44 protein-coding genes (2 of these 44 cut by a window edge) are annotated in these 57,671 nt (G+C 57.2%); 37 read left to right on the top strand and 7 right to left on the bottom strand.

Annotated features, from left to right (window positions below; genetic code table 11):
• The 5 genes from astD to CD932_RS08860 all read left to right on the top strand — a co-directional run.
• On the top strand, positions 1–724 hold the final stretch of the coding sequence (gene astD / locus CD932_RS08880; protein ID WP_094442323.1) for a succinylglutamate-semialdehyde dehydrogenase. It extends 767 nt beyond the left edge of the window; the window shows 724 of its 1,491 coding nt (coding positions 768–1,491); its start codon lies off the left edge, out of view; it ends in the stop codon at positions 722–724.
• Positions 725–733: 9 nt separating this feature from the next.
• Positions 734–2,080: an N-succinylarginine dihydrolase gene (gene astB / locus CD932_RS08875; protein WP_094442322.1), complete on the top strand. Its 1,347-nt coding sequence runs from the start codon at positions 734–736 to the stop codon at positions 2,078–2,080.
• A 116-nt stretch (positions 2,081–2,196) separates the two neighbouring features.
• Positions 2,197–6,894 carry an NAD-glutamate dehydrogenase domain-containing protein gene (locus CD932_RS08870; RefSeq protein ID WP_094442321.1) on the top strand — a complete coding sequence of 1,566 codons (4,698 nt, stop codon included), beginning with the start codon at positions 2,197–2,199 and terminating at the stop codon, positions 6,892–6,894.
• Between the two features lie 14 nt (positions 6,895–6,908).
• Positions 6,909–7,931 (top strand): succinylglutamate desuccinylase, encoded by a 1,023-nt coding sequence (locus CD932_RS08865; protein WP_254926529.1) that lies wholly within the window; start codon positions 6,909–6,911, stop codon positions 7,929–7,931.
• 139 nt (positions 7,932–8,070) lie between these two features.
• Positions 8,071–8,580: a DUF1993 family protein gene (locus tag CD932_RS08860; RefSeq protein WP_094442319.1), complete on the top strand. Its 510-nt coding sequence runs from the start codon at positions 8,071–8,073 to the stop codon at positions 8,578–8,580.
• Here CD932_RS08860 and CD932_RS08855 read toward each other — a convergent pair whose 3' ends face one another.
• The gene (locus tag CD932_RS08855; protein ID WP_094442318.1) at positions 8,581–9,150 is read right to left on the bottom strand and encodes a glycine zipper 2TM domain-containing protein; all 570 of its coding nucleotides are present in this window, start codon (positions 9,148–9,150) and stop codon (positions 8,581–8,583) included. It abuts the gene before it with no gap.
• Between the two features lie 159 nt (positions 9,151–9,309).
• Here CD932_RS08855 and CD932_RS08850 point away from each other — a divergent pair, with 159 nt between their 5' ends.
• The 6 genes from CD932_RS08850 (at position 9,310) to CD932_RS08825 (ending at position 17,061) form a co-directional block, all read left to right on the top strand.
• Complete coding sequence (locus tag CD932_RS08850; RefSeq protein ID WP_094442317.1) at positions 9,310–10,422, top strand: NADH:flavin oxidoreductase/NADH oxidase; 1,113 nt, start codon at positions 9,310–9,312, stop codon at positions 10,420–10,422.
• A gap of 154 nt (positions 10,423–10,576) precedes the next feature.
• Complete coding sequence (locus tag CD932_RS08845) at positions 10,577–11,239, top strand: ATP-binding cassette domain-containing protein (protein ID WP_176460915.1); 663 nt, start codon at positions 10,577–10,579, stop codon at positions 11,237–11,239.
• A gap of 142 nt (positions 11,240–11,381) precedes the next feature.
• Positions 11,382–11,843: a RidA family protein gene (locus CD932_RS08840; protein WP_094442315.1), complete on the top strand. Its 462-nt coding sequence runs from the start codon at positions 11,382–11,384 to the stop codon at positions 11,841–11,843.
• 61 nt (positions 11,844–11,904) lie between these two features.
• The gene (locus CD932_RS08835) at positions 11,905–13,338 is read left to right on the top strand and encodes an amino acid permease (RefSeq protein ID WP_094442314.1); all 1,434 of its coding nucleotides are present in this window, start codon (positions 11,905–11,907) and stop codon (positions 13,336–13,338) included.
• 227 nt (positions 13,339–13,565) lie between these two features.
• Complete coding sequence (locus CD932_RS08830) at positions 13,566–15,038, top strand: amino acid permease (RefSeq protein WP_094442313.1); 1,473 nt, start codon at positions 13,566–13,568, stop codon at positions 15,036–15,038.
• Between the two features lie 70 nt (positions 15,039–15,108).
• Complete coding sequence (locus tag CD932_RS08825) at positions 15,109–17,061, top strand: S9 family peptidase (protein WP_094442312.1); 1,953 nt, start codon at positions 15,109–15,111, stop codon at positions 17,059–17,061.
• A gap of 448 nt (positions 17,062–17,509) precedes the next feature.
• On the opposite strand, the gene CD932_RS08820 is transcribed toward CD932_RS08825, so the two are convergent.
• The 4 genes from CD932_RS08820 to CD932_RS08805 form a co-directional block, all read right to left on the bottom strand.
• Positions 17,510–18,196 (bottom strand): hypothetical protein, encoded by a 687-nt coding sequence (locus tag CD932_RS08820; RefSeq protein ID WP_094442311.1) that lies wholly within the window; start codon positions 18,194–18,196, stop codon positions 17,510–17,512.
• A 631-nt stretch (positions 18,197–18,827) separates the two neighbouring features.
• Complete coding sequence (locus CD932_RS08815) at positions 18,828–20,783, bottom strand: phosphatase PAP2 family protein (protein WP_094442310.1); 1,956 nt, start codon at positions 20,781–20,783, stop codon at positions 18,828–18,830.
• 92 nt (positions 20,784–20,875) lie between these two features.
• On the bottom strand, positions 20,876–23,026 hold the full coding sequence (locus CD932_RS08810) for an FUSC family membrane protein (RefSeq protein ID WP_094442309.1): 2,151 nt from the start codon (positions 23,024–23,026) through the stop codon (positions 20,876–20,878).
• A 91-nt stretch (positions 23,027–23,117) separates the two neighbouring features.
• Positions 23,118–24,806 carry a M14 family zinc carboxypeptidase gene (locus CD932_RS08805; RefSeq protein ID WP_094442308.1) on the bottom strand — a complete coding sequence of 563 codons (1,689 nt, stop codon included), beginning with the start codon at positions 24,804–24,806 and terminating at the stop codon, positions 23,118–23,120.
• 166 nt (positions 24,807–24,972) lie between these two features.
• On the opposite strand from CD932_RS08805, the gene CD932_RS08800 reads away from it, so the two are divergent.
• Positions 24,973–25,425 carry a hypothetical protein gene (locus CD932_RS08800; RefSeq protein ID WP_141213212.1) on the top strand — a complete coding sequence of 151 codons (453 nt, stop codon included), beginning with the start codon at positions 24,973–24,975 and terminating at the stop codon, positions 25,423–25,425.
• Positions 25,426–25,494: 69 nt separating this feature from the next.
• Here CD932_RS08800 and CD932_RS08795 read toward each other — a convergent pair whose 3' ends face one another.
• Both CD932_RS08795 and CD932_RS08790 read right to left on the bottom strand, forming a co-directional pair.
• A complete protein-coding gene (locus CD932_RS08795) occupies positions 25,495–27,648 on the bottom strand; it encodes a S46 family peptidase (protein WP_094442306.1) in 2,154 nt (717 codons plus the stop codon).
• A 248-nt stretch (positions 27,649–27,896) separates the two neighbouring features.
• Positions 27,897–28,166, bottom strand: coding sequence for a GlsB/YeaQ/YmgE family stress response membrane protein (locus tag CD932_RS08790; protein ID WP_094442305.1), 270 nt, complete (start codon positions 28,164–28,166; stop codon positions 27,897–27,899).
• Positions 28,167–28,721: 555 nt separating this feature from the next.
• On the opposite strand from CD932_RS08790, the gene CD932_RS08785 reads away from it, so the two are divergent.
• From CD932_RS08785 to CD932_RS08675, 25 genes are all read left to right on the top strand, one after another.
• Positions 28,722–30,701, top strand: a complete 1,980-nt coding sequence (locus CD932_RS08785; RefSeq protein ID WP_094442304.1) for a nucleoside-diphosphate sugar epimerase/dehydratase — start codon at positions 28,722–28,724, stop codon at positions 30,699–30,701.
• A 389-nt stretch (positions 30,702–31,090) separates the two neighbouring features.
• Complete coding sequence (locus tag CD932_RS08780; protein WP_254926528.1) at positions 31,091–33,436, top strand: SLBB domain-containing protein; 2,346 nt, start codon at positions 31,091–31,093, stop codon at positions 33,434–33,436.
• A 310-nt stretch (positions 33,437–33,746) separates the two neighbouring features.
• Positions 33,747–34,937: a Wzz/FepE/Etk N-terminal domain-containing protein gene (locus tag CD932_RS08775; RefSeq protein ID WP_254926527.1), complete on the top strand. Its 1,191-nt coding sequence runs from the start codon at positions 33,747–33,749 to the stop codon at positions 34,935–34,937.
• A 118-nt stretch (positions 34,938–35,055) separates the two neighbouring features.
• Positions 35,056–36,039 carry an NAD-dependent 4,6-dehydratase LegB gene (locus CD932_RS08770; protein WP_094442302.1) on the top strand — a complete coding sequence of 328 codons (984 nt, stop codon included), beginning with the start codon at positions 35,056–35,058 and terminating at the stop codon, positions 36,037–36,039.
• Between the two features lie 7 nt (positions 36,040–36,046).
• Positions 36,047–37,198: a LegC family aminotransferase gene (locus CD932_RS08765; RefSeq protein WP_094442301.1), complete on the top strand. Its 1,152-nt coding sequence runs from the start codon at positions 36,047–36,049 to the stop codon at positions 37,196–37,198.
• Positions 37,195–38,355, top strand: a complete 1,161-nt coding sequence (gene neuC, locus CD932_RS08760) for a UDP-N-acetylglucosamine 2-epimerase (protein ID WP_094442300.1) — start codon at positions 37,195–37,197, stop codon at positions 38,353–38,355. Before CD932_RS08765 ends, neuC begins: the two co-directional genes overlap by 4 nt.
• The gene (gene neuB, locus CD932_RS08755) at positions 38,352–39,440 is read left to right on the top strand and encodes an N-acetylneuraminate synthase (protein ID WP_094442299.1); all 1,089 of its coding nucleotides are present in this window, start codon (positions 38,352–38,354) and stop codon (positions 39,438–39,440) included. The genes neuC and neuB overlap by 4 nt, the downstream gene beginning before the upstream one ends.
• Positions 39,437–40,087 (top strand): acetyltransferase, encoded by a 651-nt coding sequence (locus CD932_RS08750; protein WP_094442298.1) that lies wholly within the window; start codon positions 39,437–39,439, stop codon positions 40,085–40,087. Before neuB ends, CD932_RS08750 begins: the two co-directional genes overlap by 4 nt.
• Positions 40,088–40,299: 212 nt before the next feature.
• Positions 40,300–41,349, top strand: coding sequence for a nucleotidyltransferase family protein (locus CD932_RS08745; protein WP_094442297.1), 1,050 nt, complete (start codon positions 40,300–40,302; stop codon positions 41,347–41,349).
• Entirely contained in the window at positions 41,346–42,302 is a 957-nt protein-coding gene (locus tag CD932_RS08740) for a Gfo/Idh/MocA family protein (RefSeq protein WP_254926526.1), read from the top strand. Before CD932_RS08745 ends, CD932_RS08740 begins: the two co-directional genes overlap by 4 nt.
• Complete coding sequence (locus CD932_RS08735; RefSeq protein WP_254926525.1) at positions 42,287–43,006, top strand: acylneuraminate cytidylyltransferase family protein; 720 nt, start codon at positions 42,287–42,289, stop codon at positions 43,004–43,006. Before CD932_RS08740 ends, CD932_RS08735 begins: the two co-directional genes overlap by 16 nt.
• Positions 43,003–43,779, top strand: coding sequence for an oxidoreductase (locus CD932_RS08730; RefSeq protein ID WP_094442295.1), 777 nt, complete (start codon positions 43,003–43,005; stop codon positions 43,777–43,779). The genes CD932_RS08735 and CD932_RS08730 overlap by 4 nt, the downstream gene beginning before the upstream one ends.
• Before the next feature lie 32 nt (positions 43,780–43,811).
• The gene (locus CD932_RS08725) at positions 43,812–44,777 is read left to right on the top strand and encodes a Gfo/Idh/MocA family oxidoreductase (RefSeq protein ID WP_094442294.1); all 966 of its coding nucleotides are present in this window, start codon (positions 43,812–43,814) and stop codon (positions 44,775–44,777) included.
• A 49-nt stretch (positions 44,778–44,826) separates the two neighbouring features.
• Positions 44,827–45,786 (top strand): Gfo/Idh/MocA family protein, encoded by a 960-nt coding sequence (locus CD932_RS08720; RefSeq protein ID WP_094442293.1) that lies wholly within the window; start codon positions 44,827–44,829, stop codon positions 45,784–45,786.
• A gap of 42 nt (positions 45,787–45,828) precedes the next feature.
• Positions 45,829–46,566 carry an SGNH/GDSL hydrolase family protein gene (locus tag CD932_RS28135; protein WP_141213211.1) on the top strand — a complete coding sequence of 246 codons (738 nt, stop codon included), beginning with the start codon at positions 45,829–45,831 and terminating at the stop codon, positions 46,564–46,566.
• Complete coding sequence (locus tag CD932_RS08715) at positions 46,493–48,040, top strand: oligosaccharide flippase family protein (protein WP_094442292.1); 1,548 nt, start codon at positions 46,493–46,495, stop codon at positions 48,038–48,040. The genes CD932_RS28135 and CD932_RS08715 overlap by 74 nt, the downstream gene beginning before the upstream one ends.
• A 24-nt stretch (positions 48,041–48,064) precedes the next feature.
• A complete protein-coding gene (locus CD932_RS08710; RefSeq protein WP_141213210.1) occupies positions 48,065–49,414 on the top strand; it encodes a hypothetical protein in 1,350 nt (449 codons plus the stop codon).
• Positions 49,392–50,579, top strand: a complete 1,188-nt coding sequence (locus CD932_RS28130) for a hypothetical protein (protein WP_141213209.1) — start codon at positions 49,392–49,394, stop codon at positions 50,577–50,579. The genes CD932_RS08710 and CD932_RS28130 overlap by 23 nt, the downstream gene beginning before the upstream one ends.
• A gap of 296 nt (positions 50,580–50,875) precedes the next feature.
• On the top strand, positions 50,876–52,033 hold the full coding sequence (locus CD932_RS08705) for an N-acetyl sugar amidotransferase (protein ID WP_094442290.1): 1,158 nt from the start codon (positions 50,876–50,878) through the stop codon (positions 52,031–52,033).
• On the top strand, positions 52,030–52,644 hold the full coding sequence (gene hisH, locus CD932_RS08700; protein WP_094442289.1) for an imidazole glycerol phosphate synthase subunit HisH: 615 nt from the start codon (positions 52,030–52,032) through the stop codon (positions 52,642–52,644). The genes CD932_RS08705 and hisH overlap by 4 nt, the downstream gene beginning before the upstream one ends.
• A gap of 1 nt (position 52,645) precedes the next feature.
• Positions 52,646–53,449: an AglZ/HisF2 family acetamidino modification protein gene (locus tag CD932_RS08695; protein WP_094442288.1), complete on the top strand. Its 804-nt coding sequence runs from the start codon at positions 52,646–52,648 to the stop codon at positions 53,447–53,449.
• An 8-nt stretch (positions 53,450–53,457) separates the two neighbouring features.
• Positions 53,458–54,492 carry a polysaccharide biosynthesis protein gene (locus tag CD932_RS08690; RefSeq protein ID WP_094442287.1) on the top strand — a complete coding sequence of 345 codons (1,035 nt, stop codon included), beginning with the start codon at positions 53,458–53,460 and terminating at the stop codon, positions 54,490–54,492.
• Between the two features lie 3 nt (positions 54,493–54,495).
• A complete protein-coding gene (locus CD932_RS08685; protein ID WP_094442286.1) occupies positions 54,496–55,605 on the top strand; it encodes a capsular polysaccharide biosynthesis protein CapF in 1,110 nt (369 codons plus the stop codon).
• The gene (gene wecB, locus CD932_RS08680; protein ID WP_094442285.1) at positions 55,602–56,732 is read left to right on the top strand and encodes a non-hydrolyzing UDP-N-acetylglucosamine 2-epimerase; all 1,131 of its coding nucleotides are present in this window, start codon (positions 55,602–55,604) and stop codon (positions 56,730–56,732) included. Before CD932_RS08685 ends, wecB begins: the two co-directional genes overlap by 4 nt.
• Positions 56,733–56,742: 10 nt before the next feature.
• Positions 56,743–57,671: the 5' portion of a glycosyltransferase family 4 protein gene (locus tag CD932_RS08675; protein WP_094442284.1), read on the top strand. The gene runs 322 nt beyond the window's last position; only the first 929 of its 1,251 coding nucleotides appear in the window; the start codon lies at positions 56,743–56,745; its stop codon lies off the right edge, out of view.

Raw genomic sequence — 57,671 nt, 5'->3', positions numbered from 1 at the left:
CAACAACGCGCTGGTGGTGTGGGATATCCAGAACGTGGACGCGGCCGTGCACCACGCAATCTTTTCCGCCTTTGTGTCGGCCGGCCAGCGCTGCACCTGCGCGCGCCGGCTGGTGGTGCAGGATAACGCTGCCGGTGCGGCTTTCGTCGCGCGGCTGGTGGAAGTGGCGGGCAAGCTGGGCCTGGGCGCTTCGCACGCCCAGCCCGAACCATTCATGGGCCCCGTGGTGTCAAGCGCAGTGGCAAAACGCCTGGTGCAGGCGCAGATGGACATGGTCGCCAAGGGCGGCACCACCTTGCTGCAGATGCGCCAGCTGAACCCGCAGGCGGGCTTTGTCACGGCCGGCATCGTCGACGTCACCGATGCCGTCGGCATCGCTGACGAAGAGTGGTTCGGCCCCTTGCTGCAGGTGATCCGCGTGGCCGACTTTGACGCGGCCCTGAAGGTGGCCAACGCCACCGAGTTCGGCCTGGCGGCGGCGCTGCTGTCGGACGACGCGGCGCTGTGGCAGCGCTTCCAGCGGCGCGCGCGCGCCGGCATCATCAACTGGAACCGTCCGACCACGGGCGCGGCCAGCACGGCGCCGTTCGGCGGTATCGGCAAGTCGGGCAACCATCGGCCGAGCGCCTATTACGCGGCCGATTACTGCGCCTATCCGGTCGCCTCGATCGAGAACGCGAGCTTGTCCCTGCCGGCCAGGCTGTCGCCCGGTTTGCACTTTTAAGGAGTCGCCATGCACGGCACGCGCGAATACAATTTTGACGGCCTGGTGGGCCCCTCGCACAACTACGCGGGACTCTCGTTCGGCAACGTGGCCTCGTTCAACAATGTGAAAAGCGCCTCCAATCCGAAGCAGGCCGCCTTGCAGGGCCTGGCCAAGATGCGCGCGCTGGCCGCGCGCGGCTTTGCGCAGGCCTTGCTGCCGCCGCAGGACCGGCCGAATTTTCGCCTGCTGCGCGCCATCGGTTTTACGGGCAGCGACGCCGACGTGCTGGCGCGCGCGTACCAGGAGTCGCCGGTGATCCTCGCCTGCGCCTATTCCGCTTCGCCGATGTGGACCGCCAACGCCGCCACCGTCAGCCCGTCGGCCGACACCCGGGACGGGCGCGTGCATTTTACGGCCGCCAACCTGAACAACAAGCTGCATCGCGCTTTTGAACACGCGCAGTCGGCGCGCAGCCTGCGCGCCATCTTTGGCGATGAAAAGCACTTTGCCGTACACGACGCGCTGCCGTCGACGCCCGCGTTTGGCGACGAGGGCGCCGCCAACCATACGCGCCTGGGCGCCTCGCACGGCGCGCCGTCGGTCGAGCTGTTCGTGTATGGCCGGGTGGAGTTCGACCCTTCGGCGCCGTCGCCAAAACGCTATCCGGCGCGCCAGACGCTGGAGGCGTCGCAGGCGGTGGCGCGCCTGCATGGGCTGGACGCGAAACGCACGGTCTACCTGCAGCAGAACCCCGACGTGATCGACCAGGGCGTGTTCCACAATGACGTCATCGCGGTCGGCAACGGCAATGTGCTGTTCTATCACGAGCAGGCGTTTGCAGACGAAGAGGCGAGTTTGTCGCAGCTGCGCCGCGCCGTGGCGCACGCCGGTGCCGACCTGACCGCGCTGCGGGTCGACACGGGCCAGGTGCCGGTCCAGGACGCGGTGACGAGCTATCTGTTCAACAGCCAGCTGTTGAGCAAGGAAGGCGGCAAGATGGCGCTGGTGATCCCGCAGGAATGCCAGGAAAACAAGGCCGTCTCGCGCTACCTGGAAAGCCTGGTGGCCGGCGACGCCCCGATCGACGAGCTGATTCATTTTGACCTGCGCCAGAGCATGCGCAATGGCGGCGGGCCGGCCTGCCTGCGTTTGCGCGTCGCCTTGAGCGTGGCGCAGGCGCGCGCCATGCACCAGGGTGTGCTGATGACCGAAGCGCTGTACCATAGGCTGGTGGCGTGGGTGGAAAAACACTACCGCGACCGCCTGGAGCCGTCCGATCTGGCCGACCCTCAGCTGGCGCTGGAAGTGCACGCGGCGCTTGAAGAACTGGCGGCCATCCTCAACTTGCCAGGGTTGTACGATAGCCTGGCGTAATACCCGATAACAGAATTGGGCGGGCCAACGCCGCCCCTGGACAGCACCAGCACGGCCGGCCAGCCACAAGCCCGCATGGCCGCGCTGCACACACACTACCGACATGGAGATGCAAGATGAACCACACGCCACAAGATTTGCGCACGCAAACGCTGCAACTGGTGCAGGCCAGCGCGGCCGGCAAGAGCGTTACCGACCTGGTGCAAGCCTGGCTCGATTCGCTCGACACGGAAGACCTGGCCGATATCGCGCCCGATAGCCTGGCGCCGGTGCTGGTCGACGGCTTCACGCAAGCGGCCACCCGCAGCGGCGACGGTTGCCAGATCGCCACCCTGCGCTACGCCGATGGCCGTGGCGGCATGGCGAGCGCCTTGCTGATCCTGAACCAGGACATGCCCTATCTGGTCGACTCCATCGTGATGGCCATGCGCCGCCAGCACCTGGCCGTGCGCGGCGTGATGAATACCGTGCTGCCGGTGCGCCGCGCCAATGACGGCAGCGTGCAAGCGGTGCGCCAGTCGGGCGATCCGCTCGAGTCCTATGTGCTGGTGCTGCTCGATGAAGAACTCACGCCCGAGGCGCAAGCGGCGCTGGTGGCGGCGATCGAACTGGTGGCGCGCGACGCTGCCGTGGTGCGCCGCGACAGCGCCGCCATGGGCGAGCGCCTGTCGGCGGTGGCGGCCGCCACCCAGGGCGAAGAAGGCCCGGAAGTGGCCGCCTTTCTGGAGTGGGCGCGCAGCGGCGGCTTCGAGGTCTTCGGTTATGGCTACTATCGCGTCAAATCTGGCGTGCGCGAACTGGAACGCGACCTGCCAAGCCGCATCGGCGTGCTGCAAGATACCAGCCACCCCGTCTACGGCAGCTGCCTGGCCAATATTCCCGGCGACTTCGACACCCTGGCCAAGCGCGAATCAGCCCTGTCCATCGTCAAGGCCGACGTGGCCGGCACCTTGCACCGCGACCAGCAGTTGGATTTCATCGGCGTGCGCGACACCGACGCGCAAGGCACGATCCTGGGCGAGCATTGTTTTGTGGGCCTGTTTACCCGCGCCGGCAATTCCACCCCGCTGGCGGCGCTGCCGTTTGCGCGCGGCCGCGTGGCCAAGGTGCTGAGCCTTGCCGGCGTGCGCCAGCAAGGCTTCCGCGCCGAGAAATTCCGTGAAATCCTCGAGTCCCTGCCGCGCACCGAAGCGCTGGAAGCGGACCTCGACTGGCTGGTGCAGGTGTGCGGCGCCGTCGTCTCGCTGTACAAGCAGCCGCGCACCAAGGTCTTCGCGCGCCGCGACGTGTATGCGCGCCACCTGAACGTGCTGGTTTACCTGCCGCGCGAGCGCTACAGCGCCAGCGTCGCTTCCAGCCTGGCGAAAGCCCTGAAAACCAGTTCCGGCGCCACCCATGTCAGCATGCAGACCCTGGTGGCCGACGGCCCGCTGGCGCGTGTCTACCTGATCGCCCATGCGGCGCGCTATCCGCTGGACCTGGAAACCGATATCGAGCAGCCGCTCCTGGGCGTGCTCGATGGCTGGCACAATGGCTTTGCCGCCGTCGCCGACGCCGTGCCCGACGTCGCCTTGCGGGCCAGCCTGCGCAAGTTGTGCGCCACCTTGCCGCTCGATTACGTGGCCGCCACCGCGCCGGCCGTCGCCTACCGCGATCTGGACACCATCTTGCGCAATACCGATGCGGCCAATGTGGCCGTGCGCATCGAGTCCGGACCTGTCACCACCATCCGCCTGTACTCGGCCAACCGCGTGCCGTCGCTGTCGACCATTTTGCCGGCGCTGCATAACGCCGGCGTGGCGATCGACCGCGAGCAGGCCTATTCGATCTTCTCGGCCGAAGGCACGCGCTATTTCGTCACCAGCCTGACGGTTGATGCGACCAGCGCCGCCAAGCTTACGCAGCCGGCGGTGGCAAAGGTGGCCGAAGAACTGTTTGCCGCCCTGTTCAACGACACGGCCGAAGACGGTCGCCTGAACGGCCTGGTGATCGAAGGCGGCCTGTCGACGCGCGAAGTGCAGCTGGTGCGCGCTTACACCAGCTACTGGCGCCAGACCGGCAGCCGCTTCTCGGTGCGCTATATCGCCGAGAGCCTGCGCCGCCAGCCGGCCCTGGTGAAAGCCCTGGTCGACGCCTTTTTGCAGCGCTTCGATCCGTCGCTGCCAGACGAACAGCACGCCGCCGCCCTGGCCAGCATCGTCGCCATCAAGGCCGGCCTGGCCTCGGTCAACCATGCCGATACCGAGGAAATCCTGGCCGCCCTGGCCGACCTGATGGCCGCCACCCTGCGCACCAGCTACTTCCAGAACAATCAGGTCGGCGACAAGATCATCTTCAAGTTCGACACCAGCAGCCTGGCGCTGGTGCCGGAACCGCGCCCGTACCGCGAAATTTTCGTGTTCTCGCGCCGCTTCGAGGGCGTGCACCTGCGCGGCGGCCCCGTCGCCCGTGGCGGCCTGCGCTGGTCGGACCGCATGGAAGACTACCGCACCGAAGTGCTGGGCCTGGTGAAAGCGCAGATGGTGAAGAACGCCGTCATCGTGCCGGCCGGCGCCAAGGGCGGTTTTGTCTGCAAGCAGATGCCGCAGGACGCCGTGCGTGAAACCATCGCGGCCGAAGGCGAAGCCGTCTACCGCCTGTTCATTTCCAGCCTGCTGGAAGTGACGGACAACCGTTCGCTGGGCAATATCGTGCCGCCGCAGGACACCGTGTGCTTCGACGAAGCCGATCCCTACCTGGTGGTGGCGGCCGACAAGGGCACGGCCACCTTCTCGGACATCGCCAACGGCATCGCCGTGCAGCGCGGCTTCTGGCTCGGCGACGCCTTCGCCTCGGGCGGCTCGAACGGCTACGACCATAAAAAACTGGGCATCACCGCCAAGGGTGCGTTCGAGGCCGTGAAGCGCCATTTCCATGAAATGGACCACGACATCAACACCACGCCGATCACCATGGTCGGCGTGGGCGACATGTCGGGCGACGTGTTCGGCAACGGCGTGCTGCTGTCGCGCCAGCTGAAACTGGTGGCGGCGTTCGACCATCGCCATATCTTCCTCGATCCGACGCCGGACGTCGCCGTCTCGTTCGACGAGCGCGCCCGCATGTTCGCGCTGCCGCGCTCCTCGTGGGAAGACTACAACAAGCAGCTGATCTCCGAGGGCGGCGGCGTGTATCCGCGCAGCGCGCGCTCAATCGAGCTGTCGCCGCAGATCCGCGCCGCGCTCGATATCGCGGAAACGTCGTTGCCGCCGGAAGAACTGATGCACCGCATATTGAAAGCCCCGGTGGACCTGTTCTACAACGGCGGCATCGGCACCTATATCAAGGCCGCGAGCGAAACCCACGCGCAGGTCAAGGACCGCGCCAATGACCATATCCGCGTCAACGGCAACGAACTGCGCGTGAAAGTGGTCGCCGAGGGCGGTAACCTCGGCGCGACCCAGGCCGGCCGCATCGAATTCGCGCTGGCCGGTGGCCGCATCTTTACCGATGCGATCGACAACTCGGCCGGCGTCGATTGCTCGGACCATGAAGTGAACGTCAAGATCTGGCTGGACGTGGAAGTGAACGCCGGCAAGCTGTCCGAAGCGGACCGCAACCGCGAGCTGTACGCGATGACGGACGACGTCGAGCGCCTGGTCCTGCGCGACAACACGCAGCAGACGCATTTGCTGGTGCGCGAACTGCAGGCGCAAAGCGAGGGCGCGGTGCAGGATGGTTACGCCGCCCTGATCGCCAGCCTGGAAGAAGAGGGCGCCTTGTCGCGCGACCTGGAGCAGCTGCCGACGGTGGCCGAACTGGCGCGCCGCAAGCAAGATGGCCGCGGCTTGACCACGCCGGAACTGGCGGTGGTGATCGCCAACGTGAAAAACCGCTACAAGCGCATCCTGGCGACCTTGCCGTTGATCCAGGAGAGCTGGGCCGAGCCGGTATTGAAACCCTACTTCCCGTCCCTGCTGGTGGAAACGCGCTCGGCGCTCGATCATCCGCTGGCCAACGCCATCCTGGCCACCGTGCTGGCCAATGAAGTGGTCAACCGTTGCGGCCCGCTGATGTTGCGCGAGCTGGCGGCCGAGTACAACGTGGACGAGTCAAGCGTGATCCTGGCCTGGGGCCAGGCCTGGGTGGCGTTGAACCTGGCGCCGGTGTTCGACGCGCTCGATGCCGACGCCTTGAGCATTGCGCGCGAGGTGTCGATCAAGGTCGATGCGCAAACGCGGGCGCTGCAAAAAACCATGATCTCCGGCGTGCTGTCGGTGCCGGGCGAACAACTGCGCGGCGCCGGCCTGCTTGAATTGACTGGCCTGTTCGGCGCGCAGTCCAGGCGCGAACTGTTCAAAGCCGTCGGCATCAAGTCGGAAGCATCGCTGGTGCCTGGTTTGAACCCGGCCTTTGTGCAGGCCTGGGATGCGGTCGATACGCTGGACGTGGTGGCGGGCTTTTTGTTCCCGGCCCTGTCGGTGCCGCGCCCTGCGGCGATGGACCTGTCGGCCTTCCTGCAAATGGGCCTGGCCCTGCGCAGCCAGGCCGGCATCGACACGCTCGAACGCGGCCTGAAGCTGGCCGCGCAAGGCAAGTCGCAGGAACAGTTGCGCAGCTATGCGCAGCAAGCCCTGCGCCGCACGCAACAGCGCTTGCTCACGCAAGTGCTGGCGCGTGCCGAGCAAGGCGAGGGTGACGCCGTTGATGCGGTAACGAGCGCGTTGGGCCTGTCGGCCTATGTGGCGGCAACCGAACTGGAACAGGCCATGCTGGACGTATGGACCCTGTCCGAGACGGTGAACCGGGGCGTGCCGGCGGAAGTGGCCGCGTAATGAGCGCGGACGCAATGACGGCAACCGCAGGCGGCCTGCCGCCGGCCGTGCAGGCGCTGGCGCAGGCGGACTTCGGCTTTGTTGCGCAGCTGTTCGCCAGCGCCGGCTTTGCCGTGGCGCTGCCGGCGCCCGGCATGCTGCAGGTGAAGGCAACGGTGGCGGAGAATGCGCCGGACCCCCGGCGCGCCAGCGTGGTGCTGTCGGTCGGCGTGCATGGCGACGAAACGGGGCCGATCGAAGTGCTGGCGCATCTGCTCGACGCGCTGGCGCGCGACGTGTCGGTGCAACCCCATGCGCTGGCGGTCGACCTGCTCGTTTGCGTCGGCAATGTCGATGCGATCCGCGCCGGCAAGCGCTTTGTCGACGCCGATTTGAACCGCATGTTTCGTCCCGTGCGCGGCAGCCTGGCGCAAGCGGCGGAAAGCGCGCGCGCCGATGAAATGATCGCTGCGACCAGGGCATTTTTCAGCGATGCGGGGCCGCTGCGCTGGCACCTGGACCTGCATACGGCGATCCGCCCGTCCGTCTACCCGACCTTTGCCATCGTGCCGGACCTGGTGGAGGAGGGCGCCAGGGCGGCGCTGATCGACTGGCTCGGGCAGGCGGCGATAGGCGCCATCATCATGAATCCGCAATCGGCCGGCACCTACAGCTATTACTCGGCCGAGCATTGCGGCGCGGCCGCCAGCACGGTGGAACTGGGCCGCGTGGGCGTGCTGGGGGACAATGACCTGTCGCTGTTCGAGGACGTATCGCAGGCTTTGGATGGCTTGTTGCGCGGCTTGCCGGCGCGGCCAGTGAAGGCGCCACCGCATGTATTCAAGGTGGCGCAGGAAATCATCAAGCACAGCGATGATTTTCGCATGGCGTTTGACCGCAGCACGCACAATTTCACGTCCTTGCCCCGGCATGCCGTGATCGCCAGCGATGGCGAAACGGTCTATACGGTACAGAATGCGCAGGAGCTGGTGGTATTCCCGAATCCCGATGTGCGCGTGGGCTTGCGTGCCGGGCTGATGGTGGTGCGCGTGGCCTGATTTTCCAGCAACCATAGCGTCAACGGCGCCAGCGCGCCGGTTTCCTGCCTGGCGCTATCCCGGCATCGTGGCGCAGCGTACGCACGGCTTTTGCCGCCCTCGGCTACACTCGCTTATCGCAACTACTCAGGAGTGAACCATGTCCGTATCCATGTACCGGGCCACCATCCCCGTCTTCGTGCGCGGCTTGCGCGTCGTATCAAGCCTGCTGGAAAAAGCGCAGGCCCATGTCGAGCAGGGCGGCATCGTGCCGGAAATTTTACTGGGCGCGCAGCTGGCGCCCGATATGCTGAACCTGACGGCGCAGGTGCAGCGCGTCAGCGATACGGCGAAAATGTCGGTCGAGCGCCTGAGCACGATACCGGCGCCGCGTTTCGACGACAATGAAAGCTCATTCGATCAACTGCGGCAGCGTATCGCCGACACGATCGCCTATGTGGGCGGCGTGAACGCCGGCCAGATGGCCGGCAGCGCCCAGCGCGAAGTGGTGCTGAACTGGACCGACGAGGGCAAGCGCTTCCAGGGCGATGATTACCTGCTCGGCTTTGCCCTGCCGAATTTCTATTTTCACGTTTCGATGGTCCACGCCATCTTGCGCAACAATGGCGTGGCTATCGGCAAGCTCGACTATCTCGGGCCGTATGACTAGTTAGCGTTGTGGCTGCTCTACCTGGTTCTGCACGGCATTGCCCAGGAAGCCGCCACCGATCACGCCAGCCACCGTCGCCAGCGCCTTGCCGCGGCCGCCACCGACCTGGTTGCCGATCAGGCCGCCCAGGACCGCGCCGGTGCCGATACCCACATAGTTGGGCTGGGCAGGTGCCGGCGCAGGCTGCTGCTGGCGTACCGGTTCACGATAGGCAGTGTCGCGGTAGGCGTAGTCGTCGTCGCGGCTGGCGGGGCGCGCTTGCGCCACGTGGTGCACCACGCGTTTATGTACGACGGGCGCTGGCGCGGCTTGCGCCACCACGGGTGCGGCCACTGGCGCTGCGACCGCAAGCGCTGCAGGTGCCAGCGCTTGCGGCGCCAGCGGGGCTGCCAGGTTAGTGGCCGCCAGGTCCGCCGGCACGGCCGGCGCATTGGTGGCGCGCGAGTTGGGCAAGATACCGGCAATCGATGCTGCACCGACCAGGCACAGTACCGTGGCGGAAATGGCGGCACCGGCCATCAAGGGATGGATACGGGCGGTGGTGTTGGTGGTGTTGGTCGCGTTGTTCATGCTGGTCTCCTGAAAAACATGTCTGGGTTGACGATGTAGCCAGAGTACCGGGGAGCGCGATACCAAGCTAGACGTTGCGCTGTATCAAACGTAAGCAGGTGTAATCCGGAAATTTTTTAGCCGCAGTAAAATCAGTGCTCCTTCAAGTCGGAGTCATCCATGAGCCAGTTATTCACGCCCTATCAGCTGGGGCCCTTGTCCCTGGTCAACCGCATCGCCATCGCCCCCATGTGCCAGTACTCTGCCGAGAACGGCAATGCCACCGACTGGCACATGATCCACCTCGGCCATCTGGCACTGTCGGGCGCCGGTGTCCTGATGACGGAAGCGACGGCCGTCTCGCCGGAAGGGCGTATTTCGGCCGACGACCTGGGCCTGTGGTCGGATGCCAACCAGCAAGCGCTGGCCAGGGTGGTGCAGGCGATCCGCCAGCATTCGGCCATGCCGCTGATCGTGCAGCTGGGCCACGCGGGGCGCAAGGCGTCGAGCCGCGCACCGTGGCAGGGCGGCAACTGCGTGCACTTGTCGGAAGGCGGCTGGCAGACGGTGGCGCCGTCGGCGCTTGCCCATGCACCGGGCGAAACGGTGCCCATCGCGCTCGATGAGGCAGGTTTGCTGCAAGTGAAGGGCGCATTTGTCGCCGCCGCCAAACGGGTCCATGCGCTGGGCATCGAAGGTATCGAAGTCCATGGCGCGCATGGCTACTTGCTGCATCAGTTCTTGTCGCCGCTGGCCAACCAGCGCACGGATGCCTATGGCGGCAGCCTGGAAAACCGCATGCGCTTTCCACTCGAAGTCGTTGAGGCGGTGCGCGCGGCCGTGCCTGCCAGCATGGCGGTGGGCATGCGTATTTCCGCCACCGACTGGGTCGAAGGCGGCTGGGAGATCGAGCAAAGCGTGCAGTTCGCCCATGAACTCAAGCGCCTGGGCGCCGACTTCATTCACGTGTCGAGCGGTGGCGTGTCGCCGCAGCAGCAGATTGCGCTCAGTCCCGGCTACCAGGTGGGTTTTGCCGAACGCATCAAGGCGGAAGTCGGCATGCCGACCATCAGCGTTGGCCTGATCACCGAGGCGCAGCAGGCCGAAACCATTATCGCCAGCGGCCAGTCCGACATGGTGGCGCTGGCGCGCGCCATGCTGTTCGATCCGCGCTGGCCATGGCATGCGGCGGCCCAGCTCGGCGCCCAGGTCCAAGCCCCACCGCAGTACTGGCGCTCGCAGCCGCGTGAGTATAAAAACCTGTTTGGCGACACCACCCAGGGCCAGCGCTAACAAACCGCATCGGCGTCCTCTGCTACACTGGACGCTGTTTTCCTCATTCTTCCAGGACATTCGACATGCGCCATTGATACTGCCGTGCTTGTGCACGGCCCAGCCCATCCCGCTACCCAAGCGGGTTCGCCAGCCTGGTACAAGGAGTATCCGCATGCCTGCATTACTGCAACTCGATCGTCTGTCTTATGTGCTGCCCGATGGCACTAGTCTGTTTCACCAACTGCTGTTTTCCTTCACGCCGCAGCGCATCGGCCTGGTCGGCGCCAATGGCGTGGGCAAGAGCGTGCTGGCGCGGCTGCTGGCCGGAGAAACCCTGCCCACCAGCGGCGCCGTGCGCGGCACTGGCAGCGTGGTGTACGTGGCGCAGGAACTGTCGCCTGCACACTTTCCTACCGTGGCGTCGCTCGCTGGTGCCGATAGCGTGCTGGCCGCGCTCGATCGCATCGCCTTCGGTTCCATCGATGAAGCGGACTATGCGCTGGTGGGCGAGCACTGGGATGCTGGCGTCCGCCTGCAGCAAGCGCTGGACGAGATCGGCCTTGGTCATCTGTTGCCCGACACACCGGCAACCAGCCTGAGCGGTGGCGAGCGCATGAAGGTGGCGCTGGCTGCCGAGCTGTATGCGCAAACGCCGCCGCAGTTGCTGCTGCTCGATGAACCCGACAATCACCTGGACCTGGCCAGCCTGCAAGCGATGGAGCGGATGCTGGCGCAATACCGGGGCGCCTTGCTGGTGGTGTCGCACGACGAAGCCTTCCTGCAGCAACTGCGGCTGGACGAGCCGCGTCTGCGTTTGCACGTCCACTCGGTATAATCCACTGAATAACCCCACCTATTTGTGAACTTAAACTGGGCATTCCCCCCTATGATGGGGTTTAATCTGGAATTGTTGTCACAGTTATATTTCATATGTGCCTCTCTGGTCCTCGTTCACTTTGTTTTATTGGAGAAATAGCATGTCGTTTTACGAAAAACTCACCGCCCTCAAGATCGAATTGCCGACCGTTGCCGTGCCTGCTGCCGCCTATGTGATGCATGCGCGCACCGGTAATACCGTGTTCCTGTCCGGACACCTGGCCAAGAAGGACGGCAAGGTCTGGGTCGGCCAGCTGGGCAAGGATGTCAGCACCGAAGAGGGCAAGCTGGCCGCGCGCGGCATCGCCATCGAGCTGATCGCCACCTTGCAGGACGCCTGCGGCGGCGACCTGAACAAGGTCAAGCGTATCGTCAAGGTGATGAGCCTGGTCAATTCCACGCCCGACTTTACCGAGCAGCATCTGGTCACCAATGGTGCCTCGGAACTGTTCGTCGAGGTGTTTGGCGACAGCGGCAAGCATGCCCGTTCCGCCTTTGGCGTGGCGCAGATCCCTCTCGGCGCTTGCGTGGAGATTGAGCTGATCGCCGAACTGGCCGAATAAGCGTGATCCGCGCCGGCAGGCAAGCCGGCCGGCGCATGATAAAAATAGACGGAGACAAGCAATGAAAACGAGTGAGCAAGGCTTGCACCGTGGCCTCGGTGAGCGGCAGATACGCCTGATGGCCCTGGGCGCCGCGATTGGCGTGGGGCTGTTCCTGGGTTCGGGCAATGCGATCAGGATGGCAGGTCCCGGCATCATGTTGTCGTATATTATCGGCGGCGCCGTGATCTTCCTGATCATGCGCGCGCTCGGTGAAATGGCGGTGCACAATCCCGTCGCAGGTTCCTTCAGCCGCTACGCCCAGGATTATCTTGGACCCTTGCAAGGCTATCTGACGGGCTGGAATTACTGGTTTCTGTGGCTGGTTACGTGCGTCGCGGAAATTACCGCCGTCGCCATCTACATGGGCATCTGGTTTCCCGACGTGCCGCGCTGGATCTGGGCGCTGGCGGCCTTGGCTTCCATGGGCGCCGTCAACCTGCTGGCCGTGAAAGCCTATGGCGAATTCGAATTCTGGTTTGCCCTGATCAAGGTTGTCACCATCATTTTGATGATCGTCGGCGGCGCCGGCATGATCGTCTTTGGCCTTGGTAACGATGGCGTGGCGATCGGCATTGCCAATCTGTGGACCCATGGCGGCTTTTTCCCGAATGGCGCGCAGGGCGTGCTGATGTCGCTGCAGATGGTGATGTTTGCCTACCTGGGCGTGGAAATGATTGGTCTGACGGCAGGCGAAGCGGCGAACCCGAAAAAATCGATACCCGACGCCATCAATTCCGTGTTCTGGCGCATCCTGATCTTTTATGTCGGCGCGCTGTTCGTGATCCTGTCGATCTACCCGTGGAACGAAATCGGCACCACCGGCAGCCCGTTCGTGATGACCTTCGAGCGCCTGGGCATCAAGACGGCCGCCGGCATCATCAACTTCGTGGTGCTGACGGCCGCGCTGTCGTCCTGCAATGGCGGCATCTTCAGCACCGGCCGCATGTTGTACAACCTGGCGCTGCAAGGCCAGGCGCCGAAGGCCTTTGCCGAGACCACGGCCAGCGGCGTGCCGCGCCGCGCCATCATGGTGTCGGTGCTGGCGCTGTTGATCGGTGTGCTGCTCAATTACCTGGTGCCGGAAAAAGTATTTATCTGGGTCACGTCCATTTCGACGTTCGGCGCCATCTGGACCTGGGGCATCATTTTGGTGACGCAACTGAAGTTTCGCCAGACCCTGAGCCCGCTGGAAATCAAAAACCTGGCGTTCCGCATGCCGTTCGCGCCGTACGGCTCGTGGATTTCGCTCGCCTTCCTGGCGCTGGTGATCGGCCTGATGGCGTATTTTCCCGATACCCGCATCGCGCTGGTGATTGGCCCGGCCTGGCTGCTGCTGCTGACAGTGCTGTACTACGTGCTGGGCCTGGCGCCGAAAGAGGGCGCTGAAGAAGTGCCGCAAGGCTATGAGGCGGGCTGGCCGCCGGCCGATGGGCATCTTCCGCGCAAGAAGTAAATCCAGCCCCTGTCGCCGTATCCTGGCGCGCCCCTGCAGTTGCAGCGGCGCGCTTTTTACTGCCGCCGACGTTGTTTCCTTGCATCAAAGATCTGCTGGTCTGGGCCGGTGAAAGCCCTATAATCGCTTAGTTTTGAAAATGGACCGTATTGTTTCCGGGTTTTTGCCAGGTCAAACCATCGCGCCATGTTTCCGTCGTCATGACCCGCCTCCTAAAAGGATTGCTAGTGAGCCTAACCCTGGTCCAGAAACTTTGCCGCACCAAACCGATCGATACCACGAGCGGGTCTGGTGCAGGCCTCAGCAGCAGCGGCTTGAGCCGTTCCATCGGCCTGTTTTCCCTGACCATGATCGGCGTCGGCGCCACCATCGGCACGGGCATCTTCTTTACCATGGTCGAAGCCGTGCCCAAGGCCGGCCCGTCCGTCATCCTATCGTTCCTGATCGCCGCCGTCACGGCCGGGCTCACCGCTCTGTGCTATGCGGAATTGTCGTTCCGCATTCCCGCCTCCGGCTCGTCCTACTCGTTTGCCTACGCCACCGTCGGCGAATTCCTGGCCTTTATCATGGCCGCCTGCCTGCTGCTCGAATATGGCCTGGCGGGCAGCGCGGTGGCCATCGGCTGGTCGTCCTACCTGAATAACTTCCTGGAAAATGCGTTTGGCTGGCATATCCCGGAAATGCTGCGCTCTCCCATGATCGTTTCAGGGCCCAACGGCATGGAGTTTCACGCCGGCCATATCAATCTGCCGCCCATCTTTCTGATCTGCATGTGCTGCTTCATGTTGCTGCGCGGCGCCAAGGAATCGGCCCTGATGAACGCCATCATGGTGATGATCAAGCTGGCCATCCTGGTGTTTTTTATCGTCGTGGCGTTTTCAGGTTTTAACGCCGACAATTTCTTCCCCTTCTTCAATACCGACAACAGCAAGGGCTTTGCCGGCATGACGGGCGTGACTGCCGCCGCCGGCACGGTGTTTTTCTCATTCATTGGCCTCGATACGGTGGCGACCGCCGGCGACGAAGTGAAAGACCCCACGCGCAACGTGCCGCGCGGCATTTTGGGTGCCTTGCTGATCGTTACCGTGTTCTACCTGCTGGTGGCCGTCGCCGCCCTCGGCGCCCAGCAAGCCAGGCTGTTCGAAGGCCAGGAAGCGGGCCTGGCGGTGATCCTGCAAAACGTTACCGGCCACGCCTGGCCGGCGCTGGTGCTGTCGGCCGGCGCCGTCATCTCCGTCTTCAGCGTGACGCTGGTGACGATTTACGGCCAGACGCGCATTTTGTTCGCCATCAGCCGCGACGGCCTGATTCCGAAATCGTTCCAGAAGATCCATCCGCGTACCCTGGTGCCGGTCAGCAATACGCTGATCGTCTGCCTGGTGGTGGCGCTCGTCGCCGGCTCCATCGACGCCACCTATCTGTGGGACATGGTCAGCATCGGCACCCTGACCGCTTTCATGGTGGTGTCGATCGCCGTGCCGGTATTGCGCCACAAGCAGGGCGCCAACCGCATCGAAGGCTTCAGCGTGCCGTTCGGCCCCTACGTGATTCCGGGCCTGAGCGTGTGCGCCTGCCTGTACATCATGCGCGACTTGCCGCACACCACTTTTGTCGTCTTCAGTGTATGGATGGCGGTGACCATCGCCATCTATTTCCTGTACAGCATGCGTCATTCACACCTGGGCAAGCAGGCTCCTTGAGCCGGACATGACCATCCGAAACCGCCGCGCTTGCTGGCGGTTTTTTTCATTTCAAACTGGAAGTTAACTGATGAAAATAACTGCAATCGCCAGTGCCGGCCTGTTCGCCACTGCCCTGTTTGTCGCCTGCGCCCACGCCGCCGCACCGCAAGCCTTGCGCGATTACCGCGCCGTGGCCCTGTCCGGCAACGGCCAGCGTATCGTCGCCATCGAGTCCAGCGACACGGGTGGCCAGGCAAAGCGTGCGCATGGCGCGCTGGTGGTGCGCGACGCCGCCAGCGGCGCCATGGTGCAGCAGTTCGACCCTTGCGCCGTGTGTTCCTACGACAAGCCCAGCTGGTCGCCCGATGGCCGGCAGCTGGCCTTTGTCGGCTACGACGCCAAGGCCGGCAAGGCCAGCCTGTTCCTGGCCACCATGGGCCAGGCCGCATCCAAAGCACTGCTCAATTTCAAGGGCGTGGCCAGCACGGCGCGCTGGTCGCCCGATGGCCAGCAGGTCGCCTTGCTGGCGACCGTCGGCGCGCGCAAGCTGGCCGGCGCCGTCGAAGCGGGCGCGCGCCAGGTGGGCGAGGTGGGCAGCGAGGATGACGCCCAGCGCATCGCCGTGGTGGCTGCCGGCGGCGGCGAGCTGCGCCTGGTGTCCCCGGCCGACACCTATGTCTATGAATACAACTGGACGCCCGATGGCAACGGTTTTGTGGCCACCAGCGCGCGGGGCAATGGCGACAGCAACTGGTGGGTGGCGAAATTGACCCATGTGGATGCAGCCAGCGGCGCGCTGCGCGTGATTGCCGCGCCGGCGATGCAGCTGAACCTGCCGTCGGTCTCGCCGGACGGCAAGACGGTGGTGTTCGTTGGCGGCCTGATGAGCGACTTCGGCTCGATTGGCGGCGATATTTATACCGTGCCGCTGGCCGGCGGCACGCCGCGCAACCTCACGCCCGACTATCGCGGCACCTTCAATGGCGTCGTCTGGCGCGGCCAGGGCCTGCTGGCCACGGCCCTGATCGACTCGCAACTGGCGCTGGTCAGACTCGATGCGCAAACGGGGCCAGCCGCGCCGCAATTGCTTGGCGAGCTCAGCAGCGGTGGCTCGGATGGCCGTTTGTCGTTCAGCGCCGATGGCACGCAAGCGGCCGGCGCGCAGGAAGACTTTACACATGCGCCGCATCTGGTGGCCGGGCCCTTGAACGGCTTGCAGACAATCACGCACGACAACGACGCCCTGGCGCCGCAGCTGAGCGTGCAGAACGTCGGCTGGAGCAATGAAGGCTACCGGGTACAGGGCTGGCTGCTGGGGCCGTTGAAGGTCGAGGCGGACAAGAAATATCCGATGATCGTGGTGGTCCATGGCGGCCCCGGCGCCGCCGTTTCGCCGCGCTATGTCGGCCCGGGCGAACTTGCCAGCGCACAGCTGCGCGAACTGACGGGAAAAGGTTATTTTGTCTTCTTCCCCAACCCGCGCGGCAGCTTTGGCCAGGGCCAGGCTTTTACACGCGCCAATATGCGCGACTTTGGCGGCGGCGACTGGCGCGATATCCTGGCCGGCATCGATGCGGTGGAAAAAGTCGCCCCCGTCGACGGCCAGCGACTCGGCCTGACAGGACACTCTTACGGCGGCTTCATGACGATGTGGGGCGTGACCCACAGCACGCGCTTCAAGGCGGCCGTGGCCGGCGCCGGCATATCGAACTGGATCAGCTATTACGGCCAGAACGGCATCAACCAGTGGATGATCCCCTTCTTTGGCGCCTCGGCCTATGACGATCCCGAGGTCTACCGCAAGGCCTCGCCGCTCTCCACCATCAAGGCGGCGGCCACGCCGACCCTGGTTTATGTGGGCGAGCGCGACGTGGAAACCCCGGCCGCCCAGTCACTGGAATTCTGGAACGGCCTGCGCGCCATGGGCGTGCCGTCCAGCCTGTTCATCTATGACGGCGAGGGCCACTCCTTCCGCAAGCCCGAACACCAGCGGGACTTGCGCCAGCGCACCCTGGCGTGGTTTGAGCGCTATTTGAAATAATCGGGAATAATGACTTACTGGCGTCCTGCCCGCGAACGCTCGCAGCATTGCGACAAAAAGGATGACTAGTTCGTGTTCGTTTCAAATCAGCGTCCGGATGGTCTTGTCGCCACAGCCGACTCAGCCACTGAGTGGCCAGGACACTGCCATACAACACATAGGCGTCCCGTGGGCACCTATGTGTTTATGTGGTGTCTTGATTCTACGCCTTCCTGGCACCAACAAGATCGGTCCGGCTATGCTTGCTCTGGTTTCATCTCTGCAAACCGTCCTTGTGCGATAGCTTTCCGGACATCATCAACCGTCCGAGGGGGGGTTGATGTCAAGCTGGACAGCGAAACTTTGCGCCGCTGAGAAGCCGAAGGGCTAGGCGCAGTATCAGGCTCGGCTTTCGGGCCGGTCGAAACACGAACGTAGCCTTTGCTGGCATTGATTTTGAGAATACGTTTCATTTGAGTAAACCTCGCCCTTTACAGAACATGTATAGTGTATCCCATGATGCGCTCCCCTGCTTCAAATCGAACGTCATCGTCCACCCATCACCGTGTTCTTTCCACCAATCCAAGTTTGCTTGGACGATTTCAGATACATGCGTGAAGTCCTTCAGTTCGGGTTCCTGAGCTGTCAGAGCAAGCATCTGGGGCTGTAGTTCCGTGTCAAAGCCGAGTCGCGGCCAAGTTTCATAGCCCCAAAACTCTTCTGTCCACGCTGCACCCTTGATTCCGGTACCTCCAGCAGCGAGCAACTCTATGTGCGAAAAACCAAGTTCGGCAGCTGTATATGCCATGTTAAGCAGGACTACTGCGCCAAACCCCTTGGGACAATTGTCAGAAAACCATATGTAATCAAGATAAAGATAGTAGTCTTCACCCTGACGACGTATCTCAACATAATTAGCATTTCTCCATGTATTAATGATGAGGTCGCGATGCCGGGACTCAAGATAGACCGCACCTGCGTCATCAGTTACAGTGACTACGCCGCCACCAGGACAGCCGGCCAAGCGCTGTAGCTGTGCATCTGTCACCGCCGTGCCGGTGATGTCTAAGTCGAGGTTGGAAAGAATCGTGGCAGGACTGCTGAATAGCTCATCGAGCGTGGTAGCAGGTTGTGGCGAGGTCGGTATCGGAGTCATATTGTTACTCTTGATTGGGAATCACACGAGTATCGCACGAACATTGTCGAATAACAAATAAATGGATTAATTGCAACGCCAACCACCTTCACCGACTATGGTTGGCACTTGGGCGGCGCTTGCGCCGCCGGCAGCTCCGGGAGGCGGAAGCAGCCTTTGTACGGCATCGAAAGCAGGGCGGTGCCGTACTCGACGTACTTCCTCCTGGACAGGGGCAGCCGCTCGTAAAGCCGGACTTGGTGGTAGCTCGACGATACGCTCCACTTCCTTGCCATATCAGGAGATCTGAGGCACGCTGATAGCCTATAAGCTGATATGGCTAGAGATCGTTAAAGCCGTTTTGATGGTCAAATGCGAACCGACCGAAGTGAGCTTCATCCGCGCTTTGCACCTGATCCAGTTCGGGCTTCACTGGGCTGCCGTCACCATGTCGTATGGAACGCTTCCATATTCAATAAAGCATCGGCGTGAAAGGCTCGTTAGTCATTCTGAAAGACGAACGGCCCGATCAAAAATTCGACCGGACCGTCAAGGCAAAACCAAAACGCTCTGCCAAGCGCGTTTTTCAAAAAAACTGCTTAAGTGAACGGCATCACTTCGATGAGCGGCTTTTTGTCAAGCAATCACATGCTTACACGTCCAGTCGCAGCTGCAAGCCCGTCGCGGTATACGTTGGCGTGACCTTGAAGCCATCGACGGTGATCGTGTCGAACTTGCCCTTCAAACTGGCCGCGACGATCACGTTGAGGGTGTCGCCCGCAGCCGGCTTGTAGCCGTTCTGGAACGTCACCTTCAGGCTGCCGCCGGCCACCGTCATCGGGCCGGCCACCGCCAGGCGTCCTGCCTGGCCGCTGCCCAGTGCCAGTTCCAGGTTGCCGGTCGCCAGCTGCGTGTACTTGGCGGCCAGCGCCAGGCTGGTGGTCGCATTGCTGACCAGCGTGCCGCCGCTGACATACACGTCGCCCTTGCCGAAGGCCGTGGCCGACAGCGCTTCCAGGCGGCCGCCTTCGACTTGCGTGCCGCCGCTCCAGCTGTTGTTGCCGCCCAGCTTCAGGGTGCCAGAGCCTTGCTTGTTCAGCTTGCCTGCGCCGCTGATGTCGTTGCGCCAGCGGTCGACCGCGTTGAAGCCGCCCTTGGCCGCATCCATCGCCACCACCACGTTGCCGGTAAAGACGCCATAGCCGTCGGCGGCGGCAAACAGGTTCAGACGGCCCCAGCCTTCGGCATCGTCCATGACCGGATAGCCCGATGGCATGGCCGTGGTTTTCAGCACTACGCGGCGCTGCGCGTCGGAAAGATACGGCAAACGGGTTTCCAGCAGTACTTCCGCGCCTTTCGGCACCACGGCCGGCACGGTGGCAGGGCCGGTCTGCGCAAAGCCGAACGTCATGCGGCGGATATACGCGGCCTTGTTGGCGGCGTAGTCGGCAAAGCGGTCGTTGGCGGAGGTGCCCGAGTGGGCGTAGTCATAAAAGCTGTCGGCGGTGGCGCCGGTTTTTGCCATCAGGGTGGCGTGCGCTTGCGTCACGGCGGCGGCCTTGGTGGCGGCGGTGGCCGCGTCAAGCAGGTTGGCGGCGACGATGGCTTGCGCCTGCACCCGGCCGCTGATCACGTCGAGCGGCGAGTGCATGCCGGCGATAATGCGGTTTTCACCGAGTTCCAGGCCGCGCGACACCATCTCCTGGTAGCGCTCGGGCAAGGCATAGGCCATGCCCAGCGCGCCGCGTACGGCTTCGGCCGAGTGGCCGCTGGTAAAGCCGCCATCGGTGGACGGCGTGGTGCTCCTGGCCGGCATCAGCGCCGGTACCAGCACCACATTGCTGCTCCAGCGGTAAGGGCGCGCGTATTTGTAGAAACGCTTGGCCGGTTCCGTCGAGCCATTGTTACCCATGGCATTGACCAGTGCCACCACGTTGCCGAACTCGGCATTGGTGCTGCCAGCCACGCCGGTATTGGTGCCGCTGTCGTTGTACAGCACGGTGGTCGCGTCCGGCGCGATGGACGTGATGCTGGTGCTCTGGCGCGCGGCGCTGCGCCAGGCGTCGGTTAGCGGACCCATGCCGTCGGTAATGCTGTAGCCCTTGCCGCGGCGGTCGTCCAGATAGGCGGCCAGTTCCTGCGCCGGGGTGCGGCTGGTGGTGGCTTTCACCACGTAGTCGATATTGGCGTTGTGCACGGCGGCGTTGACGATGGTGCCGCCTGGCGTGCCGTCATTCGGTATGCCGGTCCAGCTTGACGCTACGACGGCGGGGAAGCCAGCTACGGCCGGTGCCGTGACACCGGCATCGACGATTTCCGTCAGCGGTTTCCAGATATCGAGCATGCCGATCAGCACGCGCACGCCGGCGTTGGTGGCGGCCGTGGCGTAGCGGGCGTCGCCACGCTGGTTGCTGGCGACATTGTCGACAAACGGCAGCGCCGTGGCCGATGGCGGCGCCGTATCCACCGCGCCCTGGTCGGCCGGTGCGGCCGGGATCACCAGCGCGGCGTCGTCATTGTGATCGGAACCGCCGCAGGCGGCGAGGGCGAGAGCGGCGCTGATGGCCAGCGCCAGGGGCAGGCGGCGGATCATGGGAAATGCATGCATGGGTGGATCACCTTGAAAAATGGCTGGGGGCTGAAAAAACCCCCGCAGCATAGCCGCGCCATATGACACCCTGATGACAGGGCCGCGCCGGTTTACTCTTGCTTGGGCGCCACAATATGCACGATCGCAGCGCTATGCACCACGATCTTGTCGGCATCGGCCTGCAACAGCCGGATGCGCCGCTGCACCAGCGGCCAGCCCGACCAGCTTGGCCCGGCGACGGATGGCACTGGCAATGCGGGCTGCGGCGCACCGATGGCCGTGTCGAGCTGGTCCAGCGCCCGCGACAGCGTCCTGCAAACTTGCGTGTGACTATGGACGAGCAGGGCGTTGACGGGGGCCACCGGCAATTCGCTGGCGTGACGACCCAGGATGGAGCGCAGCGCCGCCACATGGGCCACCAGCAGGTAGTTCTGCACGATAAACAGATTGATGTCCTCCACCGCGCGCTGCTTGCTGGCCGGCTCGTCAAGCATGCGCACCAATGCCGAGCTCAACGCTGCCAGGCTGTCCATCAGGCGTTTGCGTTCGATGCGGTAGGCAAAGTCATTGTTGCACTTGCCCTGCAGCAGTTCGAAGCTGGCCTGCATATAGGTCAGGTTGACGTTGAGCACCTGGCGTATCAGTCGTGGCAGGCTCTGGTATTCCCAGTTGGCCAGCACAAAGCTGAACACGGTGGCGACCGCCGCGCCGATCAGGGTGTCGATCAGGCGTTCGCTGACCAGGTTGGGGTTGCTCGGAGCCACCAGGTGCATTTGCAGCAAGATCATCAGGCTCACGGCAATCGCCGTGTAGCGGTAGCGCAGATAAATAAACGTGGGCGTGGCCACGATCGACAGGAACAGGATGCCCATCAGCGCGATATTGCTGTGGACATAACGGATCACGATGGCGGTCACCACGCAGCCGATCATGGTGCCGATAATGCGGTCGGCGCGGCGCTGGCGCGTCATGCTGAAGGTGGGCCGCAGGATGATAACGATGGTCAGCACGATCCAGTAGCTGTGCGCCGCATACGGCAGCCAGTGGCCGATCAAGAGCCCCACCGAAATGGCCATCGACACGCGCAGCGCAAAGCGGAAGATGGGCGAGTCCGGGCGCAGGTTCGACAGCAAGGTGGTCAGCTCATATTTTTGCTGCGACAAGAACGGCGCCATGTCGGCGCCATTCCAGAATGGCACGTCGGCATAGACTTTCTGGCTGGCCAGGTGCAGCTCGGCGATCATTTTCAGAATGGCGCGGATCTTGTTGCGCTGCGCGCGCAAGGTGGCCAACGCTTCCTGCGCGCTGTCGCCCCTGGTCTGCAGGCGGGCGATTTCCGCTTCGATGTCAAGCCATTCCTTGTCGTAATGGATCTGCGCATACGAGGCGCGCTTGCGCGTGACGGCGTAGGCGACCGACTCGATATCGCGCGCCGCCTTCCAGGCCAGGTCGTGCAGCGACGTCAACACTTCCGAGTCGGCCAGGTGCTGGCGCAGCAGCGCGTAATCGGTGTGGGTCGACAGGATCAGCTCGTACAGGTCCAGCATGCACACGTGGACCTGCACCACGATGGCGTCCTTGCTGTTCTTGTGGCTGCGCAGTATCAGATCGCGCGAGGCCTGCTGGCGGTCGGCCAGGATGCTTTGATGGCGCACCAGCTTGTTGAACTGCTCCGTCAAATTGAAACGCGCATCGTAAAAATCGGCCTTGATGTCGATATAGGCGGCCAGTTCGAACAGCGCCTCGGCCAGCACCTGCTGCTTGATGCGGTGGCGCAGCACCCAGGCCACGGCCATCGCGTAAGCCAGATAGGCCAGGCCCCCCAGCATGAACAGGCCTGCATGGTGGAACGATTGCCGCCATGTCATCTGGTGTTCCATCGACATGGTCATGATGAACAGGGCGGCCAGCTGCAAGGGCATGGATTTTTTACCGTACACCACCATCATGCTGGCCAGGAAACTCACCAGCACCAGCACCGTCATCAACAGCCAGTGCACCGGGCCGCACAGGCTGATCAATAGCGTCACGGCGCTGCACAGCAGCACCGAGGCCAGCATTTCATTGAATTTGTGGCGCAGCGGGCTGGGCATGTCCATCAGGGTGGTACACAGCGCGCCGATGCACACCGTCATGGCAGTGGTGCTGTCGCTGATTTGCAGGGTCAGCAAGGTCAGGCCGACCAGGCCGATGGCCACGCGCAAGCCCAGGTAAAAATAATGGCTGTAAATAAAGGTGCGCAGGTTCAGTGCGTAGTGCATGGTTATACCTTGTGGGTAGAGCACAGAAAGAGGCGCTGTGCCGGGGTCTTCCGGTACAGCGCCAGGATAGGACAGGGTGTTGCAGCCGGGCTTAGATCAGGGCCAGCACCGGGTAGCGCCGCCATTGCGGCTCGGCAAAACGTTCACAGTGTTCGAAAATAAAGTCGAGCACGGCTTCCTGATTGCTCAGCAACTCCGGGTTGGCCGTTTTCCATTCGGCAAACTTGGCTGCCAGGACTGGTTCATCGCGCAGCAATTCCGACGCCATGTCTTCGAACACATAATCGGAAAACGCTTCCTTTTTTTCCAGCACGCTGTTGAAAAAGCCCCAGCGGAAAAAGCTGTCGTGCGCCTGCGGCTCCAGCGTTTCCACCGCGTAGCGGGCATTGTCCTGGTCCAGCGTGATCACATAGTCGCCCGCTAGCAGGGTGAACTGGCCGGTGCGCGTTTCCAGTTCCACCGTCTCGTGAAACATGTGGCCTTCGTAGGCGGCAGCGCGCGTGCCCACTTCCTCGATATGGTAGTAGCGTGCCGTTACTGTCTGTTCGACGGTGATGCGGTGCATTTCGACGCCATTCCAGCGCAGGCGCTCGATCACTTCGCGCCAGGCTTGCGGCACCACATAGGCTTTGGGCGCCGACACCACGACATCGGCCTCGAAGCGGTTGTAGTAGGCGATATCCTTTTCCCATGGCTGCGTGCGGTCATACGACAGGCGCTGGTAATCACCGATCGCGCTGGGCGTGTATTGCGCCTGGTAGCCCTTGAAGCGGAAGGTCGAAGGCTGTGCCGCGTTCATGCGCCAGGAAACAGGCCACTCGGCCTGGGTGCGTCCGGCCGCTTTCGCTGCGGCGCGCAGCTGTTTGATCTGCTCGCCATGCTCGACCGTAAAGGCCATGGTGATATCGAGCAGGGCGCGCATCGACGCGTAACGGTCGGCGAATGGTTTCAACATATGCGTTTCGGGCATGAAGCCGATCACATGGTGCAGGGCCGCAAAGCCGGTCGAAAAGCGCGGCACTTCCAGAAATTCCGCAATGCCATGGTCAGGGCTGTCCTTGACGGGATTGACATACGGGCAGGTCGGCCAGCCGGCCGCTTCCATGCGCGCAAAGAGATGCGGCAACATGATATCTTGCAGGAAGGGCCCGAGGCCATAGCCCAGCTTGTCCGTCTGCGTGTGGATCAAGGTCATCGTGTACGGGTAGTCGGCGCCATTGGAGGTATGCGTGTCGACCATCACGTCCGGGTCCCAGCTGGCCAGGAGGCGATTGAACACTTGCGCGTTCAGGCTGTCACACTTGATGAAGTCGCGGTTCAGGTCCAGGTGGCGGCTGTTGCCGCGAAAGCCGAACTGCTCCGGGCCATCCTGGTTCACGCGCGAGGTATTGGCGCGGTTCAGGCTGCCGTCGACGTTGTAGATCGGAATGAACAGCAGCACGGTGGAACCCAGCGCCGCCAGGCGGGCGGGCTGCGTGCACAGGTCGCGCACCATGGCCATGCAGGCGTCGATACCTTCCGGTTCGCCCGGGTGGATGCCGTTATTGTTGAAAAAGACGGTACGGCCCGCCTGCTTGATGCGTTCGCGGTCGAATACGCCGTCGGCGCTGAGCACGCCAGCGTGGATGGGCACGCCCGAATCGGACAGGCCGATTTGCTCGAAGTGCAGCACTTGCGTATAGCGGGCGGCAAGATCTTTGTAGAAATTAATGCATTCCAGCCAGGTCGTGGTCTGGTTGTGGTTACCGAGTTCGTAGGTCGTGCGCAAGTCTTGTGGCATGGCGGTCTGAGTCTGGGAGAGCGGAAACGGGGAGAAAAAGCATGCTGGATAAGCGCGCTCGCAAGGGGTTAATTGTAGCACCGGCGTCCCGGGCTTGATGTGGTGCAGAAGGCGGTATCGAATGCCGTGTTATCAATCAGCCTCACCCCCGGGAGGCGCCATGCGCATGATCTTGATTATCCTGCTGTGCTGGTGTGCCAGCGGCGCCGCCGCCCATGACGGTTCCGTCACCCTGGCCGGCGATGGCGCGCTGATACGCTATCGCGGCATGCTGCTGGCGCTCGATGGGGCAGTCGCCGAACAAACAGTCGACCTGCGCTTGAGCTCGGGCAGCTTGCCGCTGTGGCAGTCCATCAGCTGGCGCAAGGGACGCCAGCGTGTGCGCATTACGGCGTTGCCGGGTCCGGGCGACACACCGGCTCTGTTGCTGGATTTTGGCGACAATGGCTACCGCATCGTGATACCGGGCGCCGGCATGGCGCGCGAGGATTATCCCCTGCTGGCGCAGCGCTATCCAGGCGCCGACCTGGCCCTGCCACTTGAAAATGGTCAGCGTGTGATCCTGCATGGCGAGCAGTTGCAAACTTCGCCCTACCGGTTTTCCAATATCCGGCGCTAGACGAAAAAAAGCCACTTCCGAAGAAGTGGCTCAGGCTACCACTGCCCGTTGCCGGGTTATTGGTTGTTGTTATTCCGCGCCCATTTCTTTGAGCAGGTTGTCGGCGTGATCGATATGCTTCATGTTCCACAGCATATAGCGCAGGTCGACCTGGATCGAACGGGTATTGGCCTTGTTGTAGTCCCAATCGGAGATGATCGAGTCCAGCGTGCCATCGAAGGCCAGGCCGATGAATTCACCTTTCGCGTTCAGCGCAGCCGAACCCGAGTTGCCGCCGGTGATGTCCAGCGTGGCCAGGTAATCGACCGGCACGGTTTTCAGTTTCGCATCGACATATTTGCCGAAGTCCCTGGCCTTGATCGCTGCCAGCTGCTTCGCAGGCGCATTGAATTCGCCTTCGCCGGTGGCCTTGGCGAGCACGCCATTGACGGTGGTAAATGCGGTCCAGGTGGTGCCATCGGCGCCATGGTCACGGCCGGCAACACGGCCGAAGGTCACGCGCAGGGTGCTGTTGGCGTCAGGATAGACGGCCAGTCCCTTGTTCTTCATGTAGGCAATTTTCGCTTTCATGTAGTTGGCGTACGATTGCTGGATCTTGCCGGCCAGTTCTTCGTCTTCCGCTTCGGTTTTCAGCGCATCGGGGTACATGGCAACGGCTGCCTGGATAAAGGTATCCTTGCTGGCCTGGAACTCGGCTGGCGTGCGTTTCAGCCATGCCGTGCGTTCTTCCTTGTCGGCCAGCTTGCTGCCGGCATACAGTTTGTCCAGGGCGCTGGCCAGATCGGCTTGCGACATGCCGTCCTTGATGCCGATGGCGGCGTCAAAGCTGGCGCGGCGCTGGGCGGCTGGCTGGGCGGCGTACTTGACCAGGCTGTTCAGTACCAGCGCCTTGTCGACTTTTTCGTCGTAGGTGCGCTCGACCGAGGTGATGCCTGACTCCAGGCGCGGCAGATCGCGCGTCTGGTAGCCCGCTTTGCGCTCGGTATCGGCCTTGGTGCTTTCATTGGCCAGGCGATACAGGCTGCGCGCCGTGTTCAGCAGGCGTGGCTGCGCATAGCCGAGGAGGAAATCGCGCTTGGTATCGGCGTCGCGCTCGGCGATCAGCTTTTCCACCTGCTCGATGTCACCAGCGAACTCGGCCTTGCGGGCGGCGTTGGCGTTGACCCAGGTTTTCAGTGCTGCATGTTCGGCCGTCTTGCGCGCCAGGAAGTCGCTGCCCGCGTAGGAGTCCAGCATGCCCTGGCGGTTCTTGTAGTAGTTGTTCACGCCAGCGACCTGGCCCGCGTATTTCAGCGCCACGTCCTTGTTGTCACGGGTTTCGCGCGCGATGATGGCCAGCGTTTCGCCCGAGGCTTTGACAAACGCAGGGTAGTTCCAGTCAAACGTGAACGCCACTTCCGACGGCAGGCGGTGGCGGTTGGTACGGCCAGGGTAGCCCAGCGCCATCACGAAGTCGCCTTCCTTCAAGCCGTCCTTGGCCAGTTTCAGCACGTGTTTCGGCTGGTAGGGCACGTTGTCCTTGCTGAAGTCGGCAGCCTTGCCATCGCGGCTGACATAGGCGCGGTAGAAACCGTAATCGCCCGTGTGGCGCGGCCACATCCAGTTGTCGGTGTCGCCGCCGAACTTGCCCACGCCGGCCGGCGGTGCATGGACCAAACGCACGTCGCGGATTTCCAGTTGCTTGATCAGGTAGAACTCCAGACCGCCGTAGTAGGCCGACACGGTGCAGCGAAAGCCCGCTTCTTTTTCGCATTCGGCGACCAGTTTCTTCTGGTTTTTCTCGATCGCGTCGATGCGGGCCTTGCCCTGCAGCTTGGCGACCTCGGCGGTAATGATCTTGTCGCTGACATTGGTCACGGCCGAGGTGACGAAGATGCGGCTGCCCGGGGCGGCCGGCAGTTCTTCGGCAAACGTCTTGGCCAGGAAACCGTTGGCCAGCAGATCGCTCTCCTTGGTGGAGTTGACGGCCACGCTGTTGTAGACGCAGTGATGGTTGGTGGCAACCAGGCCTTGCGGTGAGACGAACGAGGCCGAGCAACCGCCCAGGCTGACGATGGCACCCATCGGGAATTCGGTCAGCTTGGTCAGGGTGGTCGGGTCCAGTTTCAGGCCGGCCGCTTTCAATTCCTTGGCTACTTGTGGTAGCTGTTGTGGCATCCACATGCCTTCGTCGGCGTGTGCAAAATTGCTCAGGATAGCGAGCGCAATCAGGGATTTTTTCATTCGAGTTCTGGTCTTTTACATGAAGGGAAGTCGGAATCAGCATGCGTACCCGGTGATTTTTCAGCGGGCGATCAAGAGTATCCGTTTCACAGTGTGACTAGTCAATGACATTTTCCGTATCACAAGGTCAAGCTGGTTCGTGTGTCAGCCTGTGCATGAAAATGGCCGGGCGCTCGCGCGGCCCGGCCATGGTGTAAATTATTGCAGTTCGACTATCATCCTGAGAGCTGCGGCATAGTCATTGCCGCTTAACGCATCTTGCCGCGACGCAGCAAGTTGACGATGCCCAGCAAGATGACCGCGCCCAGGAACGAGACCAGCAGCGAGGCGAGGCTGAAGTTGTCACTATTGATGGTGCTGGTGCCGAACAGCGGCGACAACAGCCAACCGCCGAGGAACGCGCCGACGATGCCGACCACGATGTTCAGGAAAATGCCTTGTTGTGCATTGGTCTTCATGACCATGCTGGCCAACCAGCCGATGATGCCGCCAATTGCAATCCAGATAATGAAATTCATGTGACTCTCCGCGCGGTGGATGAATGAGTTGCCGGTGCGTACGGCCTGCACCGGTATGGCAATTTGATGTTGATGCCGCACGATTGAAAAGTCCAGCGGATTAAGTAGTGCCACATGTTTTTTAATAAACCTTCCAGCGATTTAAAAATTACCCATGAGCACTTTTTAACGTTGGCGCGAATATGCCATTATTTGAAATTATCCTGCACCATACGCAGATTGCATATTATGAAATAATTACGTATTGTCAATTTCAACTCTGCGCACGCGCCACTTGCCTGGCAGCCGATCAGAGGGCTGAAGCACAGGGTGGGACGAGGAGGGGTAGGGTTGCCGGTGACAAAGTGCGTGGTGCGCTCGATGCCGTTCGTTGATCCATTTTTGACAAAATACGGACCAGCATCATTCTGCATGGCAATTTTTGATTGTTGCATATACGCTAAAAACTCACAAGCTCAAAATAATTTCAGGTACCATTCCACAATTGTTAAAAATTCCTCCGGGAATCCTGCACTACGGGCGGGCAATTGTGCCCCCCTTTTGAGTCATCAAACCATGAAAAACATTTTTCTGAGCCTTCCTCGCAACCAGAAGCGCCTGGTCGCTGCGACTGCGGATGCGCTTTGTCTACCAGTTATTTTTTATTTTTCGGCACTCCTCCAGACCCAGGGGCACAGCCTGCAGTTGCCTGCGCAGTACTTGTGGGTCGCCCTTTCGGCGGCGCTGATCTCGTTGCCGGTGTTCGTCAACTTCGGGCTGTACCGTGCAGTGATCCGTTATATTGACCAGAAGATCATCTTCACTGCCTTGCGCGCTGTTACTATTGCTACACTGATCCTGGCCGTAATGGGACTGGCCCTGCCAGGCTCTCTGTTTTCAGTTAAGACATTCATTATCTATTGGCTTTTCGCTATTCTTTACGTATTGTCAAGCCGTTTTCTGGCACGTGGTTTCCTGAGCCAGAATAGTCACCTCAACAAAACACGCGTCGCGATTTATGGTGCAGGGCAAGCCGGCAGCCTGCTGGCAAACGCGATCATGCCGGGCAACGAGTATTTGCCGATTGCTTTCATCGATGATGATCCGCAGCGTGTCAATACCATCATCCGTGGCATCAAGGTGTATCCATCGAGCGAGCTTGAACGGCTGGTCAAAAAGTACAACATCACCACCGTCTTGCTGGCGATGCCGCAACTGAGCCGCAGGGAGCAGCGCGTGATCCTGGACCGACTTGCCATGCTGACAGTGCGCATCAAGGTGACCCCGCCGATCAGCAACCTGGTCAAGGGCAATGCGCGGGTAGAAGACGTGCGCCAAATCGAAATCGAAGATCTGCTGAGCCGCGACGTGGTTGCGCCGAATACCGAATTGCTGTCAATTTGCATTACCGGCAAGTCGGTGATGGTGAGCGGTGCGGGCGGTTCCATCGGTTCCGAATTGTGCCGCCAGATCATTGCGCTCGAACCTAGCAAACTGATTTTGCTGGATATTTCCGAATTCGCGCTCTACACCATCGAGCAGGAGCTGCGCGAGATCCGTGCCGCCGGCGAGCTGAGCGTGGAGCTGGTGGCTTTCGTCGGTTCGGCGCTGGAAACGGAAAAATGCACGCGCATCATGAGTTCCTTTGCTGTCGATACCGTGTATCACGCCGCCGCCTACAAGCATGTGCCGCTGGTGGAGCACAATCCAATCGAAGGTATCCGCAACAATGCCTATGGCACCCTCAGCATGGCCAAGGCGGCGGTCGCGGCAAAAGTGACATGCTTTGTGCTGATCTCCACCGACAAGGCGGTGCGCCCGACCAACGTGATGGGTGCGACCAAGCGACTGGCCGAGCTGGTGCTGCAGGCGTTTGCACGCAAGGAGTCCGCTACCTGCTTTTCCATGGTCCGCTTCGGCAATGTGCTCGGTTCGTCGGGTTCGGTAGTGCCGCTTTTCCGCAAGCAGATTGCCGGTGGTGGCCCCGTTACATTGACGCATCCCGACATTACCCGCTACTTCATGACCATTCCGGAAGCGGCGCAGCTGGTGATCCAGGCGGGCGCCATGGGCACGGGTGGCGACGTCTTCGTGCTCGACATGGGCGAGCCGGTGCGGATCGCCGACCTGGCCGTGCGCATGGTGCACTTGAGCGGCCAGGAAGTCAAAACACCGGACACGCCAGCGGGGACCATCGAGATCAATTATGTCGGCTTGCGCCCTGGCGAGAAGTTGTATGAGGAACTGCTTATCGGCAGCAATGTCAGCGGCACCGATCACCCGCTGATCATGCGCGCCCAGGAAGCCGAATTCGAGTGGCCGGTGCTCCAGCAAATGCTGCAGCAGCTGGAGGACGCCTGTGGACGATTCGATCACAACGCGATTCGCCTGCATCTGCAAAAAATTGTCCAGGAATATGCGCCGTCATCTGATATTTCCGACAATATATGGTTGCAGGCTGGACAAAACGCTGCCGCCAACCGAGCCATGATGGAGGCAGCGAGCGTGGCACCAGTGGCAGCGATCAATGAAGCGATCATCCCCGCGATGCGCTGATTATGGCTGACTTCCCGGAGAGATCGATTCTATATCGTATATGGAAAGTCAATCCGGTCAGTCACCGCGAAGGTCGCCCAGCATGCGCACATCCAGCAGGCAATGAGCGTTTAAGTCAGTGTAACGTGGGGCATTAGTGCAACATGATATATTCTGCCTCGCGACCAAGATTTGTATGTCCCAGTTGCGCAAGCAGGATGCGTTGAAAGTTGCCGAATCAATCAGATGTTACATTGCGTAGGGTGTGATGATGTGACTAATGAATTTACAACGAATGTCGCATTAAAGTATTGACTATTTTAAAATTAATTTTCTTGTCTTCATGATTTAAGCTAAAATGGCGTGCTAAGTTATCGCCATCAGGCCCCTCTCCTAAACTGAATTCATCAATGACCAAAATCACCCGTTGCTTCGTAGCAGTAGTTCTAACAGTTGCTTCTATCGCTGCTTTCGCCCAGGATGGTGCTAACAAAGAAGAGATGTTTGGTCAAGCAAATACTTCTCTTGGTGCGAGTTCTGTTGCGTCAGAGACGCCACGGCGGGTTAATATTACCAATGTGGGTGCCAATTCCAACACCTCTGACACTAACGCAGAGGCAGACCTTGTGCCGTCATCGCGTGCTGCTGCGCTTGCCAAGCAAAAGTCATCGTCAACCAGTCGGAACCCGGAAGTCGGCACAAGTGAATTTCAAAAATTTATCGCCGACAGTACGGGTAAAATTCTCCCAGTGTTTGGTGCACAGTTTTTCGCGAATACCCCTGACACGTTTACTCCGATCTCAGGTGCGCCGGTACCTGCAGACTACCCATTGGGTGTCGGCGACGAACTGATGATACGCGGCACGGGTAGCGTCGATATCGACTATCGTGCAACGATTGATCGCAACGGTCAAATCTCGATTCCGACCATTGGTACGGTTTCGCTGGCAGGTGTCAAGGCAGGCGATGCGGAGTCAGTTATTCGAAATGCGGTTGGGACGATGTACAAGGGTGTAAAGATCAACGTCAATTTTGGTAAGCTACGTGCCATTACGATTTACGTTGTAGGTCAGGCAAATCGTCCAGGTACATACACAGTATCAAGCCTGTCGACTCTGGTCACTACACTGTTTGCCAGCGGTGGGCCTAATGCCAACGGCAGCATGCGCCACCTGCAAGTCAAGCGCGGCGGCAAGGTTGTGGCTGATCTCGATCTGTATGCCTTCATCGCCAAGGGTGATAAGTCCGCCGACATCAAACTGCAGGATGGTGATTCGATTTACATCCCTGCAGCCACAGGCCACATTGCATTGGTCGGTAAAGTGAATACGCCAGCAATTTATGAATTGCGCACTGCCAACGATACAATTGAATCCATGTTGGACGTTGCAGGAGGCATGCCTATCGTCGCCGATCCGCGCCGCGCTTATCTTGAGCGTATTGATGCAAGCAAAAATCAACCGCGTAGCGTAGAGCAGTTCGCGTTGACCGGCGAAGGATTGAAGCGGCCCTTGAAAAATGGCGACGTGCTCAATATCACCTCGATTACCCCCGACTTTTCGAATGCGGTCATCCTGCGCGGCAATGTGGATCAAGCCATTCGCGCACCATTCTTGCCGGGCATGCGCGTGAGCGATCTGATTCCTAATCGTGAGTATTTGATTACGCGCAATTCTATTAAACGTCAGAATAATGTAGTAAGCACAGGTGATAATGACAAGTCTACCAACGAAGTCGCTGGCAATATTGCATCACGTATCGGCGGATTGATTGACGAAATCAACTGGGACTATGCGGTAGTGGAGCGTATCAATCGTTCCGACCTGACCGTCAGCTTGATTCCTTTTAACTTGGGTAAGGTGTTTTCCAATCCAGCCAGCCCGGACAACGTACAATTGCAGCCAGGCGATACGGTAACCATTTTTTCCCAGCAGGACGTCGCAGTCCCGATGGACAAGCGCCGTGTATTCGTGCGCATTGAAGGCGAAGTGAATGTGCCTGGCGTGTACCAGATGAATGCAGGCGAAACACTGCAATCGTTATTGTCGCGTGCTGGTGGAACGACGCAGGATGCTTATCTTTTTGGGACTGCCTTTTATCGTGAGCAGGTTCGCGCCGAGCAGCAGTTAAACCTGGAAAAGGTGGCCTCCAAGCTGGAGACACAGTTGCGCATCGAGCAGTCGAAAAGTGCGGCCAATGTTAGAGCAATGACCGCTAATGATGCGCAGGCAGCAGAAGCACAACGTCAGTCTGAATTGCAAATTGCTAAAGAGAATATTGCGCGCTTTAAGCTACTGAAGCCTACAGGCCGCATAACGTTCGGTCTTGACCCAGCAGAGCGTTCATTTGCGCGTTTGCCACAACTGAAGTTGGAAAACGGTGATCGTATTGTTATTTCGGCAAGGCCAGATTTCGTTCACATATTTGGATCAGTCAATGCAGAGGCATCACCACTGTGGCGTGCGAACATGCGGGTGGAGGATTATCTGAAGATGGCCGGCTTGACAGCCGATGCAGATGCCGAAAATGTTTTTATCATGCGTACCGATGGCAGCGTTGTCGCACGTAACGCAAGTGCTTGGGCTTTTGGCGGTATTGGCGGCGTAATCGTCATGCCTGGCGACTCTATCGTTGTACCAGAAAAATTTGATAAAGAAACTTCCTGGACCAAATTTACCAAAGGTACACGCGAGTGGGCCCAAATTTTTGCTAACTTCGGCCTTGGTGCTGCGGCTGTGAAAACTTTGCGCAATTGATACGGATGCTGATTTTTGCAGATTTCCATATTTTTGGGTACGGGCATCATGAGATTGGCTGGCGCAAGAGGATAAACCAAAGGCACTGTGCGTCTGTATCGCGGTGCCGGAAATACAACAAGAAGTAGTTGCTTTAAGTTAGGCAAAGACACGCTGACAATACTTCGATCCTTGCCCGCTTTGGATTGGGAGTTATGGCAGAGTGATAGTCAAATAAAGTTTCAATTAGCAATGTTGCTTGAGCGACATTCCCTAGTGATTTTCCTGATAGCATCAGGACCAAATTGAGCGCCACCCGAAGATGAGTGAAATGCAAACCAATGCAACAGAATTAAAATCAGAGACGACTTCAACTGATGCCGATCTTATGGATTTGCTTATCATTCTAGCTAAGCACAAGAAACTTATTTTTCTATTTCCTTTGATTGCAGCAATCGTTATGGCTGGCGTAACGATGACGTTGCCAAATATTTACAAGGCAAGTACCAAACTTTTGCCGCCACAGCAGGCGCAGTCTTCGGCGTCGGCGCTGCTGTCGCAACTCGGTGGTGTCGCCGCTGCGGTCGGTGGCAGTGGAATGAAGAATCCCAATGATCTTTACATTGGAATGCTCAGAAGTCGCACTATTTCGGATCAACTCGCCAAAAAATTCAATCTGATGAGCGTTTATCAGACGAATTCAGCGGAGAAGGTGCGCAATATTTTGGCAGAAAATACCATGATCACCTCGGGGAAAGAAGGGTTGATCACGATCGAAGTCGAGGACAAAGATCGAAAGCTGGTTTCAAGTCTGGCGAATGGTTATGTCGAGGAGCTGCTCAAGTTGACCAAAGTGTTGGCCGTGACGGAAGCCGGCCAGCGCAGGATGTTCTTTGAACGACAACTGGAAATTTCGAAAAATAATCTTGAGGCCGCTGAAAAGACTCTGAAGGGTGCTCTGGATACGCATGGAGTGATCAGTGTGGACAGCGACAGCCGGGTGATTGTCGAAACGATCGGCAGGCTGCGTGCTCAAGTGTCGGCGAAGCAAATTCAGTTGGCTTCGATGCAGGCGTTCGTGACCGAAAATAATCAGGACTACAAACGGGCCCAAGAAGAACTGACCAGTTTGCGTTCGGAATTGTACAAACTCGAAAACGGCAGGCCGGAAACCGCTGCCCAGCAGAAGGGTAACGATAACCCGGTCGGGTTGCAAAATATCAAAATTTTACGTGATCTGAAATATAACCAAATGCTGCATGAATTGCTCTCTAAGCAATACGAAATGGCGCGTCTCGATGAGGCAAAGGACGTCTCGGTCATTCAGGTTCTGGATACAGCGATTGAGCCTGAGAATAAAGTGAAGCCTGCACGTCTGTCTCTAGTGGTAGTGGCGACTGTGCTTGCCTTGTTCGCAGCCATTTCATGGGCGTTTTTGTCAGAGTTGAAGGAGCGGGGGCTTCGAGTCCCGGCGCGTGCTGCTAAATGGCAGCGGCTCAAATCCTACCTGCGACTGCGGTAGTACTTTACGGGCCATGTCTTTCGTGTGAGAAGTGTGATACGAGACTTGCTCGGTTAAGGAAAAGTAGCCTTGTCGGTTTCATTGAAAAATTAGTTTTAACTACATTATTGCCCAAAAAATGAATAAAAAAGTATTGATAACTGGTGCCGATGGATTCATCGGTTCACATTTGACTGAACTTCTGGTACGCGAAGGGTATCAGGTAAAAGCTCTCTCTCAATATAACTCCTTCAATAATTGGGGTTGGCTTGAAGATGTGAATTGCATTAAGGAAATTGAAGTGCTGAGCGGCGACGTGCGCGATCCGCATTACTGCAAACATATCACCAAAGACGTTGATATTGTTTTTCACTTGGCTGCACTGATTGCCATTCCATATTCTTACGTGGCACCTGATAGCTACGTGGATACCAACGTCAAAGGGACGTTGAATATTTGTCAGGCTGCGTTGGAAAATGGCGTTGAACGGGTTATTCATACATCGACCAGTGAGGTATATGGAACTGCCCTGTACGTGCCGATCGATGAAAAGCATCCGCTGCAGGCACAGTCTCCCTATAGTGCCTCCAAGATCGGTGCCGATGCGATGGCCATGAGCTTTTATAACGCTTTTCATCTGCCGCTAACAATTGCGCGTCCTTTCAATACTTACGGTCCACGTCAGTCCGCACGCGCTGTCATTCCAACTATTATCGGTCAGATCGCCAGCGGCAAAAAAGAGATCAAACTCGGCGATGTTACGCCTACTCGCGATTTCAACTACGTGGCCGATACCTGCCGCGGCTTCTTGGAGCTTGCTCGCTCCGAAAAAGTCATCGGAGAAACAGTTAATATCGGATCGAATTTCGAAATTTCGGTCGGCGATACTTTGAACCTGATTCGTGAACTGATGGGTAGCGACGTCGAATTCATTACTGATGAGCAACGATTGCGTCCAGAAAAATCCGAAGTATTCCGTCTGTGGTGTGATAACGCGAAGATTCGTAGCTTGACCGGCTTTGAGCCCGAGTACAACATTCGTGATGGCCTGAAAGCGACCATCGAGTGGTTCCTGCGTCCAGAAAATCTGGCCAAATACAAAACCGATTTATACAACGTTTAAGTCCATTATGTTCGACACTCTCATCGAATTCATCCGCGATCAGTATCAGACCAAGGACTTCATTCCGCTGCACGCACCGGTCTTCAGTGGGCGTGAGCGGGAATATGTCCTGGAGACCATTGAATCCACTTTTGTGTCCAGTGTGGGCGCATTTGTGGACCGGTTTGAGCAGGATATGGCAAAATATACCGGTAGTCAGCGTGGGGTCGCTACCGTCAATGGTACTGCGGCGCTGCATATTGCCCTGCAACTGGCAGGGGTCAAAAGCGGCGAGCTCGTAATTACGCAGGCGCTGACCTTTGTGGCCACTTGTAATGCGATCGCCTATTGTGGCGCCGAGCCGGTATTTATTGATGTCGATCGTCATACCCTTGGCTTGTCTCCATCAGCGTTGCAGTCATGGCTCGCGGAGAATGCTATCCTGGATGCCGATGGGCTTTGTCGTGCCAAAGCGGACAACCGGATTGTCCGTGCTTGCGTACCAATGCACACCTTCGGTCACCCGGTTGAGCTGGATCTGCTTGTTGAAGTGTGCACCCAGTGGAACCTGGTACTGGTCGAAGACGCTGCTGAATCGCTAGGAAGTTTTTACAAGAACCGGCACACGGGCACCATTGGCGCCTTGGGCATGCTGAGTTTTAATGGAAACAAGATTATCACCACCGGTGGTGGGGGAATGATTCTGACCAATGAGGTACTTGGCGCACGTGCCAAGCATCTGACAACGACAGCGAAAAAGCCGCACGCTTACGAATATGTGCACGACGAAGTCGGTTACAACTATCGCTTGCCGAATTTGAATGCTGCGCTTGGTTGCGCGCAGCTGGAACAACTTGAGAAGTTTATCGAGGCCAAACGCGCACTAGCTGGCAGATATGCCTCCCTTCTTCAGGGCAGTGCGCTCCAGTTTGTTACGGAGCCTGCCGACTGCCGCTCGAATTATTGGCTCAATGCCGTGATTTGTGAAAGCGCCGCACACCGTGACGCTTTGCTTGCCGAGACCAATGGCAAGGGTGTCATGACGCGCCCCATCTGGGGGTTGATGAATACATCTCCAACTTACTCGCACTGCCTCAAGGGCGACTTGAGCAATTCTACCTGGCTTGAATCTGTGGTGGTGAATCTGCCAAGCAGCGTTCTATCGGAGTTTCTGCGATGAACCGTAAGGTCGCCGTTTTTACCGGGACGCGTGCGGAGTATGGTTTGTTGTATTGGCTGATGAAAGAGATACAAGATAGCGCCAAGCTAGAACTGCAGGTCATCGTCAGTGCGATGCATCTTTCTCCCGAGTTCGGCGACACTTGGAAGCTGATTCAGCAGGACGGTTTTGTGATCGATGCAAAAGTCGAGATGTTGCTCTCGTCAGATACCTCGGTCGGAGTGGTGAAATCCATGGGGCTCGGCACTATCGGTTTTGCCGACGCCTTGGAACGCCTGCGTCCCGACGTTTTGGTCGTTCTGGGCGACCGCTTCGAAGCACTTGCCATTGTGCAGGCAGCCTTGATCATGCGGATACCTGTTGCTCACTTGCATGGTGGAGAGATCACGGAAGGCGCCTACGATGATGCAATTCGACATGGCATCACCAAGATGTCCAATCTGCATTTCGTCGCTGCCGCCCCATATGCCCAACGTGTGATACAAATGGGTGAAAATCCGTCCACGGTGTTCAATGTTGGCGCAATCGGTCTTGATCATCTCTTGCGCAGTCCTTTTCTCAGCATCGACGAGCTTTCCGACAGCCTCGGTTTTGCACTGCGCGCGCCGTACATGCTGGTGACCTACCATGCTGCTACCGGGAGCGAGGAAGAGCCGAGCGCAAGTTTCGAGGGATTGTTGACCGCGCTCGACAAATTTCCTGATCACCAGATCATCCTCACATATCCGAATGCCGATAATGGTGGCCGCGCCATCATTCCGCTGCTCGAGACATTTGCGCGGCGCCAGCCTGGTCGGGTGCTCGCTATCCCTTCGCTCGGCTTCAAACGATATCTCAGTGTATTGAAGTTTGCCGCTGCCGTGGTAGGCAATTCATCAAGCGGCATCATCGAAGCGCCCGCATTCGATGTGCCTACTGTGAACATCGGTGTCCGGCAATTGGGCCGGCTGGCAGCCAAGTCAGTCATCCACTGCGAGCCCGACGCCGCTGCAATCGAGCAGGCTCTCGCACGGGCATTATCACCGGACTTCCTTGATTGCTGCAGCAACACGATCAATCCCTATGGTCAGGGTAATGCTGCGGGTGCTATTGTCGAAGTGCTTGAGTCGCACACGGGAATTTTTCAAAAACATTTTTACGACACACCATCACAATGACACGATCCGAGCTCGACCACGTTTACATTATTGCGGAGGCTGGCGTTAACCATAATGGTCAGCGCGACCTGGCGTTTTCCCTTGTCGATGTCGCTGCCGATGCTGGCGCCGACGCTGTTAAGTTTCAAACATTCAATGCCAGCAAATTGGCATCGAAAGACATAGCCAAAGCAGGTTACCAGCAAAGAAATACAAGTACCTCCGAAAGCCAGCGCGATATGTTACGCAGCCTGGAATTGCCACATGAGTGGCATTTCGAACTTCAGGCCCATGCCCGCAAGCGCGGCATTGAATTCATTTCGACCGCATTCGATCTCGATAGTCTCAGTTTCCTGGTACAACTGGATATACCGTTCTTCAAAATTCCTTCAGGAGAGCTGACTAACGGGCCGCTGCTCTGGCAGTTTGCCAGGACCGGGAAGCCGCTGGTCATTTCCACCGGTATGGCAACCTTGTCCGAGGTAGAAGAAGGCCTTGCGATTGTCGCCCATGCGTTGAGTGCTGCAGCCGAGCCCTCGGACATGGCCGAAGTCTGGCGTGGCTGGAGCAACCTTGATTACCGCAAAAAACTGCTTGGTCATGTTAGCCTGTTGCACTGTACATCCCAATATCCGACGCCGCTTAACGAAGTCAACCTGCGCGCCATGGATACGATGGCAGCGGCATTCGGTCTTGAGGTGGGTTATTCCGATCATACCAGTGGCATTCTTGTTCCCGTTGCCGCAGTGGCGCGGGGCGCAAAAATCATCGAAAAGCACTTCACGCTGGATCGCACGCTTCCTGGGCCAGACCATCGCGCATCGCTTGAACCTGCGGAACTCAAGCAGATGGTCAGCGATATCCGGGCACTGCAAACGGCTATGGGCGACGGCGGCAAAGCACCGCATGCCAGTGAATGGGACACCCGCTTTGCCGCGCGACAGCAAGTCGTTGCCGCTCGAGATGTCGCTGCCGGAGCCGTATTCAGTCGCGAAGATTTGACGACCGCCCGTAGTGGACGCGGGTTGCCACCCTCGTACCTGTGGGGCCTTGTCGGGGAAGTTACCAGCAAGTCCTATTGCGCTGGCGATGTGATTGAAAAATGACATCATCGCTGCCTCTGATCATGCTCGGTGCCGGTGGCCATGCCAAGGTGTTGCTCGCACTCGCAACAGCCCTTGGCTCAAAGGTAGCTGGCGTGTGCGATCCGGCATTGGCTCAGAGCGGATTGACGCATTGGCGCGGAGTTCCTGTATTGGGGAGCGATGATGCGCTGAACCAGTTCAGTCAGGATGATGTCGCACTGATTAACGGAATCGGCCAAGTGATTGGAAGCGGTGTGCGCGCCAAGGTATTTGCCAGATTCCGGGACAGGTTATTTCATTTTCCGCCGCTGCTTCATCCCGCCGCCTGGGTTGCGGCGACAGCCGAGTTGGGGGATGGTGTTCAGATCATGGCGGGAGCCATTGTTCAGCCGGATAGCCGGGTTGGGCCCAATACCATTATCAATACGCGTGCCAGCATAGATCATGATTGTCAGATTGGTGCCGATGTCCATGTGGCACCTGGCGCAATTTTGTGCGGCGGCGTCACGCTGGGGGACCGGGTTTTCATTGCCAGCGGCGCTACGGTGATTCAGGGCATTTCAATTGGTGCCGGAGCGATAGTGGGAGCAGGTGCGGTCGTGGTGCGTGATCTGGAGGCAGGCGCGGTCCTGCTCGGAACGAAGCCTCGCCTGCGCCCGCACGCGTAAGCTCGCAGAAAACTTCAAGGGTTCAACAACTCGCCATGCCCTGCTCAAGAAAATGGTGCGCGAAGGCGAATCGGTGAACGAACTGATGCATCCTATGATTACACAGAGCGAGTTCGGCGTTTAATTCAACGCTGATTCGAAAATATCTAAAAATTTATCTTTCGGGGTGGCCTGTTGCTTCAGCCACTTCCTTGTATGGAGAGCAACGGAAAATGAAAAATTGGGAAAAAACGCTGATTAGTCCTGAAACCACACTACATCATGCATTGGAAGTTATTGAGCAAGTTGGATGTCAGATCGCGCTGATCGTCGATTCGGAGCGACGCTTGCTCGGCACCCTGAGCGATGGAGATGTGAGGCGCGGTTTACTGAAGGGACTGGTACTGTCCGACAGCGTCACCACAGCCATGTACCCGACCCCACGATGTGCCCGGGATGACGAGGATCGCCAGTCTGTGCTGGCCAGAATGCGCCAGCTCGGCGTGCATCAGATTCCGCTGGTAAACCAGGATGGCATCGTCACAGGCTTGAACATTCTCGATGACTATCTCAGCGTGCCGTTGCGGGAAAATTGGGTGGTGATCATGGCTGGCGGACTAGGGAGCCGCCTGGCAGAATTGACACGCAATACCCCGAAGCCTATGCTCAAGGTAGGTTCGCGGCCGTTGCTCGAGACGATTGTTCGTAATTATGCAGAGCAAGGATTTCGCCGTTTTTACATCGCGGTTAACTTTAAAGCCGAGCAGATCCTCGACCATTTTGGCGATGGGAGTTCCTTTGGCGTCGAAATTCAATATCTGCACGAGAACCAGCGTTTGGGAACGGCTGGCGCCTTGAGTCTGTTGCCGGAGCGTCCGACCTTGCCATTTATCGTCACCAATGCTGATTTGCTGACAAAAGAAAACTATGGTCACATGCTGGACCGGCATCTGGAAACCGAAGCTGATGCGACGATGGCGGTGCGCAATTTCGAGATGCGCGTGCCTTTCGGTGTCGTGCGTTCGAACAATGGGCAAATTGAAGGCATTGAGGAAAAGCCGCTCCAGCAATTTATTGTGAGTGCTGGAACCTGCATCCTTTCTCCCCATGTGCTTGATCTAGTGCCGTCAGGGGAGTTTTATGACATGCCGACCTTGTTTGAGACGCTCATTGACAAACGTTTTTCCACTCGCAGCCATGTGGTGAACGGATACTGGCTCGATATTGGCCATCTGCCTGATTATGAGCGGGCCAATAGCGATTTCTTCGAGGTGTTCCAGTGAGCTTGGTCTTTCCCGAGAGTGCAACCTCCAATGGCGAAACAACGCGCGCGCTTGTTATTGGATATGGCTCCATCGGCCGGCGCCATGCCGAGGTGTTGACCGACCTGGGTTGTTCGACCGCGGTCTTGAGTCGTCGCACCATGGACCTGCCATTGGCATTCAATAATCTGTCCGAGGCATTGAAGGCGCACCAGCCGCAATATGTGGTAGTAGCTAACGAGACCGACCAGCATTATTCGGCGCTGGGCCAGCTTGCGCATTCCGGTTATGACGGCATCGTACTTGTAGAGAAACCGTTGTTCATGCATAGTGCGCCGCTGCCGGAAAACACATTCCGCGCCGCCTATGTCGCTTACAATCTGCGCTTCCATCCGATCATTTCACGCCTCAAGGCGGAGCTGGAGGGCGAGCAGATTATCTCGGTGCAGGCGTATGTCGGGCAGTATCTGCCGGACTGGCGGCCGGGCTCCGACTATCGCAGCTCGTATTCGGCAATGGCTGAGCGGGGCGGTGGTGTCTTGCGCGACCTGAGCCATGAGTTGGATTATCTGACGTGGATGTTGGGAGGATGGAACTCAGTTGCCGCACTCGGTGGACACTTCAGCGCCTTGGAAATTTCGAGCGACGATGTTTTTTCCCTGCTGATGACCACGCAGCGCTGCCGTGCTGTATCAGTCCAGTTGAATTATCTGGACCGTGTGGCAAAACGCTCAATCACGATCAACACAAATAGTCGCACCCTGGAAGCGGACTTGATCAAAGGAACGTTGATGATCAATAAAGAGGAAGAGTCATTCCAGACCGAGCGTAATCTCACTTATCAAGGCATGCACAAGGATGTGCTGGTTGGAAACAGCGAAAAGGCGTGCACCCTTGGCGAAGGAGTGGATACATTGCGTTTAATCGAGGCTGCCATGGAAGCGGCAAAAAAAGGAAAATGGGTAATCAAATGAGTCGTATCTGTACTATTTGCGCCCGTGGCGGGTCGAAGGGCGTTCTCGGGAAAAATGTCCGTATCATGAACGGAAAGCCGTTGATTGCACACACTATTGCACAGGCAAAGGAGTCCGGCCTGTTCGACGCCATCGCGGTCAGCAGCGATTCCGCGGAGATTCTGGCGATAGCAGAAGCTTGCGGAGTAAACTATCTGATACGGCGTCCTGACGAACTTGCGACGGATTCGGCGGCCAAGTTGCCGGTAATTCAACACGCAGTGGCGGAGGTCGAGCGGCAGCGTGGCGAGGTGTTCGACACATTGGTCGACCTCGACGCTACCTCGCCGCTTCGGACTGTCGATGATGTTCGCAATGCTGTAGCGCTGTTGGAAACGACCGGTGCCGGCAATGTGATCACTGCAATGCCAGCACGACGTTCCCCCTATTTCAACCTGGTTGAAGTTGATGCAGAGGGCAAAGTGAATCTTTCGAAACGTCCAGCCCAGCCTTTTGTACGACGCCAGGATGCACCTGCATGTTACGACATGAATGCATCGATCTATGTATGGCGGCGCGATATCCTTTTCACGTCACCGTCGCTTTTCAACGATGACACGAAACTGTATGTCATGCCTGAAGAGCGGTCGATTGATATCGACTCCGACCTGGACTTCCGCTTTGTGGAGTTTCTGATGACTCAGCCCGCGCAGGAGCTCGAATGACTATCTCGTTGACGAATAAAGTAGTACTGGTAACTGGTGGTGCCGGCTTGTTGGGACAGCAGTTTTGCGCCGCAATTGCACGCTGCGGCGGAACGGCCATTGTGGCTGATCGTGATTTCGATCGCGCCGATCTGGTCGCTGCGCAGCTTGCAAGCGACTATTCCGGACGCGTATCGGCAGCCGCATTGGACATCACCAACAAGGACTCGATCATCAGTTGCATGCAGACGGTGCGCGAACGACATGGCAAGATAGATGCTGTGGTCAACAATGCGTATCCACGCAATGCCGCTTACGGCCGTAAGCTGGAAGACGTAAATTATGCAGATTTCTGTGACAATGTCAGCATGCATCTGGGCGGTTACTTTCTGGTAGCGCAGCAATTCGCCGCGCTGTTCCGCGAGCAAGGACATGGCAATATCATCAACATGTCTTCCGTATACGGTGTCATCGCTCCACGTTTTGAAATCTACGAGGGCACACCGATGACCATGCCTGTCGAATATGCCGTCATCAAGTCGGGTGTCGTTCATTTGACTCGCTATATGGCCAAGTATCTCAAAGGCACCGGTATTCGCGTCAACGCCATCAGTCCTGGTGGTATTGCTGATCAGCAACCTCAGGCGTTTCTTGACAAATATAACGCTTCGTGCATGAGCAAGGGAATGCTGAACAAGGACGATATCACCGGTACTCTGGTGTTTCTTTTGTCTGATGCTTCTGCCTATATCAATGGACAGAATCTGACGGTTGACGATGGATTCTCCTTGTAATTGCCTCCAATTTAAATTCAACGAAGAAAAACATGAAACAATTAGCGATCATTGGTGCTGGCCAGCTTGGCAGCCGTCATCTGCAAGGCCTGGCGAAATTGTCTCAGGAATGCGAAATTACCGTTATCGATCCAATGCCGGCTTCTCTGGAAGTGGCCCGTCAGCGGTTTGACGAGATGCCAAAGAATGAATCGATTTGTAGTGTGCGGTACGAAACTGAGATCGACGCCTTACCGACCAGTTTGGATTACGTGATTATTGCCACCACTGCCGATGTCCGCTTGGGAGTGCTGAAAGCGTTATTGGCGCGTACGACCGTCAAGTTCATGCTGCTGGAAAAAGTGCTGTTCCAGAATATTGATGAATATGCCGAGGCAGATGCCTTGCTGAATGCGGCTGGCGTACGTGCCTGGGTGAATTGCCCGCGGCGCGCCTTCCCCCTCTATGCGCAGGTGCAGGAATTTTTCGGCACGGATCCTGTTCATTCGCTGTCAGCTGTCGGTGGCAACTGGGGGCTCGGCTGCAACAGCATCCACTTCCTGGATTTGTTTGCGATGCTGACCAATGAATTGCCGTCGGCACTCAGTCATGCAGATCTGGACGAAAAGTTAATTCAAAGCAAACGGAAGAACTTCATGGAGTTTACCGGCTCGCTGCGTGGTCGTTTTGGTAATGCAACGTTTGAAGTGACTTCAATCGCAGACTCGGCCTCAAAATTGCTAGTTACGATCAGATCAGAGACAAGATCCTGCGTGATCGATGAGTCTGGCGGGATCGCCTTCTTCTTCGATGGCAAGGCGTGGGAACAGAAGTCGGTGACGCTGCCTTTCCTGAGTGAGCTTGCGACAACACTGGCAACGGCGATCTTGACCGACGGCGATTGCGCTCTTGCAACATTTGAGCAGTCGCAAGCATATCACTTGCCACTGCTACGTGCTCTCGGTGCACATGCTCATCAATGGAATGGCACGCCAATCGACTTTTGTCCTGTCACCTGAGTCTCTGAAAAATTTTCATATTTATATTCTATTTGATTGAGTGAATTCTATGACCTTGAATGAAAAGGTACTTTTGGTAGGCGCAGGCCCGATGGCAATCGATTATGCCAAAATTCTCGCTGCTTTAAACACCGATGTCGTGGTGATTGGACGTGGGCAGGCATCTGCCAGCGCCTTTACTGAAAAAACCGGTATTGCGGCAATGACAGGCGGATTGAGCGCCTACCTTGGCATGGCCGCTGATGTACCCGCTAGCGCCATCGTGGCAGTCGGAGTCGAAGCGCTCGCCGAGTCCACCCTGCAGTTGCTACGACACGGTGTTCGTCGCATTTTACTGGAAAAGCCAGGCGCACTGACTGGCCTTGAAATTCGTGAAATTCAAACGCTGGCGGCTGAAAAAAATGCTGATGTTTTCATCGCTTATAACCGCCGTTTATATGCCTCTACGCTGAAAGCCCAAGAGATCATTGAGGCGGACGGCGGCGTTCAGTCGATGCATTTTGAGTTCACCGAGTGGAATCACGTTATCCGCAATCTGCCGAAGGCCGACGGCGTGAAAGAGGCCTGGTTGCTTGGTAACTCCACCCATGTAATCGACCTGGCATTTTATCTGGGTGGCACGCCAATTGAATGGCAGGCATTTACCGGCGGCGGGCTAGACTGGCATCCGGCGGCCTCGATTTTCTCCGGAGCGGGAAGAACCGACTGTGGCGTTCTGTTTTCATATCAAGCCAATTGGGATGCGCCCGGCAGATGGGGTGTTGAAGTCATTACCGCCAACTCTCGACTGATCTTCAGGCCAATGGAAAGCTTGCAAATCATGCGCAAGGGATCGGTAGCGATCGAATCGGTTCCCATCGACAACGCACTGGATCAGGAATTCAAACCGGGTCTGCACGAACAGGTGCGCAGATTCCTTGTGAACGACTTGGCCAGTTTCTGCACGCTCGCGGAGCAGGTGGAGAAATGGGAAATTTATACAAAAATCGCAGGTTACCCTCCGACCTGAGCACGACTCCCCGATGGCTTTTTTGTTTTGTGAGTATTTTTGATGAGTTTGAGATACAAAATTTTGTTTATCACGGATTCCCTGGCATTCCCGCGCGCGGAGCCAGAATTCGTATCGTACGAGGAAACTTATATTGCGTACCTCAAGCATGAATTTCCGGATTGCGATTTTATTCATCAAGGCCGCGGTGGTGCGACAATTGTCGATCTTTTCACGCACACCGCATATTTTCATGAAACTTTGCGCGCTGACTTGGTTTTTATTCAGTCAGGTATCGTTGACTGCGCGCCGCGTGCATTGACGGTAATGGAGCAACATGTTGTTTCGCGTCTGCCAGTGCTTGGTAGACTGTTGACGAGCTTGGTTAAAAAATATAGCCGCTGGCTACGCAAGAATCGGAAAATTACGTATACCTCGGTTGACCGATTCTCTGCCTATATCAAGAAATTCGAATCACTTTTTCCCAATGTTTATTGGATAGGTATTTTGCCGGCCACTGGAGATTACGAAGCAAAGATTGAGGGAATTCAACAGAATGTTGAGATATATAACAATGTTCTGCGTAAAACGCAAATGATCGAGACCACCATGTTCAAATCGATCGATATCATGTCGGATCACCATCACCTGAATGCTGCGGGCCACCGCAAGATGTACGCATCCCTCGCAGCAATTATCCGCAAGGAGTTGTCCTTAAAAGAACCAAATGATGTGGACAAGCGTCCAGCATCAACATACATCCCGGCAATTCACCCGGCAGCGAGTTCAGATGTCAGCTGAACAGTCACATGGTGCTAACCCTGCCGCTGCAAGCGCCACTGAAGATAAAAAAGTAGTCGTGCGTCATCGTTTTCGTGCGCTGCAACATATCATCAATCATATAGGTGTCGCCGTCGCCAGCAAACTGGTTCCGGTCGCTTCAATCTTCATCTATAGCCATTACATGTCGGTGTATGACTACGGTATTCTGAATCTGTCCGCATCCTACTTGTGGATACTCGGAATCGTGATGACCTTGAATCTGCACACTGCCGTCGGACGATATATTTATACCGAGTCAAAAGATTTTGATCAGTTTTTTGGCTCTACGCTTTTATTGATTGGGGGCATATTTTCAGTTTTCGTCATTATTATACTCACCAATCTGGCTAGATTCGAGGAGTTGATGTCGCTGCATCGAAATATCATTTTTCTGATGTTGTTCATCGTACTCGGTTCGATAGCGGAGTCAATATTCAGCCAAATTGCAATTTATTTACAGTCGAGCAGGGCGTTGCTCATTGGTGTCGCGGCCAAAGCGATCGGCACGCTCTTGCTCAGTATTGTATTGTTATTTTACATGGAAAAGGATAAATACTTTGCCGTTCTTTACGCAGATGCCGCGATCAGCCTTGTTTTCCTGATTGCAGTAATGTACTCATTGAGGGAGCGAATTCGGCTAGTGATTTCAATGAGTCATGTGAAATACATGATGCATTATTCGCTACCTTTAATTCCATACATGTTATGTTTGACCCTCCTCTCACAATTTGACAGGGTGATGATTGATCGTTATTTCGGGAAGCAAGAAACGGGTCTGTATAGTCTCGTTTATAATGTCGGCATCCTGATGCTCATGATTGTGACGGCGTTGTTAAATGTGTTCAATACCGCATTTTTCGACGGGATTAACAAGAAAGACTATGCGCGAGTCATCAGGGATTCAGACTCGATTTTTGCCCTTGGTTTGCTTACCACGGCAGTACTGGTGTTGTTTGGTGAAAATATTTTTGCTCTCCTGGTTCCTGAAAAGTATGCACCTGCCTTGAATATTATTCCTGTCGTGGCGATTGGTGGTCTGTGCTTCGTAATTTTTCAGTTATGGGCCAGATTAATTGCTTATGTCAACAAGACATACTTTCTTTCCTTCGTCGCCATCTTTGCAACTGCCTTGAAGATCGGCTTAAATGCGCTGTTATTGCCGTTATTCGGTTATAAGGTTGCAGCAATAACGACCGTAATTGCATATTTAACCATGAGCCTGCTTTGTGTCTGGGTCGTGAATTCGGTTGTCAATTTGTTTCCAGTTAAAATCGCCGATAAATTGCTTTATATTTTGTCATTTTCATTGATTGCGCTATTCTTTACTTATGTGCCTATGCCTCTTGTCTTTCAAAATGTTTTGAAAGTGGTTCTCATCATCTTCATTGCCGTGCACCTGAAGGATAAAATTCTTGGCCTTTTGTCGCTCCGAGATGTCGCGCGTCATAATTAATTCTGTAGAAGAAAAGAACATAACGTGAAATTTCCTTATTATTGCATGATGTTGCTGTTGCTCAATGCCTTGATGCTAACGATGCCATGGGGTAGTATATATTTGTCTCTCATCATTGCTATCACCTATATGATGTACAGGCCGCAACACGTGCTGCACCCGAATAATATGATTTTTGCATTCTATGGCCTGTACGTTATTTTGTCCAGTACCTTGAATTTGATTCTCTATGCTATTCATTGGGAATACGTTTTGCCATGGGGGCAACTGATTTTTTGGGATTTGATTTCAAAAAAGACTTTATTTCAGGCTGAATTCACTTTTCTGATTTTATATTTTTCGTTTTATCAATTTACAAAGGTACCTCAGAGCATAGTGAGCGCGCCGCCGCGGTCGGTCGTGATCAAGCCACTCATTCTTACCCTCCTTTATATCTGGACTTGGGTTTTGGCCCTATGGTTCATTCAAGTGACAGCAGGGTTTCCTGCATGGATCAATGATTACAGCGCCACTTATCTGTCGATGCGTGAAGGCCATGGACTGCTGAATGTCATAACGATTGTATTTGGCAATATTACCGTGTTTTTGCTGGGCTTGAAGACATATTATTCAAAAAATAAGCGCTGGATAATTGTGGCTGCTTTGTTGGTCATGATGCCGCTTTCATTCATTGCCGGTATCAAGAGCCGCTTCATTTTCTTGTTGGTGATTTTTCTTTCTCCATATTTCATGCGAATGGTGTTCAGTATAAAATACCTGGCGATATTCTCATTCTCTTTTTTCATCTTGCTCTATCTTGGAACATTGATTCGTACAGAAGGATTTTACGCGTCAGCCCCCTTTTTTCTTGAAATGTTGATTGGTTATTTTAATTCGTTTCAGTTGCATGACAGTATCGTGATCAGTCGTGACCCAGGTCTTCTTCAAACCGTGTTTCAGATTTTCACCAAGCCTTTGCAGACTCTGGGTTTTATAACTGATTTGGATGCGAATTTCGATATAAGTGTCATGCTGACCAAGGAATTTTTTCCGGACCAATGGTACCTTGAACATGCGACGCAGCAATGGCCATTGGATACTGAACTTTATTTGAATTACTATGGGATTTATTTATCCTGGCTTCCATTGCTTGTTTATACCTACTGCGTTTCGATGTTGTATCGTCATGCCGTACTGAAGCGCAACTACAATCTGGTTCCTATTTTTGTTATGGAATTTCAAAGAATTTTTAGTACTATGCGCGGAACGTTGGTTCCTTGGGAAGTTTTTATTTATGTCGTTCAGTATTTATTGATATATGTTTTTTGTAGGTTGGCGATTAAAGTCGGCCCTGTCGCGGCAAAGGTGCAGAATGCAGAAGTTAAAGTCAGTTGAAAGCCGCGTTACGGCTATGTCGATGAGAGCAAAAGCACCGCTTTGGCAGCGTATACGCATGGCGTTGGAAAATGAGCGCTGTCTTGATCTGCAGTATCGGCGCATGCATACAAACCTGGTGTCAGATGCGCAGGTACCGAATTACAAAGTAATGAAGCAGTTGGCCTTGCGTAATCGTTTTGGCGCCTTGTACGGTGTCTTTATTGCTCTCGCTGTTATGTTGACGCCAGTGCTATCCTGCTTTGAATGGGTATATTCTTTTTTGCTGCTGTGTCGTCCGCGTAAGCGCAGGCCATCCCAAGTCGCCGTGCACGTGATTCCTACGACGCCGGGCAATATTTTTCTGGTCGACGCTGCTTTGAAAAGCGTAAACACTAAGGGTATGGATGCATGTGATTCAGATCTGATGCGTTTGTCTCGCTTGGTGAGTGAAGTCGGCTTTGCAGGCGTATTGCGCTGCGTCGTGGCGCACACGCGTCTGCTTTGGTACGCTTTACGGCTCCCGGCAGGACAGCGTCGAGACATGATACTGCACACGCGTGATGCATTCAGGCTGATCATGTTGGCACATTATGCTGAAACGCATCCGGAGCACACGTTCGCAACCGATGATCACTATCAGCGGTGGGCCTATTTGCTTTCTCACAGCAATAGCAATCTTTTGATTGCCCAGCATGGATTTCTTGATCCGGCTATTGTGTTTTCCCATCCGTTTGGTGAAGCTGCATGTATTTGTGTGCGCGATGCCTCATTCGTTCCTTATTTTGAAAAATATTATACGGCTCGAAAATTTCAGATTTTTTCGCCACCTGTTTCATTGACTGATAATCCACTCTCAGGCACAGCTATTTTTCTCGCTTCATCGTTTCCATCGATTCAAGAGGAAATTGATCTTATAACATCCATTAAAAAGAGGGTGGATGTTCCGATCATTATAAAATTTCACCCCTCGCATTCGTACGATGAAAAAAAATTGGTATTGTCTTCCATGGCTTCGTATGTTTGTGATACAACTGAATACCCGGCTTGCAAGGTGTTTGTCAGCTACGGCTCGTTCATGGAGTACGATTACCGTGCCATGAATACCCAGGTTTTCTCGATCGTCGCGCAAGGTGGCGCCGCGCAAACTGCGAACGCCATCGTCGATTTCATGGGGCAAACCTGAGATGGTCTGCGGTTCGTTGCGCGCATGCCGCGCGGTGAGCAAGGCGATGCTGCCCTGAAGTGCCGCAGAATGCAGCTCACTTGGGGCAAAAGGGGTCTACGAAAGCTAATCTGAGCTCTGCGTTAGACTCTATTCCTGTTCTTTTGGGGTCACATTGTCGTATCCTAATATCGTTTCATTATATAATGGGAACTTGTTTTGCTCGCAAGACTTATCAGACCAAATCCGCCACGCCATCTCGTGCTGCGCCCCCTGCGCTCACTCCTATTTAAAATTTTTTGACAAGTACCTCAATCATGGACCAACTAACGCATCCCCGACGTGATTATGCCATTTGCAATAATTGCATCATGGATACTTCTGACCCCAATATTACATTTGACGACAAAGGGTGGTGTTATTATTGCAATAGTTTCCATCAAAATATTCGCCCGAATTGGCATGATGATGAGCGTGGTGAGCGCGAGTTAATGCAAGTAGCAGAGAAGATTCGCGAAAATGGCAAGGGCAAGGACTTCGATTGCATTATCGGCCTGAGTGGCGGGCTGGACAGTTCCTATGCTGTTTACGTGGCGAAAGAGAAGATGGGCCTGCGCCCGCTGCTGTATCACGTCGATGCTGGCTGGAATACCGACCAGGCAGTCGGCAACATCGAAAAACTCGTCGATGGCCTTGGCCTGGACCTGTTCACCGAAGTGGTGAACTGGCAGGAAATGAAGGACTTGCAGGTGGCTTTCCTGAAGTCGCAGATTCCCGATCAGGATTTGCCGCAGGATGCCTCGTTCTTCTCGTCGCTGTACAAATTCGCGCGCAAGAACAAGATCAAGTATGTGGTTACCGGATCGAACTATTCGACCGAATGCTGCCGTGAGCCGGAGGCGTGGGGTGGTTATCTGGGTATCGACAAGACCTTGTTTGGCGACATCCACGGCAAATTCGGCAAGCGTCCGCTGAAGACGTTCCCCTTGCTCGACATTCTTGTCTACAAAGGCTATTACCAGCATGTGCTGGGCATGCAGGTGGCCAAGCCGCTGAACATGGTGCCATTCCTGAAAAAAGACGCCGAGGATGAACTCGAACGCCGCTTTGGCTGGAAGCGTTTTCAGCACAAGCACCATGAGTCGCGTTTTACCCGCTTCTACGAGGACTACTGGCTGCCGCGCAAGTTCGGCTTTCAGAAGCGTCGAGCGCATTTCTCCAGCTTGATCATGACCGGCCAAATGACGCGCGAAGCCGCACTGGACCGTATCTCGCGTCCTGAGATGGATGAACATTTTCTCAAGCAGGAATTCGAATACGTGGCCAGCAAGCTCGACCTTTCCGTGGACGAGTTGCAAGCCATTTTTGACGGAGAAAACAAGACTTATCGTGACTACCGCAACAAGCGCTGGCTGATTGGCGCGGGCGCCAGTGCGATGCGCCTGCTGGGTACGGAAAAGAGGTTCTTCCGATGATCCATATCGTTGATTATGGCCTGGGCAATGTCCAGGCATTCGCCAATATGTACAAGCGCCTCGGTTTCGATGCGACGCGCGCCAAGACAGCGGCCGAACTGACCGGCGCTACCAAGATCATCCTACCGGGTGTCGGTGCGTTCGACAAGGCAATGGAATTGCTCGATGCGTCGGGCATGCGGCCCGTGCTGGAAGACCTGGTCGTCGAGAAGAAGGTACCGGTGCTGGGGATCTGCGTCGGCATGCAGATACTGGCAAGCGCCAGCGACGAAGGAACCTCGGCGGGCCTGGGCTGGATTCCAGGGCGGGTTCGTTCGTTTGGTTCGGTAGAGGAATCTTCCAAACTGCCGCTTCCGCACATGGGATGGAATGACGTGGCGCCAGGGCCGGGTTCGGCGTTGTTTGCCGGCCTGGAGGCGGACGCGCGTTTTTACTTTCTCCATTCGTTTTTCTTCGACAGCAGTGATCCGGCACATGTGTCGGCCCGCGCGACCTACGGCCTCAACTTTGGGTGCGCCGTCAGTTCGGGCAACGTCCATGGCGTCCAGTTTCACCCAGAGAAAAGCCACCATTATGGTGCCTTGCTGTTGAAAAATTTCGCGGAGTTATAAGATGCTCAGACCAAGGATTATCCCTTGCCTGTTGGTGCACGAAAAAGGTCTGGTCAAGACAGTGTCGTTCAAGTCGCCAAAATATGTGGGTGACCCGATCAATGCGGTCAAGATTTTCAATGAAAAGGAATCGGACGAGCTGATCGTGCTGGACATCGATGCCTCGGTCAATGGCGTCGAACCTGACTACAAACTGATTTCCGACCTGGCAGCGGAGTGCCGCATGCCCTTGTGCTACGGCGGCGGAATTCGCACTGCGGCACAGGCAAAACACATCATCAGCCTGGGTGTGGAAAAAATTGCGATCAGTTCGGCGGCGGTGGAAAACCCGGAGCTCGTTTCCCAGATTTCCGACGAAGTGGGCCGCCAGAGCGTGGTGGTGGTCATCGACGTCAAGAAGCGCATGCTGAGCAAAGAGTACGACGTGTATATCCATAACGGCCGCAAGAACACCAAACGTAATCCGATCGAACTGGCCAAGCAGATGGAATTGCTGGGGGCGGGCGAAATCGTGCTCAATTCGATCGACCAGGATGGCCAGATGAAGGGTTACGACCTGGCATTGGCGCAGAAATTGCGCGAAGCGGTGCGTATCCCGATCACGATCCTGGGTGGCGCCGGATCTTTGCAAGACATCGAGAAGCTGGTTGGCGCCTGTGGCGTGGTCGGTGCTTCGGCGGGCAGCCTGTTTGTCTTCAAGGGTGTTTATAAAGCCGTTCTGATCAATTACCCGAGCGTACTCCAGCGCGACGAACTGGTGGCGCGTGCGCTAGGTTTGAACTTGGCAACAGTTAACGAAAAATAAGGAATCGTATGTTTGAAGGCAAAGTACTGCTCATTACCGGGGGCACGGGTTCGTTTGGAAACGCCGTTCTGCGTCGTTTTCTCGATACCGAGATCAAAGAAATCCGCATTTTCAGCCGCGATGAAAAAAAGCAGGATGACATGCGGAAGAAGTACAACAATCCGAAGCTGAAGTTCTACATCGGTGATGTGCGTGATTTTTCAAGCGTCCTGAATGCCACCCGCGGCGTCGATTTCATTTTCCATGCGGCAGCGCTGAAGCAGGTTCCATCGTGCGAATTCCATCCGATGGAAGCGGTCAAGACCAATATCATCGGTACCGATAATCTGCTCGAGGCGGCGATCCAGAACAGCGTGCGTCGCGTGGTGTGCCTGAGCACCGACAAGGCTGCCTACCCGATCAATGCCATGGGTATCTCGAAGGCGATGATGGAAAAAGTCATGGTCGCCAAATCGCGCGGCCTCGATGATGCCAAGACCGTCATTTGCGGTACCCGCTATGGCAATGTAATGGCCTCGCGCGGGTCGGTCATTCCGCTGTTCGTGGACCAGGTATTGTCGGGTAAGCCCATCACCACCACCGACCCTGCCATGACGCGCTTCATGATGACGCTCGAAGATGCAGTCGACCTGGTGCTGTACGCATTCGAACATGGCACCAACGGTGATATGTTCGTTCAAAAAGCGCCGGCCGCGACGGTCGAAACGCTGGTTGCCGCGTTGTTGTCGATCATGGAAAAGCCGGAGCACAAGGTCGACGTGATCGGCACGCGCCACGGTGAAAAACTGTATGAAACCTTGCTTAGCCGCGAAGAAATGGCTGCCGCCGAAGACCTGGGCGGTTACTACCGTATTCCGCCTGATCTGCGCGACCTGAACTACGGCAAGTTTGTCGAAGAGGGCGAGGCGAAGATTTCGACCTACGACGACTACAACTCGCACAATACCGACCGTCTCGATACCGCCGGCATGAAGCAGCTGTTGATGAAGCTCGATTTTGTCCAGGCAATCGCGCGCGGTGAATCACCGGTCGAGGAAGGCTGAGCGATGAAGGTACTTGTCACTGGCGCCAACGGCTTTATCGGAAAGAATCTGTTGATTCACCTTCGGGAGCGTGGTGTCGATAGCCTCACGTTCGTGCGCGGCGATTCGCTTGATGAGCTGGATGCAAAAGTTGCGCAAGCCGACTTTATCTTTCATTTGGCCGGTGTGAATCGTCCGAAGACGGAGTCGGAATTCGAGGAAGGTAACACCAACCTGACGCAGGCGCTGTGCGATGCGGTAAAACGCAGTGGCCGCCAGGTGCCGGTCATTTATGCATCATCGGTTCAAGCCGAGCTGCCCAACGCCTACGGCGCAAGCAAGCGCGCCGCCGAAGATGCCTTGCATGCCCTGGCATCCGAGATGGACCTGCCGGTGTATATCTACCGCTTGCCGAACGTCTTTGGCAAGTGGTGCCGGCCGAACTACAACTCGGCGGTGGCGACCTTCTGCCACAATATCGCCCATGGCTTGCCGATCCAGATCAATAATCCGGCATCCGAGCTGCGGCTGGTCTATGTCGATGATGTGGTTGCCGACTTCCTGAAAGTGATGGACGCGGCGCCAGCGGCCGGTACCCCAGTGGAAGTGCAGCCAGTCTACGCGACCACCGTCGGCGAGATGGCTGAACTCCTGCAGGCCTTCAGGGACAGCCGGACGAACCACGTTACCGAGCGTGTCGGTAGCGGCTTTACCCGCGCGCTGTACTCGACCTACATCACGTATTTTGAGCCGGAGACGTTTTCCTACCCGCTTGTCAAACACGAAGACCCGCGCGGCATGTTTGTTGAAATGCTCAAGACGCGCGATTCCGGCCAGTTTTCGTTCTTCACTGCGCATCCCGGCATTACGCGAGGCGGCCATTATCACCATACCAAGACTGAAAAGTTCCTGGTGATCAAGGGTGCGGCGCGTTTTTGTTTCCTGCATATCGAGAGCGGTCGCACGCATGAGCTGTGCACCAGTGCCGATGCGCCGGAAGTGGTGGAAACGATTCCAGGCTGGTCGCACGATATCACCAACATTGGTGATGAAGAAATGATTGTGATGTTGTGGGCGAATGAAATTTTTGATCGTCAACATCCAGATACCGTTGCATACAAGGTAACAGCATGAAAAAATTAAAAGTCATGACCGTGGTCGGAACACGGCCTGAAATCATCCGTCTGTCGCGCGTGATGGCCAAGCTCGACGAATATTGCGAGCAAATCATTGTCCACACCGGGCAGAACTATGATTACGAGCTCAATGAAATTTTCTTCCAGGATCTGGAAGTGCGCAAGCCCGATCATTTCCTCAACGCCGCCGGCGGCAACGCTGCCGAGACGATCGGCAAGATCATCATTGCCGTCGATGCGGTGCTGGAACAGGAACAGCCTGACGCGATACTGATCCTTGGCGACACCAACAGCTGCCTGTCGGCGATTCCTGCGAAGCGCCGCAAGATCCCCATCTTCCACATGGAGGCGGGCAATCGTTGTTTCGACCAGCGCGTCCCGGAAGAAACGAATCGCAAGATCGTCGACCATACGGCGGACATCAACCTGACGTACAGCGATATCGCCCGGGAATACCTGTTGCGTGAAGGCTTGCTGCCGGACCGCATCATCAAGACGGGCAGCCCGATGTACGAAGTCTTGCATCACTACAAGGCACGGATTGATGCGTCGGATGCGGTCGAACGACTGGGCTTGAGCGAAGGCGAATATTTTGTCGTCAGTGCCCACCGCGAAGAGAATATCGATTCGCCAGCGAATTTTGCCAAACTGGTCGAGGCGTTGAACCAGGTCGCCGAGACCTACAAGTTGCCGGTGATCGTTTCGACCCACCCGCGCACGCAGAAAAAGGTCGATGCGCTGGGCGCCAAGTTCCACCCTCTCGTGCGTCTGCTCAAGCCACTCGGTTTCAGGGATTACGTGAAACTGCAGGCGAGCGCGCGCGCGGTGCTGTCCGATAGCGGCACCATCAACGAAGAGTCGTCGATCCTGAACTTCCCGGCCCTGAACCTGCGCGAAGCACATGAGCGTCCTGAAGGCATGGAAGAGGCGGCCGTAATGATGACCGGCCTGGAAGTCGATCGCATCCTGCAAGGCCTGGCCATCCTGGCGGACCAGCCGCGTGGCGAGCAGCGCAGCCTGCGCCTGGTGGCCGACTACAGCATGCCCAATGTGTCGAACAAGGTTGTCAGGATCATTCATAGCTATACCGACTACGTCAATCGCGTAGTTTGGAAGAAACAATAAGGGTATTGACGTGCGTTTACTTGTTGTCACGCAGTATTTTTGGCCGGAGAATTTCCGGATCAATGACCTGGTTGCCGAGTTGGTTGGCCGTGGCCACCAGGTCACGGTCCTGACCGGCCATCCGAATTATCCGGCAGGCGAATTTTTCAGCGAGTTTCTGGCTGCGCCGGAAAATTTCAACCAGTATGCGGGTGCGGAAGTGGTGCGTGTACGCCATACTGCGCGTGGCAAGGGGGGCGTGCGGCTGATGCTCAATTATTTCACATTCGCGCTGAGTGCTACCTGCGGTGGGTTATGGAAATTACGGGGGCGCGATTTTGACGCTATTTTCTGTTACGAGCCTTCGCCGATTACCGTCGGCCTGCCCGCTGCAGCCTTGCGGGCGATGAAGAAGGCGCCATTGGCATTCTGGGTACTCGATCTGTGGCCGGAGACACTGCATGCCATCGGCGTGATCAAGTCGCCTGCGGTGCTGCGCGCGGTAGGCAAGCTGGTCTCGTTCGTCTACAACCGCTGTGACGTGATCCTCGCACAGTCGCGGGCGTTCGTGCCCAATATCGTGAAATATGCCGGTCCGTCGGCGCGGGTAGAGTATTTTCCCAGTTGGGCGGAGTCGGTGTTCGACATGACCGAAGTCGTGCCGGCGGTCGAGATGGAAAGCGATTCGTCGGTATTTACCGTCATGTTTGCCGGTAACGTCGGTGATGCACAGGATTTTCCGGCGATACTCGCTGCGGCCGAAAGGCTCAAGCACAATCGCGCCATTCGCTGGGTAATCGTCGGCGATGGCCGGCTCAGCGGCTGGCTCGCCGAGCAGGTTGCTGCGCGCGGCCTGTCCGACTGTTTCATGCTGCTTGGGCGCTATCCCGTCGAACGTATGTCCAGCTTTTTCAAACACGCTGACGCGTTGCTGGTTTCGCTCAAGGATCAGCCAATTTT

The organism is Janthinobacterium sp. PC23-8 (genome assembly GCF_002250505.1).
GTDB lineage: Bacteria > Pseudomonadota > Gammaproteobacteria > Burkholderiales > Burkholderiaceae_D > Janthinobacterium.
This window is presented reverse-complemented; position numbering and strand designations above follow the sequence as displayed.

Coding starts and splice junctions, on each gene's coding strand:
- CD932_RS08845 (WP_176460915.1), top strand. CDS start 10,577: ATGCCTGCATTACTGCAACTCGATCGTCTGTCTTATGTGCTGCCCGAT.
- CD932_RS08805 (WP_094442308.1), bottom strand. CDS start 24,806: ATGCCACAAGACTTGCGCACGACCTACGAACTCGGTAACCACAACCAG.
- CD932_RS08825 (WP_094442312.1), top strand. CDS start 15,109: ATGAAAATAACTGCAATCGCCAGTGCCGGCCTGTTCGCCACTGCCCTG.
- hisH (WP_094442289.1), top strand. CDS start 52,030: ATGATCCATATCGTTGATTATGGCCTGGGCAATGTCCAGGCATTCGCC.
- CD932_RS08765 (WP_094442301.1), top strand. CDS start 36,047: ATGTTCGACACTCTCATCGAATTCATCCGCGATCAGTATCAGACCAAG.
- CD932_RS08780 (WP_254926528.1), top strand. CDS start 31,091: ATGACCAAAATCACCCGTTGCTTCGTAGCAGTAGTTCTAACAGTTGCT.
- CD932_RS08790 (WP_094442305.1), bottom strand. CDS start 28,166: ATGAATTTCATTATCTGGATTGCAATTGGCGGCATCATCGGCTGGTTG.
- CD932_RS08860 (WP_094442319.1), top strand. CDS start 8,071: ATGTCCGTATCCATGTACCGGGCCACCATCCCCGTCTTCGTGCGCGGC.
- CD932_RS08810 (WP_094442309.1), bottom strand. CDS start 23,026: ATGCACTACGCACTGAACCTGCGCACCTTTATTTACAGCCATTATTTT.
- neuB (WP_094442299.1), top strand. CDS start 38,352: ATGACACGATCCGAGCTCGACCACGTTTACATTATTGCGGAGGCTGGC.
- CD932_RS08815 (WP_094442310.1), bottom strand. CDS start 20,783: ATGCATGCATTTCCCATGATCCGCCGCCTGCCCCTGGCGCTGGCCATC.
- CD932_RS08870 (WP_094442321.1), top strand. CDS start 2,197: ATGAACCACACGCCACAAGATTTGCGCACGCAAACGCTGCAACTGGTG.
- astB (WP_094442322.1), top strand. CDS start 734: ATGCACGGCACGCGCGAATACAATTTTGACGGCCTGGTGGGCCCCTCG.
- CD932_RS08775 (WP_254926527.1), top strand. CDS start 33,747: ATGCAAACCAATGCAACAGAATTAAAATCAGAGACGACTTCAACTGAT.
- CD932_RS08695 (WP_094442288.1), top strand. CDS start 52,646: ATGCTCAGACCAAGGATTATCCCTTGCCTGTTGGTGCACGAAAAAGGT.
- CD932_RS08820 (WP_094442311.1), bottom strand. CDS start 18,196: ATGACTCCGATACCGACCTCGCCACAACCTGCTACCACGCTCGATGAG.
- CD932_RS08800 (WP_141213212.1), top strand. CDS start 24,973: ATGATCTTGATTATCCTGCTGTGCTGGTGTGCCAGCGGCGCCGCCGCC.
- CD932_RS08840 (WP_094442315.1), top strand. CDS start 11,382: ATGTCGTTTTACGAAAAACTCACCGCCCTCAAGATCGAATTGCCGACC.
- CD932_RS08690 (WP_094442287.1), top strand. CDS start 53,458: ATGTTTGAAGGCAAAGTACTGCTCATTACCGGGGGCACGGGTTCGTTT.
- CD932_RS08735 (WP_254926525.1), top strand. CDS start 42,287: ATGGGTAATCAAATGAGTCGTATCTGTACTATTTGCGCCCGTGGCGGG.
- CD932_RS08745 (WP_094442297.1), top strand. CDS start 40,300: ATGAAAAATTGGGAAAAAACGCTGATTAGTCCTGAAACCACACTACAT.
- CD932_RS28130 (WP_141213209.1), top strand. CDS start 49,392: ATGCAGAAGTTAAAGTCAGTTGAAAGCCGCGTTACGGCTATGTCGATG.
- CD932_RS08750 (WP_094442298.1), top strand. CDS start 39,437: ATGACATCATCGCTGCCTCTGATCATGCTCGGTGCCGGTGGCCATGCC.
- CD932_RS08865 (WP_254926529.1), top strand. CDS start 6,909: ATGACGGCAACCGCAGGCGGCCTGCCGCCGGCCGTGCAGGCGCTGGCG.
- CD932_RS08715 (WP_094442292.1), top strand. CDS start 46,493: ATGATGTGGACAAGCGTCCAGCATCAACATACATCCCGGCAATTCACC.
- CD932_RS28135 (WP_141213211.1), top strand. CDS start 45,829: ATGAGTTTGAGATACAAAATTTTGTTTATCACGGATTCCCTGGCATTC.
- CD932_RS08685 (WP_094442286.1), top strand. CDS start 54,496: ATGAAGGTACTTGTCACTGGCGCCAACGGCTTTATCGGAAAGAATCTG.
- CD932_RS08705 (WP_094442290.1), top strand. CDS start 50,876: ATGGACCAACTAACGCATCCCCGACGTGATTATGCCATTTGCAATAAT.
- neuC (WP_094442300.1), top strand. CDS start 37,195: ATGAACCGTAAGGTCGCCGTTTTTACCGGGACGCGTGCGGAGTATGGT.
- CD932_RS08730 (WP_094442295.1), top strand. CDS start 43,003: ATGACTATCTCGTTGACGAATAAAGTAGTACTGGTAACTGGTGGTGCC.
- CD932_RS08835 (WP_094442314.1), top strand. CDS start 11,905: ATGAAAACGAGTGAGCAAGGCTTGCACCGTGGCCTCGGTGAGCGGCAG.
- CD932_RS08785 (WP_094442304.1), top strand. CDS start 28,722: ATGAAAAACATTTTTCTGAGCCTTCCTCGCAACCAGAAGCGCCTGGTC.
- wecB (WP_094442285.1), top strand. CDS start 55,602: ATGAAAAAATTAAAAGTCATGACCGTGGTCGGAACACGGCCTGAAATC.
- CD932_RS08770 (WP_094442302.1), top strand. CDS start 35,056: ATGAATAAAAAAGTATTGATAACTGGTGCCGATGGATTCATCGGTTCA.
- CD932_RS08795 (WP_094442306.1), bottom strand. CDS start 27,648: ATGAAAAAATCCCTGATTGCGCTCGCTATCCTGAGCAATTTTGCACAC.
- CD932_RS08850 (WP_094442317.1), top strand. CDS start 9,310: ATGAGCCAGTTATTCACGCCCTATCAGCTGGGGCCCTTGTCCCTGGTC.
- CD932_RS08855 (WP_094442318.1), bottom strand. CDS start 9,150: ATGAACAACGCGACCAACACCACCAACACCACCGCCCGTATCCATCCC.
- CD932_RS08725 (WP_094442294.1), top strand. CDS start 43,812: ATGAAACAATTAGCGATCATTGGTGCTGGCCAGCTTGGCAGCCGTCAT.
- CD932_RS08720 (WP_094442293.1), top strand. CDS start 44,827: ATGACCTTGAATGAAAAGGTACTTTTGGTAGGCGCAGGCCCGATGGCA.